This is a genomic window from Rhodanobacter sp. C06 (genome assembly GCF_002001105.1).
GTDB lineage: Bacteria > Pseudomonadota > Gammaproteobacteria > Xanthomonadales > Rhodanobacteraceae > Rhodanobacter_A.
In genome coordinates this window covers 1-44,423 of sequence record NZ_MUNP01000072.1, presented here as the reverse complement: position 1 = coordinate 44,423, position 44,423 = coordinate 1, and the positions used below count along the sequence as shown (strand labels likewise).

32 protein-coding genes, 1 pseudogene and 1 riboswitch are annotated in these 44,423 nt (G+C 68.4%); of the genes and pseudogenes, 17 read left to right on the top strand and 16 right to left on the bottom strand.

The genetic code is table 11. The features are described 5' to 3' along the window. The 3 genes and pseudogenes from B0E52_RS18740 to B0E52_RS16080 all read left to right on the top strand — a co-directional run. Nucleotides 1-140: pseudogene (locus tag B0E52_RS18740) on the top strand (OmpA family protein); the annotation flags it as partial. 350 nt (nucleotides 141-490) lie between these two features. Then, nucleotides 491-1,555: an OmpA family protein gene (locus B0E52_RS16085; protein ID WP_077485482.1), complete on the top strand. Its 1,065-nt coding sequence runs from the start codon at nucleotides 491-493 to the stop codon at nucleotides 1,553-1,555. A gap of 79 nt (nucleotides 1,556-1,634) precedes the next feature. Further along, nucleotides 1,635-2,411 carry a pseudouridine synthase gene (locus B0E52_RS16080; RefSeq protein ID WP_174575582.1) on the top strand — a complete coding sequence of 259 codons (777 nt, stop codon included), beginning with the start codon at nucleotides 1,635-1,637 and terminating at the stop codon, nucleotides 2,409-2,411. A 15-nt stretch (nucleotides 2,412-2,426) separates the two neighbouring features. Here B0E52_RS16080 and B0E52_RS16075 read toward each other — a convergent pair whose 3' ends face one another. Then, a complete protein-coding gene (locus B0E52_RS16075) occupies nucleotides 2,427-3,296 on the bottom strand; it encodes a LysR family transcriptional regulator (protein ID WP_168174209.1) in 870 nt (289 codons plus the stop codon). Between the two features lie 120 nt (nucleotides 3,297-3,416). Between B0E52_RS16075 and B0E52_RS16070 the strand changes: the two genes are divergently transcribed. Continuing rightward, on the top strand, nucleotides 3,417-4,142 hold the full coding sequence (locus B0E52_RS16070) for a hypothetical protein (protein ID WP_077485477.1): 726 nt from the start codon (nucleotides 3,417-3,419) through the stop codon (nucleotides 4,140-4,142). Nucleotides 4,143-4,182: 40 nt separating this feature from the next. Here B0E52_RS16070 and kbl read toward each other — a convergent pair whose 3' ends face one another. The 3 genes from kbl to tdh form a co-directional block, all read right to left on the bottom strand. Continuing rightward, entirely contained in the window at nucleotides 4,183-5,379 is a 1,197-nt protein-coding gene (kbl, locus tag B0E52_RS16065) for a glycine C-acetyltransferase (protein ID WP_077485475.1), read from the bottom strand. Between the two features lie 104 nt (nucleotides 5,380-5,483). Then, nucleotides 5,484-9,083, bottom strand: a complete 3,600-nt coding sequence (locus tag B0E52_RS16060) for a DUF748 domain-containing protein (protein ID WP_077485473.1) — start codon at nucleotides 9,081-9,083, stop codon at nucleotides 5,484-5,486. A 149-nt stretch (nucleotides 9,084-9,232) separates the two neighbouring features. Next, nucleotides 9,233-10,267, bottom strand: coding sequence for an L-threonine 3-dehydrogenase (gene tdh / locus B0E52_RS16055; RefSeq protein WP_174575581.1), 1,035 nt, complete (start codon nucleotides 10,265-10,267; stop codon nucleotides 9,233-9,235). Nucleotides 10,268-10,676: 409 nt separating this feature from the next. Between tdh and B0E52_RS16050 the strand changes: the two genes are divergently transcribed. The 9 genes from B0E52_RS16050 (at nucleotide 10,677) to B0E52_RS16010 (ending at nucleotide 23,926) form a co-directional block, all read left to right on the top strand. Then, the gene (locus B0E52_RS16050; RefSeq protein WP_254426839.1) at nucleotides 10,677-12,860 is read left to right on the top strand and encodes a hypothetical protein; all 2,184 of its coding nucleotides are present in this window, start codon (nucleotides 10,677-10,679) and stop codon (nucleotides 12,858-12,860) included. A 141-nt stretch (nucleotides 12,861-13,001) separates the two neighbouring features. Further along, a complete protein-coding gene (locus B0E52_RS16045) occupies nucleotides 13,002-15,140 on the top strand; it encodes a S46 family peptidase (RefSeq protein ID WP_254426840.1) in 2,139 nt (712 codons plus the stop codon). A gap of 121 nt (nucleotides 15,141-15,261) precedes the next feature. Beyond that, on the top strand, nucleotides 15,262-17,412 hold the full coding sequence (locus B0E52_RS16040) for a S46 family peptidase (protein ID WP_077485467.1): 2,151 nt from the start codon (nucleotides 15,262-15,264) through the stop codon (nucleotides 17,410-17,412). A 211-nt stretch (nucleotides 17,413-17,623) separates the two neighbouring features. After that, nucleotides 17,624-18,574, top strand: coding sequence for a tRNA (adenosine(37)-N6)-dimethylallyltransferase MiaA (gene miaA, locus B0E52_RS16035; RefSeq protein WP_077485465.1), 951 nt, complete (start codon nucleotides 17,624-17,626; stop codon nucleotides 18,572-18,574). A 152-nt stretch (nucleotides 18,575-18,726) separates the two neighbouring features. Next, entirely contained in the window at nucleotides 18,727-19,014 is a 288-nt protein-coding gene (hfq, locus tag B0E52_RS16030) for an RNA chaperone Hfq (protein WP_077485463.1), read from the top strand. Between the two features lie 72 nt (nucleotides 19,015-19,086). After that, the gene (gene hflX, locus B0E52_RS16025) at nucleotides 19,087-20,421 is read left to right on the top strand and encodes a ribosome rescue GTPase HflX (protein ID WP_077485461.1); all 1,335 of its coding nucleotides are present in this window, start codon (nucleotides 19,087-19,089) and stop codon (nucleotides 20,419-20,421) included. A 141-nt stretch (nucleotides 20,422-20,562) separates the two neighbouring features. Then, nucleotides 20,563-21,642: an FtsH protease activity modulator HflK gene (gene hflK, locus B0E52_RS16020; protein WP_077485460.1), complete on the top strand. Its 1,080-nt coding sequence runs from the start codon at nucleotides 20,563-20,565 to the stop codon at nucleotides 21,640-21,642. Next, nucleotides 21,639-22,511 (top strand): protease modulator HflC, encoded by an 873-nt coding sequence (gene hflC, locus B0E52_RS16015; RefSeq protein ID WP_077485458.1) that lies wholly within the window; start codon nucleotides 21,639-21,641, stop codon nucleotides 22,509-22,511. Before hflK ends, hflC begins: the two co-directional genes overlap by 4 nt. Nucleotides 22,512-22,633: 122 nt before the next feature. Then, nucleotides 22,634-23,926 carry an adenylosuccinate synthase gene (locus tag B0E52_RS16010; protein WP_077485456.1) on the top strand — a complete coding sequence of 431 codons (1,293 nt, stop codon included), beginning with the start codon at nucleotides 22,634-22,636 and terminating at the stop codon, nucleotides 23,924-23,926. A gap of 86 nt (nucleotides 23,927-24,012) precedes the next feature. Here B0E52_RS16010 and B0E52_RS16005 read toward each other — a convergent pair whose 3' ends face one another. Together B0E52_RS16005 and B0E52_RS16000 are read right to left on the bottom strand one after the other, a co-directional pair. Beyond that, complete coding sequence (locus B0E52_RS16005; protein ID WP_077485455.1) at nucleotides 24,013-25,008, bottom strand: hypothetical protein; 996 nt, start codon at nucleotides 25,006-25,008, stop codon at nucleotides 24,013-24,015. Nucleotides 25,009-25,108: 100 nt separating this feature from the next. After that, the gene (locus B0E52_RS16000; protein ID WP_077485453.1) at nucleotides 25,109-26,365 is read right to left on the bottom strand and encodes a S8 family serine peptidase; all 1,257 of its coding nucleotides are present in this window, start codon (nucleotides 26,363-26,365) and stop codon (nucleotides 25,109-25,111) included. Nucleotides 26,366-26,486: 121 nt separating this feature from the next. Here B0E52_RS16000 and B0E52_RS15995 point away from each other — a divergent pair, with 121 nt between their 5' ends. Further along, the gene (locus B0E52_RS15995) at nucleotides 26,487-26,978 is read left to right on the top strand and encodes an RNA polymerase sigma factor (RefSeq protein WP_077485451.1); all 492 of its coding nucleotides are present in this window, start codon (nucleotides 26,487-26,489) and stop codon (nucleotides 26,976-26,978) included. Beyond that, nucleotides 26,975-27,733, top strand: a complete 759-nt coding sequence (locus B0E52_RS15990) for a hypothetical protein (RefSeq protein WP_077485450.1) — start codon at nucleotides 26,975-26,977, stop codon at nucleotides 27,731-27,733. The genes B0E52_RS15995 and B0E52_RS15990 overlap by 4 nt, the downstream gene beginning before the upstream one ends. A 62-nt stretch (nucleotides 27,734-27,795) precedes the next feature. On the opposite strand, the gene B0E52_RS15985 is transcribed toward B0E52_RS15990, so the two are convergent. From B0E52_RS15985 to B0E52_RS15975, 3 genes are all read right to left on the bottom strand, one after another. After that, the gene (locus B0E52_RS15985; protein ID WP_077485448.1) at nucleotides 27,796-28,011 is read right to left on the bottom strand and encodes a hypothetical protein; all 216 of its coding nucleotides are present in this window, start codon (nucleotides 28,009-28,011) and stop codon (nucleotides 27,796-27,798) included. A 64-nt stretch (nucleotides 28,012-28,075) separates the two neighbouring features. Further along, complete coding sequence (locus B0E52_RS15980; protein ID WP_077485447.1) at nucleotides 28,076-28,846, bottom strand: LytTR family DNA-binding domain-containing protein; 771 nt, start codon at nucleotides 28,844-28,846, stop codon at nucleotides 28,076-28,078. Continuing rightward, nucleotides 28,843-30,105, bottom strand: coding sequence for a histidine kinase (locus B0E52_RS15975; protein WP_254426838.1), 1,263 nt, complete (start codon nucleotides 30,103-30,105; stop codon nucleotides 28,843-28,845). The genes B0E52_RS15980 and B0E52_RS15975 overlap by 4 nt, the downstream gene beginning before the upstream one ends. Before the next feature lie 218 nt (nucleotides 30,106-30,323). On the opposite strand from B0E52_RS15975, the gene B0E52_RS15970 reads away from it, so the two are divergent. Continuing rightward, on the top strand, nucleotides 30,324-32,975 hold the full coding sequence (locus tag B0E52_RS15970; RefSeq protein ID WP_077485444.1) for a M1 family metallopeptidase: 2,652 nt from the start codon (nucleotides 30,324-30,326) through the stop codon (nucleotides 32,973-32,975). Between the two features lie 427 nt (nucleotides 32,976-33,402). Here B0E52_RS15970 and B0E52_RS15965 read toward each other — a convergent pair whose 3' ends face one another. The 7 genes from B0E52_RS15965 to B0E52_RS15935 form a co-directional block, all read right to left on the bottom strand. Further along, complete coding sequence (locus tag B0E52_RS15965) at nucleotides 33,403-34,287, bottom strand: alpha/beta hydrolase (protein ID WP_254426837.1); 885 nt, start codon at nucleotides 34,285-34,287, stop codon at nucleotides 33,403-33,405. Between the two features lie 89 nt (nucleotides 34,288-34,376). Beyond that, on the bottom strand, nucleotides 34,377-34,844 hold the full coding sequence (locus B0E52_RS15960) for an SRPBCC family protein (protein ID WP_217316705.1): 468 nt from the start codon (nucleotides 34,842-34,844) through the stop codon (nucleotides 34,377-34,379). 10 nt (nucleotides 34,845-34,854) lie between these two features. Next, nucleotides 34,855-35,253: a metalloregulator ArsR/SmtB family transcription factor gene (locus tag B0E52_RS15955; RefSeq protein ID WP_217316704.1), complete on the bottom strand. Its 399-nt coding sequence runs from the start codon at nucleotides 35,251-35,253 to the stop codon at nucleotides 34,855-34,857. A gap of 168 nt (nucleotides 35,254-35,421) precedes the next feature. Continuing rightward, nucleotides 35,422-36,585 carry a PatB family C-S lyase gene (locus B0E52_RS15950; protein WP_077485439.1) on the bottom strand — a complete coding sequence of 388 codons (1,164 nt, stop codon included), beginning with the start codon at nucleotides 36,583-36,585 and terminating at the stop codon, nucleotides 35,422-35,424. A gap of 142 nt (nucleotides 36,586-36,727) precedes the next feature. After that, entirely contained in the window at nucleotides 36,728-38,878 is a 2,151-nt protein-coding gene (ovoA, locus tag B0E52_RS15945; protein ID WP_254426836.1) for a 5-histidylcysteine sulfoxide synthase, read from the bottom strand. 356 nt (nucleotides 38,879-39,234) lie between these two features. Then, on the bottom strand, nucleotides 39,235-42,156 hold the full coding sequence (gene gcvP, locus B0E52_RS15940; RefSeq protein ID WP_077485436.1) for an aminomethyl-transferring glycine dehydrogenase: 2,922 nt from the start codon (nucleotides 42,154-42,156) through the stop codon (nucleotides 39,235-39,237). Between the two features lie 38 nt (nucleotides 42,157-42,194). Then, nucleotides 42,195-42,295: riboswitch (glycine riboswitch) on the bottom strand. Nucleotides 42,296-42,444: 149 nt separating this feature from the next. Further along, complete coding sequence (locus B0E52_RS15935) at nucleotides 42,445-43,635, bottom strand: sialidase family protein (protein WP_077485434.1); 1,191 nt, start codon at nucleotides 43,633-43,635, stop codon at nucleotides 42,445-42,447. 75 nt (nucleotides 43,636-43,710) lie between these two features. Between B0E52_RS15935 and B0E52_RS15930 the strand changes: the two genes are divergently transcribed. Next, nucleotides 43,711-44,118 (top strand): VOC family protein, encoded by a 408-nt coding sequence (locus tag B0E52_RS15930; protein ID WP_077485433.1) that lies wholly within the window; start codon nucleotides 43,711-43,713, stop codon nucleotides 44,116-44,118. Nucleotides 44,119-44,423 lie beyond the last annotated feature (305 nt).

Below are 44,423 nucleotides of genomic sequence, written 5' to 3'. Positions count from 1 at the left end.
ACTACCTGACCAGCCACGGTGTGACCGCGGACCGTCTGGAAGGTCCGATCGGCCACGGTGCGGACAACCCGATCGGCGACAACGCCACCGACGCGGGTCGTGCGCAGAACCGCCGCGTGGAGCTGCAAGTCCAGCAGTAATCGGACTTGTCGCAGTGTCACGAAAAGCCCGGCGCATGCCGGGCTTTTTCGTGAGCGGGATGACACCGGTCGATTCGATCGGATCAAGGGCATTCAATACAAAAAATATACGTCGGCAGGAGTAGGGAAATGGCGATCTCCAACCCTGAACGTTAGTGTACTGAGTAGTGCAAAAGCTGTTGATGCCCGTGCGTGAAGTTTAACGATTTTGCTACACTTGCTCCCGCTTGCAGAGTACGGACGCCAAGCACAAAGCGTTACAAGCCGTTGAAGACGTTAAAAGCAACGCCACAGCAGTGCTCGTTTGGCGTGTAACGGACGCGAAGACCAAATTGACGAGGAGAGACCTGATGAAGCACAAGGGCCTTTATTTCATGGTTGCCCTGGCCTTGGGCGGCGTGGGTGCCGTCCATGCGCAGGACAGCACGGCGACGACCACGGGCAGCAGCGACAGCTCCGCCGCACCGGCGTGGCCGAACGGCTTCGATGACCGGTGGTACATCGCGCCGACCATCGGCGGCTACTACAACGACACGGACCGCAACACGCACAGCCGCCAGTTCTACTATGGCCTTGGCGTGGGCAAATTCTTCACTCCGGATCTCTCGCTGGACGTGTTCTTCGACCGTACCAAGCGCAAGATCGACCACAACGCCGGCAACTGGGCCAGCAACAACGTCGGCGTCGCCGCGCGCTGGTACTTCACGAACTGGTCGTTCCGCCCCTACCTGCTGGGCGCCGTGATGGGCAGCCATCACAAGGATCCGGTGGACAGCGACTGGGCGCCGGCGGCCGAACTGGGCCTGGGCCTGTCCAAGTCGATCACCGACAGCTCCGACGTGCGCGTGGAAGGCGGCTACCGCTACGACTGGGACGACAAGAGCCAGCCGAACAAGAGCGGTTACGGCGACTGGTTCCTGGGCCTGAGCATCGTGTCGCGCTTCGGCGCGGTGCCTGCTGCTCCGGCTCCGGTGGCTGCGCCGCCGCCGCCCCCGCCGCCGCCGGCTGAGGCACCCGCGCCGCAGAAGGTGGTGATCGACCTGCGTGGCGTGAACTTCAAGTTCGACTACCCGAAGAAGGGCCAGGTGCACGCGTCGGAAATCGACAAGGCACTGGCCGTGCCGACGTCGGACTCGATCGCGATCCTGGATCAGGCGGTGGATACGCTGAAGCGCTATCCGGACGTGCACGTGACGGTGGCGGGTTACACCGACAGCAAGGGCAAGCCGGACTACAACCAGGCGCTGTCGGAGCGTCGTGCGCAGATCGTGTACGACTACCTGACCAGCCACGGTGTGACCGCGGACCGTCTGGAAGGTCCGATCGGCCACGGTGCGGACAACCCGATCGGCGACAACGCCACCGACGCGGGTCGTGCGCAGAACCGCCGCGTGGAGCTGCAGGTCCAGCAGTAATCGGACTTGTCGCAGTGTCACGAAAAGCCCGGCGCATGCCGGGCTTTTCTTTTGGGAGGACTGGGGCACGATGGCAGGCATGGATCGTAAGCAAGGGCAGGGCAGGCAAACCGCCTCGCGCCGCGCCGCAGCGCCACCAGCAGCACCACGGCACGGGCTTGCGCGCGTGCTCAGCAAGCTGGGGGTGTGCTCGCGCAGCCAAGCGGAGAAGGCCGTGCGCGAAGGCAGGGTGAGCGTGGATGGACGCGTGGTGCTCGACCCCGAGCGCCCGGCTGACATCACACGCCAGCGCATCCTGCTCGATGGCGAGCCGGTGGGCGCGGCGCGGCGCGTCTACATCGCCCTGAACAAGCCCCGCGGCATCGTGGTGAGCGCCGCCGACGAGCGCGGCCGCGACACCGTCTATGACCTGCTGAAGAATGCCGGCCTGCCCTGGCTGGGTCCGGTAGGTCGCCTGGACAAGGCCAGCGAGGGCCTGCTGTTGCTGAGCAACGACAGCGCCTGGGCCGCCCGCCTCACCGAGCCGCGTCATCACGTGGACAAGACCTACCACGTGCAGATCGACGCCGTGCCGGATGCGGCGCTGCTCGACCGGCTCGTCCATGGCATGGTCGACGAAGGCGAGCGGCTGGCCGCGAAGCGGGCCGTGCTGCTGCGTGCGGGCGAAAAGAACGCGTGGCTGGAGGTTGTGCTGGACGAGGGCAGAAACCGCCACATCCGGCGCCTGCTGGCCGCGCATGGCATCGGCGTGCTGCGCCTGATTCGCGTGGCGATCGGTGCCCTGCCGCTGGGCGAGCTGGCCAAGGGGCAGTGGCGGCACCTGCGGCCGGACGAAGCGGCCGCGCTCTCGCGTTGATCCCGGTGTCGCCGGTCAGGCGCCCAGCCGTTTCCGTACCACGTCCAGCGTGCGCTCGATCGCCGGATGCGCACGGGTGGGGGCCATCACCGCATAGATCGTGTTGAGGCAGGGCCGGCCCTCGCGCCCCACGGCCACGACCTCGCCGCGCGCCTCGGCCTCACGCGCGCAGGCGCGCGGCACGATGGACAGGCCGCGCCCTGACGCCACCCAGTCCAGGACTTCTTCCAACTCCTCGAAGTGCGCCACGCTGCGCAGGCCCGCGGGTTTCTCGCCCAGCACCTGGGTGAACCAGGTGGCGAACACGTAGTCGCTCTCGTCGTAGGTGACGTAATCGACCATGGCCAGCGTGGCGGCATCCAGGGCGGGCAATGGCTGGCGCGCGGGGGCGATCAGCGCGGCTTCCTCGGTGCCGACGGCGACGAGGCGCAACGATCCATGCGGCAGCATCAGGTGGACGAAACCCAGATCGCTTGCTCCTGCCTCCATCAGCCGCACCACTTCCCCGGCGGTGGGGAAACTCATGCGTATGGGTACATCGGCCAAGGGGCCCTCGCGGAACAGCGGCAGCAGCTCATAGCGCCCGAAGCCGCTCACCGAGGCGACGCGCAGCGGTTGCACGGGTTCGTCGTGCAAGGCCTCGTGCACCTTCGCCCAGTCGCGGCCCATGTCGCGGCAGAACGCCAGCAGGCGTTCGCCGGCTGCATTCGGTGCCAGCGGCCCCTGCCCGCGATGGAACAGCGGCATGCCGAGCGCTTCCTCCAGCTTGCGCAACTGGTAGCTCACCGCCTGCTCGGTGCGGTGCAGGGACGCGGCCGCCGCGCGCAGGCTGCCGCCTTCGCAGACGGCGCGGAACGCATGCAGGTAGCGCAATTCCACATTCATGCACGGAAACCACGGGGAGGGCGAAAAAAAACTTCGCCACGAGGCCAAAAAGAATCGCATGGCCGCGAGCGGAGCGGCAAGTCGAGAATCGCAGCCTCTCTCCCCTACCAGGAATCACCCATGATCCATCGCCGCTTCGCGTTCCTTCTCGCCCTCGGCCTGGCCTTGCCTGTCCATGCCGCTTCGGGCGACGCCGCGCACTTCTACGTCTATCGCATGCAGTCCGGCGCCGCCGAAAAGTTCGAGGCGGGCTACCGCAAGCACCTGGACTGGCATCGCGCCCATCGCGATCCGCTGTCGTGGTACGGCTGGACCATCGAGGACGGCGAACGCAGCGGCGATTTCGTCGACGCCAGCGTGGGCGAACCGTTCGCTGCCTTCGACCGCCGGGTGGACGTGGCCGGCGACGGCGCCGATTTCCGCGTCAACGTGGCGCCCTACGCCACGCCGATGGGACAGCCGACCTATGTCCTGCTGCGCGAGGTCAGCACCGGTACGCCGCTGGAGAACCTCAAGCCCAGCGCCACCATGCAGGTAACCCGCGTACGGGTGCGCCTGGGCATGGAGGCGCGCTTCGAGCGCGCGTTGGCGGTTGCGCGTGACGCCTTGCGGAAAGAGCATGGCGCGCCGGCGCATACCTGGTACCGGCTGGTCACAGGTGGCGAGTCGGCGCAATACATGCTGCTGGTGGCGCGCGATGGCTGGGCCGCTTACGACCGTCACGAGCGCAGCCTCGGCTCGCTGCTGGCAGGCGACGAGGCGGCCCAGCGCGACGTGGCGGAGGCGGTGCAATCGGCCACGACGGAAACGTGGCGCTATCGTCCCGAACTGAGCGCCCTGCATTGACAGGTTGGGGAGCGAAGACTTTCGCTCCCCCTTGCCGTGTTCAGCCGATCACCCCGAGCCTGCGCCCCACCGTGGTGAACGCCGCGATCGCGCGATCCAGGTGCTCGCGGGTATGCGCCGCACTCATCTGGGTGCGGATGCGTGCCTGGCCTTGCGGCACCACCGGGTAGAAGAAGCCGGTGACGTAGATGCCTTCCTCCAGCAGTGCCGTGGCCATCGCCTGCGCCTTGGGCGCGTCGTAGATCATCACCGGCACGATGGGATGCACGCCGGGCTTGATGTCGAAGCCGGCTTTCGTCATCGCTTCGCGGAAATAGCGCGTGTTCTCCTTGACCTTCGCGCGCAGGTCGCCGGCCGCTTCAAGCATGTCGAACACCTTGATCGCGGCGGCTACCACGTGCGGCGGCAGCGAGTTGGAGAACAGGTACGGCCGCGAGCGCTGGCGCAGCATCTCGACGATCTCCGCGCGGCCGCTGGTGAAACCGCCCAGCGCGCCGCCCAGCGCCTTGCCCAGCGTGCCGGTGAAGATGTCGATCTTGTCCAGCACGCCATGCACTTCGGCCGAGCCGCGACCGGTGTCGCCGAGGAAGCCGGTGCAATGGCATTCGTCGATGTGCACCAGCGCGTTGTACTTTGCCGCCAGCGCGGTGATCTGGTCGAGCTTCGCAATGAAGCCGTCCATCGAGAACGCGCCGTCGGTGGAGATCAGCTTGGTGCGCGCGCCGGCCGCGTCGGCGGCCTGCAGCTGCTGCTCCAGGTCGGCCATGTCGCTGTTGGCGTAGCGATAGCGCCTGGCCTTGCACAGGCGCACGCCGTCGATGATGGAGGCGTGGTTGAGCGCATCGGAGATGATCGCGTCCTGCTCGCCCAGCAGTGGCTCGAACAGCCCGCCGTTGGCGTCGAAGCAGGCGGCGTAGAGGATGGTGTCGTCGGTACCGAAGAAACGGGCGATCTTCGCTTCCAGCTGCTTGTGCAGGTCCTGCGTGCCGCAGATGAAGCGCACCGAGGCCATGCCGAAACCGTGGGTGTCCAGCGCGTCCTTCGCGGCCTGGATCACGTCCGGATGGTCGGCCAGGCCCAGGTAGTTGTTAGCGCAGAAGTTCAGCACCTTGCGGCCGCCTTCCAGCTCGATCTCGGCCGACTGCGGCGAGACGATCACGCGCTCGGCCTTGAACAGGCCCTGCTCGCGGATGGATGCAAGTTCGCTGGCGTAGCGCGCCTGGCCGGGGTAGCTCATGGTGGGGTTCCGCAGTGGAGGGAAAGGCCGATTGTGAGCCTTTCGCGCGCGGGGGAAAACCATTGACAGCCGCCGCATCGCGGCAGCGGCTGTCGCCTCGCGGCTCAATGCAATCCGAAATCGGCGCGGGTGGTCCTGCCCTGGTCGTCGATGCCCTTGGTATCGAGCTTGGGTGCCAGCACGAACACGCGGCTATCGTCGAGCTTGCCATGCAGCCACGTACGTACCGCGTCGGCGCGACGCTCGGCGAGATGACGCAGGGCGTCCGCGTCCACCGGCACGTTGGTTTCCAGCAGCTTGCGCATCACGTCCGGCGGCTGCGACTTGGCGAGGCCGACGAAATCGCGCGGCTTGGGAAACTTGGCGTGCTTGTACGCCTTCTTCAGGTACTTGTCGTACTGCTCGGGCGTGAGCTTGGCGAGGTCGACCCCATCGCCGGCCTCGCGCTGCACCTGTTCGTCCACCATCACCTTGCGCAGGCCGCTCTCGTCGAATTTCGGGTCGATGCGGCCGGTGATGTCCAGCTTCAGCGAGGCCTTCTGCTGCAGGATCTTCACGATCTGCGCAAGCTTGTCTTGCGCCTTCGCATCGAGCACGGCCGAGCCAGGGGCGAATGTCACGTAGCCCAGGTCCTGCTGCTTGCCGCCACCGCCCATCGCCGAGGCGATCAGCCGGAACGGCGAGGTCACGGCGCGGCCGATCAGGTTGACGAAGGCGTGCCAGATCAGGCTGCCCACGCTGAACTTAGGGTCGTCCAGCGAACCGGATACCGGCACGTTGACGTCGATGTTGCCGTCCGCATCCTTCAGCAGCGCCACCGCCAGTTTCACCGGCAAGTGGCTGATGCCGGGGCCCTTGATGGCGTCGCCGAAGCTGAGCTGGGTGATGAAGATGTGGTTGTTGGCGTCGAGCTTGCCGTTGTCGAGCTGGTAGTGCACGTCCATCGTCAGCCGGCCCTTGGTGATCGGGTAGCCGGTGTACTTGCCCGAGTACGGCGACAGGTGGGTGAGCTCCACGCCGTCGGCCTTGCCCTTCACGTCGAGGAAGGCCACCGGCGCCAGCGGGTTGATCGTGCCGGTGATGTCCACCGGCGCGTTGTCGTCGAGCTGGCCTTGCAGGGTGAGGTCGGCGGGCGGTCCGCCGGCCGTGCCGAACGCGCCCACCTTGCCGTCGAGCTGGGTGATGTCGGCGGTGTAGTTCGGCTTGATGAAGTCGTCGGTGTAATTGAGGTGGCCGCGGGCCAGGGTGATCTGGCCGATCTGGATGTCGGCGGCAGGTGCGGCGGTCGTGCTGGCCGGGGCCAGCGCTGCCAGCGGCTTCGGCGCAGGTGCGGCTGGCGTCTTCCGTGCCTGGGTCACCGAGACGGGCGCGGCAGCCGGATTGGCCACCACGTCCTGCAGGTTCGTCCGTCCGCTCGCGTTGATGATCACGCGCGCATAGAAGTTATCCAGCGCCAGCCCGGCCACCGACACATGCGGCACGTCCTCGCCCAGGCGCACGTTCATTCCGCTGGCGTTGAGCGAGCTCCAGTGCAGGAAGTCGTCGCCGGTGAGCTTGTCCTGCACGCGCACGTTGCCCAGGGTGACGCGGCCGCGCCAGTCCAGCAGCGCTTGTGGCCGGTGGTCGCGGTAGCGCACGCGGCCGTCGGCGCTGAGCAGGGCGCTGGTCAGCGTGACGTTGAGCGGCACCGTAGCCAGCGACTGCAGCGGGGCGATGTCGAGGCGGGTGGCGCGTACGCGCAGGTCGGCGTCGAGCGGCTGCGGGCGCAGCCGGCCCTCGACGCGCAGGCTGCCGCGGCCGATGCCGCCGTCCACCGCCAGCTTCAGCGGCTTGCGCATGTCGTCGGAGAGGCCGTCGATGCTGGCGTGCGCCAGCTTGAGTTCGGTGCGGCCACGCCTGCCGGCGATGCGCGGATCGGTGAGCGCCAGCGTGCCGTCGATGCCGACGCGGGCGATGCTCCAGTGCCAGCTGGGCGATGGCGATGATGGCTTGCGCGAGCCATGCGGCGGCTCGGACTTCATCAGGTCGCTCAGGTCGAGGCTGCCGTTCTGCAGGCGACGCGCCTCGACCCGCAGGCCGTGCAGGGTCACGTGGTCGAGCTGTGCCGTGCTGCTGGCGAGATCGAAGCGTGTGATGCCGGCTTCGAGCGATTGCCATGCAAGCGGCGTGCGTTTGTCCTGCTGCAGGGCGAGATCGTTGACTGTTGCGGTGGCTGCTTGCAGCGTGAGGTTGAAGGCCTTGCCCCAATCCGCCTGCAGCTGGCCGTCGGCGTCGAGCGTGCCCTTGGCGAGATCGGCGTTCAGCAGCGGCGGCGCCAGTGGCAGCAACGGAACCAGGCCCACGCCCTTGAGGCCCAGCTTGCCGTCGTAACGGCTGTTCGCCACGTCGAGCTTGCCGTTCATGGCGAGGCTGCCGCCGTTGAGCGTGGCGGCGATATCCAGTGCGGCCGGCGGCGCGGCCACCGTGGACAGGCCTCGCAGCGTGCCGTGGATGTTTCCCAGCGTCAGCGTGGCAGGCTTGCGGCCGCTGGCGTCGGTGTATTCGAAGTGTCCGTCCTGCAGGCCTAGCGTGGCGATGCGCACCTCGGTGGCGGGTGCTGCCGGCGTGGCAGCAGCAGGTTGGGCGGAAGTGCCGCCGGTCAGCGCGTCGAAATCGCTGTGGCCGCCGGGCTTGCGGGTGTAATGCAGGTCGAGCTTGTCCAACTGCGTCGCACCCAGGCGGTAGCGCGACAGCAGCGGCTCCACGTCGTCCAGCGTTGCGCCGGCATGGCCGAGTTCGAGGATGGGTGCGCCGTCGGGTGTCGCCAGCGCGAAGTCGTCCAGTTGCAGCTGGCCACCGAGCCGAACCTGCGGGCCGGATTTCGCTTGAACGAAGTGCAGTTCGAGCTGGCCAGACAGCTGGCCGCGCGGTATCGCCACGGGCAGCTTCGCCGGCACGTAGCCGAGGTAGCGCGGCAGGTCGAGGTGGTCCAGCGTGAAGCTCATCACCGACTCGCGGCTGTCCGCGAATGGCTTGGTCTGGCCGGCGATGCGCAGCGGGCTGCCGTCCACGTCCATGGCCAGCAGCGGCTGCACGAACACGTCGGTGTCGCGCGGCAGGTTGGCGATGAACGGGATGCCGAGTTCGAGATGGTCGATCCGGTGGGTGGACTTCGTCACCGCGTCGTCGAACACGATGTCGCCGTCGTGCACGCTGATGTTGGACAGCGCGAAGCGCGCCGGCTTGCTGTCCGGCTTCGGCGGGCCGCCTGCAAATTTGTCGATGAGGTCGGAGAAGTTGAACTGCTGCGGCGCGGTGCGTGCGATATGCAGCTGCGGGTGCTGCAGCGAGAGTTCGTCCAGTACCGGCGCCATGCGGAACAGCGAGGTCCACGAGGCATTGACCACCAGCGCGTCCACGTCGACGAACGGCGAATGGCCGTCGCGTTCGGCGATATGCAGCTTGTCCAGTTGCAGGCGCAGGGTGAACGGATTCAGGTGCACGGCGCCCACGCTGACCGGGCGGCCGAGCAGGGTGGTCAGCCGCGTCTGCAACTGGCTCCGGATGATGGGGGGCGCGGCGAAGAAGCCGAGCAGGCCGAACACGACCAGCACGATGGCGACGATCAGCGCGATCTTGCGCGAGCGATGCGAGCGATACAGCCGTTCCGCGTGGCTGCGTGCCATCGCCAGACGGGAGGCGGCCGAAGGGCGAGGATCGTTCATGCTGGCGGTATCCCGTTGGCGTCATGGACCGGCGATGGTCGCCGGGTACTTCCCCTGGCCGGCAGCCATGCCGGCCGGGAAAGTTTACGCAGATACCGCGTCGAGGTGTCGCGACGACGGCGAGGGCATGACGCCGTCGCGACGACCACTCAGTTCCAGGAGCAGACCACCTTGCCGCACTTGCCCGCGTCCATCAGGTCGAAGCCCTTCTGGAAATCGTCGATGTGGATCTGGTGGGTCAGCACCTTCTGCAGCGGGAAGCCGGTGAGCACCATCTGGGTCATCTTGTACCAGGTCTCGTACATGCGCCGGCCGTAGATGCCCTGCAGGGTGAGGCCCTTGAAGATCACCCGGTCCCAGTCGATGCCCGCGCCCTTGGGCAGGATGCCGAGCAGGGCGACCTTGCCACCGTGGTACATGCAGTCGAGCATGTCGTTGAAGGCGCGCGGGTTGCCGCTCATCTCCAGGCCCACGTCGAAGCCTTCCATGTGCAGGTCCTTCATCACGTCCTTCAGCGACTGGTTCGCCACGTTCACCACGCGGGTGGCGCCCATGTCGGCGGCCAGCTTGAGCCGATAGTCGTTGACGTCGGTGACCACCACGTTGCGCGCGCCCACGTGCTTGGCGATGCCCGCGGCGATCACGCCGATCGGGCCGGCGCCGGTGATCAGCACGTCCTCGCCGATCAGGTCGAACTCCAGCGCGCAATGCGCGGCGTTGCCGTAGGGGTCGAAGAACGCGGCCAGCTCGGACGGGATCTGGTCCGGGATCGGCCACAGGTTCGACGCCGGCATGGTCATGTACTCGGCGAACGCACCGTTGCGGTTCACGCCGATGCCGATGGTGTTCGGGCACAGGTGCTGGCGGCCGGCGCGGCAGTTGCGGCAGTGGCCGCACACGATGTGGCCTTCGGCGGAGACGCGGTCGCCGACCTTGTAGCCGGTGACGCCGGGGCCGATCTCCACGATGCGGCCGACGAACTCGTGGCCGATGGTGAGGCCCGGCTTGATCGTGCGCTGGGACCATTCGTCCCACTTGTAGATGTGCAGGTCGGTGCCGCAGATCGCGGTCTTCTCCAGCTTGATCAGCACCTCGTTCGGGCCGACCTCGGGCACCGGCACCTCTTCCATCCAGATGCCCTGTTCGGGCTTGCGCTTGACCAGGGCTTTCATCGTCTGCGGCATGGGGAATCCAATGGCTGGCCCGGACGGGCGGGGAAAACGCCGATTATAGATCCTTGCCGCAACCGCCAGTCGCCACGTGTTGCGGCGCGTTCAATCGACGCGCGTTGAGCGTCTGCTGGGGCTCGCCGTCGAAGCACACGGCCAGCTGCACGCCGTTCTCGAGCCGAGCCCGCCAGGTCTTTGCGTCCGGCTGCACAACCAGGGCGGAATCGCATCCAGCATCGGGGCGGTTTCGGCAGATCGTTGACGCCCGATGTATCCGAGCAGCGACGCGGGGATGGGCATGCCTGCTTGAACGGTCGTGGCGTCGATGCGATGAGGTGCTGCCCACCCAGGCGCTGTCCCGGATACGGCCCCGCCAGGCGGCCCCCGACACGGGTGTCCGCGAGATTGCCTTGCGGGCGGTTTCATGACTAAGGTCGCAGGCTCCAACGAAACCTTGCCGGGGAAAGCCATGCGCTTGCAGTCGATGGGTCTGGTACGGGGCGTGCCGCGTGGGCAACGCATGCGCGGGCGCTGCTTCGGCGCCCAGCTGCGCCGCCGGACGGCGCTGCTGTTGGCCCTGGCGCTGGCGGGGTTGACGCCCGCCGCGGCGACGCAGGTCCGCGATCCCGGCGCCGCGCCGCCGCTGCAGTTCCGCGTCACCGAGGGACGCATCGAGAACGCGTTCTACCAGCAGGGCGACATCGCCGCCCACCTGCTGTTGAGCTCGGGCGATCGTCCCCGCGTGCTGGTGGCGTTCCCGGCCGGCAACAGCGGCGTGGGCGTGTGGTTCGAGCCGACCACCACCCCGGTACGCTGGACGCTGGACAAGGTGCGGGGGCTGCAGCGCACCGTCGACGGCCATGCCATGAACGGCATCGTGGCCGAGGCCAGCGTGAGTGCCGCCGAGCCGCTGGTGCTGAAGGATGCGGTATTGAGCAGCATCCGCGTGCTGCGCGACTACCAGCTCGAGCAGGTCTATCCGGAGCAGGTGGCCACTGCGCCGCAGCTGGCCGATCGCTCGCTGCGCTGGCAGCGCCGGCGGCTGGACGGCGCACCGGGCTACGAGTTGTCGCTGAGCACCGACAACGGCCGCTTCCAGCGCGACAACGGCCGCATCGTGTTGCGCCCGGACCATGCCGGCGAGGCGCTGCACCTGCGCATCGAGGCCACCACGGGCGAGCCGCCGCTCACCCCGCTCGTCCACCTGTTCAATGACAAGGTGCAGAACGACACGCGCAGTCAGCAAGTGCTGCGCTTCCTCAGCTATCAGCAGAAGTTCCTCGCCGGTTCCTGGCGCTTCGACACCTACTTCGGCCGCGACACGCTGATGTCGCTGCGCCTGCTGATGCCGGTGCTGCAACCCGCCGCCGTGGACGCCGGCATCGCCTCGGTGCTCACACGGCTTGCACCCGACGGCGAGGTGGCGCACGAGGAGGGCATCGGCGAGTTCGCGGTGCTGGATCATCTGGAGAAGGAGGGCAAGCGCTCCGATCGCCCGGTCTACGACTACCAGATGATCGACGGCAACTACATGCTGGCGCCGGTCGCCGCGGCGTGGCTGCTGGACGATGCGCGCGGTCGCGCCGGCGCACAGGCTTTTCTCGCCGAGGGCGGTCCGGGGCAGCGGCAAGGCGATGCGCTGGTGCGCAACCTGTTGTACGTCGCTGCCAGCAGCGCGGCCTTCGCGCGCCAACCGGTATACGCCAACCTGATCGGACTCAAGCCGGGCAGCCAGGTAGGGCAGTGGCGCGACAGCAACGCCGGCATCGGCGGCGGGCGCTACCCCTACGACGTCAACGTGGTCTGGGTGCCGGCGGCTTTGCGCGCCATCGGCCGCTTCCTCGATGCCGGCTTGCTGGACGACTACACCACGCCGGCCCAGCGGGCGCGCCTGCGCACCGGCGCCGCCCATGCCGACGCGTGGGAACGCCACGCCGCGGCGATGTTCGCCGTGCGCCTGGACCATGCGCAGGCAGCGGCGCAGGTGCGCGCCTATGCGGCGCAGGTCGGCGTACCCGCCGCCGCCGCGCTGGCCTCCTTGCCGGATGGAGGGCTGCGGTTCCCCGCCATCTCGCTGGACGCGCAGGGGCGCCCGGTGCCGATCCTGCATTCCGACGAAGGCTTCGACCTGTTGTTCGGCCAGCCGGACGTTGCGACGCTGGATCGCTATGTCGAGGACATGTTGCGGCCGTTTCCCGCCGGCCTGATGACCGGCGTGGGCATGGTCGTGGCCAATCCTGCCTATGCGGCCCGCGACGCGTGGCCCCTGTTCGGCAGCAACGCCTATCACGGCACCGTGGTGTGGTCCTGGCAGCAGGCCTTGCTGGCGGCGGGGTTGCGTCGCCAGTCGGCCCGCGCCGACCTGCCGGAAGCCACGCGTGCGCGGCTGGCCAAGGCGCAGGCCAGGTTGTGGCAGGGCATCTGCGCCACCCGGTCGATGCGCGACTCGGAGTTGTGGTCGTGGACATACTCCGGTGACCGTTACCACGTCGAGCCGTTCGGTGCGGCCGGCGCGCACGAGGACGAGGCCAACGCCGCGCAGTTGTGGAGCACGGTGTACCTGGCGATTCCTCCGCCGGCTGCGGACATCGCGCCGGCCTGTCACTGACGATTGCCACAAGGCGGCAACGCGGCGCCGCCGTTCGCCGCCGGCCTGTCGCGTGGCGGCGGCTTGCCGGCGCGGCCGCTACGCCCTATGGTCGCAAGTTGTTACGAACATCCGCGGGTAAGACGAATGCGCTTGAATACGATGGGGCTGGCGATCGCCATGCTGATGGCGCCGGCCGCCCAGGCCGACGAAGGCATGTGGATGCCGTCCCAGTTGCCGGACATCGCCGAGCAGCTGCGCAAGGCCGGCTTCCGGGGCAAGCCCGCCGAGCTGGCCGACCTCACCAAGGCGCCGCTGAACGCGGTGGTCAAGGTGGGCGGCGCCACCGGCGCCTTCGTCAGCGACCAGGGCCTGGTGCTCACCAACCACCACGTGGCCTTCGGGGTGATCCAGTACAACTCCAATGCGCAGCGCAACCTGATCCGCGACGGCTTCGTGGCCGGCAACCGCAGCGAGGAGTTGCCCGCCAATCCCGACTTCCGCCTGCTGGTGACCACGGGTTTCGACAAGGTCACCGACAAGGTGCTGGCAGGCGCGCGCGGCAAGACCGGCCGCGCCTACTACGACGCGGTGGACGCGGCGAGCAAGGCGCTGGTGGCGGAATGCGAGCGCCAGGGCGGCGTGCGCTGCAGCGTGGCCACGATGTTTTACGGGCGCGACTTCTACCTGGTGAAGCAGCTGGAGCTGCGCGACCTGCGCCTGGTCTACGCGCCGCCGCGCGCGATCGGCAACTACGGCGACGAGGTGGACAACTTCGTGTGGCCGCGCCACGCCGGCGACTTCACCGTGTTGCGCGCCTACGTCGGTCCTGACGGCAAGCCGGCGGACTACGCGAAGGAGAACCGCCCCTACGTGCCGTCGGCGCACCTGCGGCTCGCCCGCGACGGCGTCAACGAGGGTGACTACGTGATGCTGGCCGGCTATCCCGGTATCACCTACCGCCACCGCACTGCCGCCGAGTTCGCCGACCAGGTCGAGTGGCGCCTGCCCGCGGCGGTGGCGACGATGAAGGCGCTGCAGGACGTGATCGAGGACGCCGGCAAGACGGATGCACAGGCGAAGATCCGCTACGCCTCGCAACTGCAGTCGCTGAAGAACAATATCAAGCGCTTCAGCGGCGAGCTGGAGGGGCTCCAGCGCAGCAACGCGATCGCGGTGCGCCGGCAGGACGAGGCCGCGATGCTGGCGTGGCTGGGCAAGCAGCCCGACGCGCGCACGCTGCGCCCGCAGATCGACGCCGCCAAGGCCGAGATCGCCGCCGGCAACGCGGGTCGCGAGCGCGACCTGCTGCTCGGCCTCGTGCAGTCGCAGAGCCAGCTGCTGCGTTCGGCGCTGCGCCTGCAGCGGCTGGCGCACGAGCGCGGCAAGCCCGACGCTGATCGCGAGAGCGGCTATCAGCAGCGCGACGAGGAACTGATCGCCGGCCAGCTGCGCCAGGTGCAGCGCCGCTACGACCTGGTGGTGGAAAAGCGCCTGCTGACCACGCTGCTGGTTCGCTACCAGCAACTGCCCGACGTGCAGCGCCTGCCCGAATTCGATGCCGCGTTCGGCCGCACGCCGGCCGAGCTGGCGGCCACGCTCGATCGCGTCTACGCCGCCACCCAGCTGGGCGACGAGGCGCAACGCCTGCAAGCGCTCAAAGCCGCGCCGGCCGCGCTCGCCGCCAGCGACGATGCGCTGCTGCAACTGGCCGCGCAGCTGCAACCGGCGCTGCTGCGCCTCGACGACGAGCGCAAGGCGCGCGAGGGCGAGCTGCTGCGCCTGCGCCCGGCCTACATGCAGGCGCTGATCGCCTACCGCGAGCAGCAGGGCCGCGCGGTCTATCCGGACGCGAACTCCACCCTGCGCGTGAGCTATGGCCAGGTCACGCCGCTCAAGGCGCGCGACGCGGTGAGCTACGCGCCGCTGACCAGCACCGCCGGCATCGTCGAGAAGAACACCGGCGAGGAGCCGTTCGATGCTCCCAAGCCGTTGCTCGACGCCATCGCCAAGGCCGACTACGCGGGCTACCTCGACCCGAAGTCCGCCACCATGCCGGTGGACTTCCTCAGCAACCTCGACACCACCGGCGGCAACTCCGGCTCGCCGGTGCTGAACGCGCAGGGCGAACTGGTCGGGCTCAACTTCGACAGCAACTGGGAAGCGGTCAGCGCCAGCTGGATGTTCGACCCGCGCTACAAGCGCGCGATCCACGTCGACCTGCGCTACATGCGCTGGCTGATCGACAAGGTCTATCCCGCGCATTGGCTGCTCGCCGAACTGGGCACGCCCGCGCACTGAACACGCAACCATGACTTGCGGCATATGCCGCGCCGGCCCGGCTCGGGCATAACTCGAAAGTTCTTGCGTCACAGCCGCAGCCGCGGCGGTTTTTTACCTGGAGGTTTCCGTGCGTCGTCTCATGCTCACCGCGGCCGTGTCCCTCGGCCTGATCTCGTCCGCCCACGCCGTCGAAGGCATGTGGCAGCCCGCCCAGTTGCCGGGCATCGCCGCCACGCTGAAGCAGCACGGCCTCAAGCTAGCCCCGAACACGCTGGCCGACCTTACCGCTTACCCGCTGGGCGCCATCGTGAGCCTGGGCGGCTGCACCGCCTCCTTCGTCTCGCCCGAGGGCCTGACGGTGAGCAACCACCATTGCGTCTACGGCGCGCTGCAGCTGAACTCCACGCCGGAGAACAACCTGATCGACAAGGGCTTCCTCGCCAAGACCCGTGCCGAGGAACTGTCCGCCGGCCCGTCCGCGCGCATCTTCGTCACCGAGGAAATCCGCGACGTGACGAAGGACATCACCGCGAAACTCAACGACAAGATGAGCGGCGCCGAGCGCTACAAGGCGATCGAGCAGGCGATCAAGCAGCAGGTGAAGGACTGCGAGAGCGAAGGCTACCGCTGCGACGTTTACACCTTCCACGGCGGCTACAGCTACCAGCTCATCAAGCAGTTGGAGATCAAGGACGTGCGCCTGGTCTACGCGCCGCCGCAGTCCATCGGCAAGTTCGGCGGCGACGTGGACAACTGGATGTGGCCGCGCCACACCGGTGACTTCGGCTACCTGCGCGCCTACGTGTCGAAGGACGGCAAGTCCGCCGCCTACTCGAAGGACAACGTGCCATATCGCCCGAAGCACGTGCTCAAGGTCAACGCGAAGGGTGTGGAGGCGGGCGACTACGTGATGGTCACCGGCTACCCGGGCCGCACGAACCGCTACCGACTCGCCGATGAAGTGCAGAGCGCGATCGACTACACCTATCCCACCCAGATCGGCATCTACCAGGACACGCTGGACGTCATCAACACCGCCGGCAAGGCCGATCCCGGCGTGGCGGTGAAATACGCCAGCATGGTGGCCGGCCTCAACAACTACCTGAAGAATTTCGGCGGCCAGCTCGAAGGCCTGCGCCGCGCCGACGCGGTGGCGGTGAAGCAGGCGCAGGAAGCGCAGCTGGAAGCGTGGCTGAAGCAGCAGGGCGGCGCGGAGAACACTGCGCTGGCCGCCGACATCGGCAAGTTGCGCGCGGCGATCGCCGTCGAGCGCGCCGACCGCGACCGCAACCTCGCGCTGGGCCTGGTCGAACGCTCTTCCTTGTTCAGCACCGCCATTCGCCTGGTGCATCTGGCGAAGGAGCGGCCCAAGGCCGATCTGGAGCGCGACGCCGGTTACCAGCAGCGCGACTGGGTGCGCATCGAGGGTGGCCTGAAGCAGCTGGACCGCCGCTACGACCCGGGCGTGGATCAGCAACTGATGGTCTACGGCCTCGTGCGCTACGTGGCCCTGCCGCAGGCGCAGCGCCTGCCCGCGCTGGATGCGTGGCTGGGTGGCGCCAGGACTCCCGCCGAGCTCAAGGCCAAGGTCGCCGCGCTGTACGCGGGCAGCCAGCTCGGCAAGGTCGATGCGCGCATGAAATGGTTCGCGGCCGACAGCAAGGCGATCGACGCCAGCGGCGACAGCATGCTCAAGCTGGCCCGCGCGGTGCAGCCGGAGCTGAAGAAGCTGGAGGAGGTGCAGGACGCCCGCGCCGGCGAGATGAGCAAGCTGCGCCCGCGCTACATGCAGGCGATGATCGCGTGGAAGGAGTCGCAGGGAATGCCGGTGTATCCGGACGCGAACAGCTCGTTGCGCGTCACCTTCGGCAACGTGCAAGGCGTGGCGCCGCGCGATGGCGTGAGCTACGCGCCGTTCACCACCGCGCAAGGCATCGTCGAGAAGGACACTGGCGTCGAGCCGTTCGACGCGCCGAAGGCCGAGCTCGCCGCGATCAAGGCGAAGGCGTTCGACGGTTACGCCTCGCCCAAGCTGGGCACGCTGCCGGTGAACTTCCTCGCCGACCTCGACATCACCGGCGGCAACTCCGGCTCGCCGGCGCTGGACGCGAACGGCCAGCTGGTCGGCCTCGCCTTCGACGGCAACTGGGAGTCGGTAAGCGGCGACTGGCTGTTCAACCCGCAGCTCAACCGCTCGATCCAGGTCGACGTGCGCTACATGCTGTGGGTGATGCACCAGCTCGACCACGCCGACGACCTGCTCAAGGAAATGGGCGTGCCGGCGACGTAAGCCGCACGGCGCACGACGCGAAGGGCCGCCTCCGGGCGGCCCTTCGTTTTTCGGCGCGCGGTTCTATCCACAGCAGATGTGGATACGTGCTGGACAAGCGTGTGGACAAGTCCGTTTCGCTCCGTCGCGACAAGCACTTGGCACGGATTGCCGAAGTTTTGCGCAGCTGCGCTGGGTTACCCTTGCGCATCCGGTTTCCCTGCCATCACGCATGAGCCTCGATACCCGCCCGCTCGCGATCTTCCTGATGGGCCCCACGGCCTCGGGCAAGACCGCGCTTGCCTGCGAGCTGGCGGATCGGTTTCCGGTGGAGCTGGTCAGCGTGGATTCGGCGCTGGTCTATCGCGGCCTGGACATCGGCGCGGCGAAGCCCGACGCGGCCACGTTGAAACGCTGGCCACATGCGCTGATCGACATCCGCGACCCGGCGCAACCGTATTCCGCCGCGGAGTTCCGCGACGATGCGCTGGCGGCGATGCAGGCGAGCACGGCGCGGGGCAGGGTGCCGCTGCTGGTGGGCGGCACCGGCCTGTATTTCCGGGCCTTGCAGCGTGGCTTGTCGGATCTGCCCGAGGCCGATCCGGCGCTGCGCGCGCGCCTCGGCGAGGAGGCCGCACGCATCGGCTGGCCGGCCATGCACGCGCGGCTGGCGCAGCTCGATCCCGCCGCCGCGGTACGCATCGGTCCGAACGACGCCCAGCGCCTGCAGCGCGCGCTGGAGGTGATCGCCCTCAGCGGGCGTCCATTGTCCGAACTGCAGCGCGGCGGTCACGGCGCGGTGTTTCCGTGGCGCGTGCTCAAGCTGGCCCTGCTGCCGGGCGATCGAAAGCCACTGCACGCACGCATCGCCGAGCGCTTCGACACGATGCTGGCGGCGGGCTTCCTCGACGAGTTGCGCGCGCTGCACGCGCGCGGCGACCTGCATGCCGACCTGCCGGCGATCCGCGCGGTGGGCTACCGGCAGGGCTGGGAGCATCTGGACGGCTGTTTCGACCGGGCGGAGTTCCGCGAGCGTGCGATCTTCGCCACCCGCCAGCTGGCCAAACGGCAGATCACCTGGCTGCGCTCGGAACTGGATGCGCGCAGCTTCGATCCCGAAGCCGCGCCGCCGCTGGCGCAGGCAGGCGAGGCCGTGCGGCTGTTCCTCGGCACGCCGGCGTGAGTGGGCTGTGGCGAGGCCTTGTTTTCGTGCGCCGATTCCCCAAAAAACCGCTTCCTTCAAGCCCTTGAACCCGGTTAACATCGCTGCAGTTGGGCCGGGGCGCCACAGGCGTTTTTTCCCCGGCCGGTTCGCCGCTCAGGGGAGAACAAGAAATGTCCAAGGGACAATCGCTGCAGGATCCTTTTCTGAATGCCTTGCGCCGCGAGCGCGTGCCGGTGGCCATCTACCTGGTCAACGGCATCAAGCTGCAGGGCACGGTCGAATCCTTCGACCAGTTCGTGGTGCTGCTGCGCAACCAGGTCAGCCAGATGGTCTACAAGCACGCCATCTCCACCGTGGTGCCCAGCCGCAACGTGCGCCTCGGCAATGGCCACGAGGGTCACGACGGACATGAGGGGCATGCCGATGCCGCCCCGGCCGCCGACGCGCCGGATGCTTGATTGATCGCCGGTCGGCCCACATGAAGACGGAATGCCTTCGGTTCCGTCCACGCACAGAGGCCGTCGTCCCACGTGTTTGACCGTCAGAAGAAAGGCGAGCGCGCCATCCTCGTGCTCCCGCATGCCCGTGGTGGTGGCGACGCCGAACGCCGCGCGGCCGAGTTCGCCGAACTGGTGAAGTCCGCCGGCGCCGAGATCCTGGGCAGTGTCACCGCCCGCGTCGAGGCACCCAATCCGCGTTTCTACGTCGGCAGCGGCAAGGCCGACGAAGTGGCCGAGATGGTGCGCGCGCTGGACGCCGACCTGGTGCTGGTCGACCACCTGCTCAGTCCGGTGCAGGAGCGCAACCTCGAAAAGCACCTCAGCGCACGCGTGGTCGACCGCGCCGGCCTGATCCTGGACATCTTCGCCCAGCGCGCCCGCTCGCACGAAGGCAAGCTGGAAGTGGAGCTGGCCCAGCTCAAGCATCTCGCCACGCGGCTGGTGCGCGGCTGGACCCATCTGGACGCCCAACGCGGCGGTGCGATCGGCAACCGCGGCCCCGGCGAGACCCAGCTGGAAACCGACCGCCGCCTGCTTGCCGAGCGGGTGAAACAGCTCACCAAACGCCTCGAAAAAGTGCAGACCCAGCGCGGCCAGCAGCGTCGCGCGCGCCTGCGCAACACGGTGCCGCGGGTGGCCCTGGTCGGCTACACCAACGCCGGCAAGTCCACCCTGTTCAACACGCTCACCGCCGGCGCCGTGTACGCCGCCGACCAGCTGTTCGCCACGCTCGACCCCACCGTGCGCCGGCTCGACGACCTCGCCTGCGGCCCGGCGGTGATCGCCGACACCGTGGGCTTCATCCGCGAGCTGCCGCACGACCTGGTCGCCGCGTTCCGCGGCACCCTGGCCGAGGCGCGCGACGCCGACGTGCTGCTGCACGTCAGCGACGCCGCCGACGAGGAGCGCGAACCGCTGCGCCGCGTGGTCGACCAGGTGCTGGAGGAGATCGGCGCAGGCGACGTGCCGCAGCTGCGGGTGTTCAACAAGATTGATTTGATGGAAGGTGATGTCGGGATGCAGCCGCGCATCGACCGCGATGCCGAGGGCCGGCCGCAGGCGGTGTGGTTGTCGGCTGCGACGGGTGCAGGTATCGACTTGTTGCGCCAGGCGCTGGGCGAGTTGCTGGGAGGCGAGCGGGTGCAGTCCGAGCTGCGCCTGCCGCTGACAGCGGGACGCTTGCACGCGCGGCTCAAGGCGGTGGGTGCGATCGCTGCCGAGCAGGTGGACGAGCACGGTTGGCGCCTGCGCATCGACGCGCCGCGCAGCGTGATCGCGCCGCTCAACGGCGGCAGCGCGGCGGAAACCGAGTTGCTGCGTGCGCTGCTGGTCGCTCCAGTCCCGGATTCCGCCCCGCTCTGCTAGAATCCCAATCGTTTGCGCGGCCGAAAAATCTTCGGCGCCACCTCGATAGGCAGCCCGGTCACGCCTCATGCGATTTCTGTTCAACCTGATGTGTTCCGGCGCGGTTTGCCGGCCTCCCCAGCGGCCCGAAGGAGACTGACATTGGCCTGGAATGAACCCGGTGGCGGGCAGAAAAACCCCTGGAACCGGCAGCGCCCGAACGGCAGCAAGTTCTCGGCGGACCAGCTGCTGAAGAACCTCGGCGACCACTTCGGCCGGCTGGGCCGCGGCCCCGGCGGCATCCTCACCGCGATCCTCGTGCTGGTCGTGGTGGGCCTGCTGATGAGCAGCTACACCATCATCGACGCACGCCAGGTCGGCGTGGTGCTGCGCTTCGGCGAGTACTCGCGCACGCTGCCGCCGGGCTTCCACCTCAAGCTGCCGCGCCCGCTCGAGGCGGTGGACAAGGTCGAGGCCACGCGCATCCGCTCGATCAACGACCGCGTCTCGATGCTGACCCGCGACGAGAACATCATCACCATCGATTTCACCGTGCAGTACCAGGTGGACGATGCGCGCAAGTACCTGTTCTCGGTGAGCGACCCGGACGGCAGCGTGAGCGCGGCGGCCGAGGCCGCGGTGCGCTCGGTGGTCGGCGGTAGCGACATGGACCAGATCCTTTCCGCCGCCGGCGCGAACCTGGTGACCGAGGCGCAGCAGGCGCTGCAGAAGACGCTGGATAGCTACCACAGCGGCCTGCGCGTCACCGAGGTGAGCTTCCAGAACGTGGCGCCGCCGGCCGAGGTGAAGGACGCCTTCGACGACGTCAACAACGCACGCGAGGACAAGCAGAGCATCGAGAACAACGCACTGGCCTACGCCAACAAGGTGGTGCCGGTGGCACGCGGCGACGCTGCGCGCATCGCCGCCGAGGCCCTGGGCTACAAGGCCGAGCGCGTCGCGCGTGCGCAAGGCGATGCCGCGCGCTTCGAGCTGCTGCTGAAGGAATACAAGGCCGCGCCCGCGGTGACCCGCAAGCGGCTGTGGCTGGAGACGATGGAGCAGGTGATGGCCGACAACCCGAAGGTGATCGACGGTTCCGGCGGCCGCAACATCATCAACCTGCCGGCCGGTGAAAAGGCGCGCGATGCTGGGGACACCGGCGGCAAGGCCGCCGCGGCGACCTCGGCCTCGGCCGGCTCCGGCAGCGATGCGGCCGCGGCAAAGGGAGGCCAGCCATGAAGAAGATCGTCGCGATCGTCGTCGTCATCGTGCTGGCCCTGCTCGGCCTCAACAGCATGTTCGTGGTGAACGAGGGGCAGAGCGCGCTGCTGCTGCAGTTCGGTCGCATCGTGCGTGCCGACTATGCGCCGGGCCTGCACTTCAAGCTGCCGGTGGTCCAGCAGGTGCTGCATTTCGACAAGCGCATCCTGTCGCTGGACGCGCAGCCGGAGCGCTACTTCACCTCCGAGAAGAAGAGCGTCAACGTCGACTTCTACGTGAAGTGGCGGATCGCCGACAACGCGGCCTACTACCGTGCCACCGGCGGCGACCAGCTGCAGGCGGAGCAGCGGCTCACCCCGATCATCAAGGATGCGCTGCGCTTCGAGTTCAACGCGCGCACGCTGCAGGACCTGATCTCGGGCGGCCGCAAGGACATCACCGAACGGGTGCGCCAGCAGACCGACGCCTCGGCGCGGAAGAACCTCGGCATCGCCGTGGTCGACGTGCGCATCAAGCGCATCGACCTGCCGGACGAGGTCAGCGAATCGGTGTACAAGCGCATGCGCGCCGAGCGCCTGCAGCTGGCCAACGAACTGCGTTACACCGGCCAGGAAGCGGCGGAGAAGATCAAGGCCGACGCCGACCGCCAGGGCCAGGTGCTGCGCGCCGACGCCGAGCGCGACGCCGCCAAGGTGCGCGGCGACGGCGACGCCCAGGCCGCGGCGATCTACGCCCAGGCCTACAGCCAGGATCCGGAATTCTTCGCGTTCTACCGCAGCCTCGCCGCCTACAAGAAGTCGTTCGACGATGGCAACGGCGTGCTGATCCTGAAGCCCGACTCGGAATTCCTGCGCTACTTCGGCAACCCGGAGCCGGCCAAGCATTGAGCGCCGCGTCGCCGGGATGGCGACATGGCGCGTGCATCACTGGAAGAGTTCACGGCGGCTACGCGCCGACACGGTTACCTTTTCGCGCCCCCAAGGGGCGCCGCAACTTGAGCGAGAGCATCATGGGCAAGTCAGTAGTCATCCTCGGCGCGCAGTGGGGCGACGAAGGCAAGGGCAAGATCGTCGACCTGCTGACCGAGCGGGTCAGCGCGGTGGCGCGCTTCCAGGGCGGCCACAACGCGGGCCACACCCTGGTCATCAAGGGCAAGAAGACCGTGCTGCACCTGATCCCCTCGGGCATCCTGCGCGACGACGCGCAGTGCCTGATCGGCAACGGCGTGGTGCTGTCGCCCGAGGCGCTGATCAAGGAAGTCGCCGAGCTGGAGGCGAACGGCGTGGACGTGCGTTCGCGCGTCAAGATCAGCCCGGCGACGCCGCTGATCATGCCGTACCACATCGCCGTGGACAAAGCGCGCGAAGTGGCCGCCGGCAAGAGCGCGATCGGCACCACCGGCCGCGGCATCGGCCCCGCCTACGAGGACAAGGTGGCGCGCCGCTCGATCCGCGTGGCCGACCTGATGTACCCGCACGAGCTGCCCGCGCTGCTGAAGACCGCGGTGGACTACCACAACTTCATCCTCACCCAGTGGCTGAAGGCCGAGCCGGTGGACTACGACACCGTGCTGAAGGACGCGCTGGCCTGGGGCGAATACATCAAGCCGCTGGTGGACGACGTCGCCACCATCCTGCACGACGTGCGCGCGCAGGGCGGCAACATCCTGTACGAGGGCGCGCAGGGCGCGCTGCTCGACATTGACCACGGCACCTATCCCTACGTCACCTCGTCCAACACCACGGTGGGCGGCGCGCTGGCCGGCACCGGCGTGGGCGCGCACGACATCGACTACGTGCTCGGCATCTGCAAGGCCTACGCCACGCGCGTGGGCGGCGGTCCGTTCCCGACCGAGCTGCACGACGAGATGGGCGAGCGCCTGCGCAAGGTCGGCAACGAGTTCGGCGCCAGCACCGGCCGCCCGCGCCGCTGCGGCTGGATCGACCTCGTCGCGCTCAAGCGTGCCGTGCAGATCAACGGCATCAACGGCCTGGCGATCACCAAGCTCGACGTGCTCGACGGCCTGGAGACGATCAAGGTCTGCATCGCCTACGAATACCGCGGCAAGCGCCGCGAGCTGGCGCCGCTGGACGCGGACGGCTGGGACGAGTGCAAGCCGGTGTACCTGGAGTTCCCGGGCTGGCAGGAATCCACCGCCGGCATCCGCGACTGGAACAAGCTGCCTGCCGCCGCCCGCGCCTACCTGCGCGCGGTGGAGGAACTGTCCGGCTGCAAGCTCGCGATCGTCGCCACCGGTGCCGACCGCGATGACACCATCGTGCTGGACGATCCGTTCGCCTGATCGGTCGCGGTCCGACTCGTGCAAGGAAAAGGGCCCCGCATGCGGGGCCCTTTTCGCTTTGCCGGCGAATGACGCCGGGCTTTGGCTCAATGCCCTTGCGCATCCGCGTTCGCGCTGCCGCCGACCTGGGCCGAGGCCGAGACGCCGTTGTTGCTGGCCGAACCGTTCGCGCCGGCGTGGCCGCTGGCACCGGCCGAGCCGTTCGCAGCGGAGCCCGAGTTGCTCGTAGTCGAGCTCAAGCCGTTCGCAGCAGTGCCCGAGGCGATGTTTGACGCGCCGCCGGCGCTGCCCGAGCCCGAGGCATCAGCGGACGAACTGCCGTTGGCGGCGTTGCTGATCGAGCCCAACTGGCTGCCCGCACCGCTCGTGGCGGAAGAAGCCGCATCCTTCACCTTGCCGGCAGCCTGCGAGCCCAGCGAGCGGGCGGTGGACGTGCCGGCGGCGGCGAGCTGCCGGGTCTTGCCGATGCCGGACTGGACGGCGTTCCCGGCGACCGTGCGGGCGTTGCCGGCCGCGCTCCGTGTGCGATCCAGCGCGTCAGCGGTTCCCTGTTTGGCCGTCGAGACGGCCGAACGCGCACGGCCGGCTGCGGCGTTCGCGGCGTCGCCCACGGCGGCGCCATCGAGGCTGCCGGTGGCGGAGGTTCCCAGCCCGGCGTTGCCGCCCAGCGCTGCCTGGCCGGCGTTGACGGCGCTGGCGCCGGCCGCATTGGCGGCGCCGCTGGCCGCTGCCTGGCCGCTCGACTGGCCGGCGGCCTGGGTCGCGGCGTGCGTCGCCGTGGTGGCGGTCGACGCGGCGCGCTGGCGCAGGCGTTCGGCGCGGCGTTGAGCGGCACGCGGGTTGATGTCGGGCATGCCGATGTCGCCCTTGCCGATATTGCCCATGCCCCGCGCGGAACCGCCGATCTGGCCGTTCACCGGGCCCATCGCCTGGCCCATCGTCGCGTGGAGTTGGCCGGCCATTCCACCCACGAGGCCTCCGCCCAGGTGCTGGGCATATGCACTGGTCACCGAGGCCAAGGCGAGCGCGCCGGTGCACAGGGCGATGCCGAGGGTCTTGTTGCTCAGAGTCTTGTTGCGCATGTCGGTGCCTCCCGCCGGCGGCGAATCCGCGGCTTCCGGGATCCACTACGCGCGGAGTCGCAACATCCTTCCCTGCCGTCCGGTCGCGGTTGCTCGGTGTTCAGCTTCCGGGCGACAGCACGCCATGACCGCAGCGGGCATCGCGGCCCGCGAAGCCGGACGGATGGGCTTCGCCGATCAGGCCCTGCAGCACCTGCGCCGCCGCGCCGGGACGGGGAGCATCCAGCAGCCGGTCGGCGTGGCGCGCCACGATCGGTGCTGCGAACGAGGTGCCACGCAAGCCGTCGCGACCGCTGCCGACCACGCCCGGCGCGCAGAAGGCCACCTGCTTGCCGCTGGGAGACTCGGGCAGTACGCGGCCGCGCGCATCGACGGCACCGACGCCGATCACGCCCGGGTAGGTCGCCGGGAACAGCGGTGGCGCCGCGGGGCCGTCGTTGCCCGCGGCAGCGACCAGCACGTGGCCACGCGCGAGCATCACCTGCACCGCGCGCGCGAGCACCGGGTTGTCGGGTCCGACCAGGCTGATGTTGATCACCGCCACGCGTTCGCGATCCATCCAGGCGAGCGCATCCACCAGCTGGGAGGTGGCGCCGCCAACCTGGTCGGCGCACCACAGGTCGGCGGCATACAAGGTTTCCGCATCGCCGGCGACGAGGCGCGCGGCGACGGCGGTGCCGTGCCGCGATGCCGTCGGCGTGCTGCAACCGTGGTCCTCGATGCGCGCGTGCGCCAGCGCGGGGTCGGACGGATCGACGCCGCCGTCGACCATGCCCACGCTGCGCATGGGCTGGGCGGATGCCGGCGGCGGCGAACCGGCAGCGGGCACCGCACCGGCATCGCCCGCCGGCAGGTAGAGATGCTGGTAGGTGAGCGTGGCGTCCGGTGCGGCCTGTTGCAGGATGCGCATGGCCTTGCGCGTGCTGCGTCCGCGGCTGTCGTGCAGGACCATGAAATCCAGTCCAAGCGTCGCGTCCGCCGCCGCCTCGCGATCCGCGGTGAAGCCCTGCGCCTGCACGGCGGCGAGTTGCGCATCCGACAAGCCCATGACGAGAAACTCGCCGCGCAGGATCGGCGCGCCGCTGGGGTCGACGGTGACGCGCCGGGGCTCCCTGCGCAGCAGCGCATCCACCTGCACCTTGAGGCCGAGGGCCAGCGGTCGCCGCAGCAACTGGTCGACAGCTTGCTGGTTCACGCCGGGCAGAGCGCCGGGCAGGGGCGTGGCCGGCAGCGGCAGGCTCGGCAGGCTGCGCTGCACCGGACCCAGCACCTGCGCTTGCGCGGGAGGGTTGCCAACCAGTGCCAGCAGCACGGCCAGCAGTGGAACGGACAGCATGGGGTTACGGAGCAGGGGCATCGCCGGGCACCTCGGGAGCGACGGGGCCGGATGCTAGCATTGCTGCGCTTTACGCCCCCGAACCGCGCCGTTGCTCACGAGGGAAGGAATCGGCCCCGACAGACGTAGTGGAAGGTGATGCGTGCATTCGAGCGATGCCGTGCGCGAAGGACTGATCCCGCTGCTGCCACGCCTGCGCCGCCTCGCGCGGGCGCTGGCCGGTCAGGTCGCCGATGCCGACGACCTGGTGCAGGTGGTGCTGGAGCGTGCGCTGGCCCGGTCCGCGCAGTGGCGGCCGGACGCCGCGCTGGACAAGTGGGTGTTCGCGATCGCGCGCAACGCCTGGCGGGACGAGCTGCGCGCGCGCGGCCGGGCACAGCATCTGTTCGCGCCGGAGGAAGTCGGCGAGACGGTGGCCGACGCTGGCGCGGCACGGCCCGCGCAGCAGCTGGAACTGGCGCAGGCGCTGGCGACGCTGCCGCCGGACCATCGCGAGGTGGTGGCGCTGGTGCTGGTCGAGGGCCTGTCCTATGACGAGGCCGCCGCCTTGCTGGAAGTGCCGGTGGGCACCGTCACCAGCCGCCTGGCGCGCGCACGCGGCACCTTGCAGGCCCTACTCGGGAACGACGCATGAACACGATCGACGACGACACCTTGCAAGCCTACGTGGACGGCGAACTCGACGCCGCGGAAGCCGCGCGCGTCGAGGCCGTGCTGGCGCAGGACGACGCGCTGGCCCGTCGCGTGCGGCAGATGTGCGCCCTGGATGCGCAACTGCGGGCCGCATTCGATCCGGTGCTCGACGAGGCGGTGCCCGCGCATCTGTCCGCCTTGCTGCAGGCACCGGCCGCGCCGGCGACAAAACCGGCCGCGCGGTTCAGCGTGGTGGCGGGTGGGCGTGGCGCGCATCCCGCCAGCCACCGTGCGCCCCGTCGCTGGTTGATGCCGGGCGCCGCCCTGGCCGCCTCGGTGGCGTTGCTGGCCGCGGGCCTGTGGTGGTGGCAGTCCGGCAGCAGTTTGGTGCGCACGCAGGGCGACCGGCAGTTCGCCACGGGCACGCTGGCGCGCGCGCTCGACCGGGAATTGGCGAGCGAGCCGGATGCGCAGGCCCCGGTCGCGATCGGCCTGACTTTCCGTGCCGCCGACGGCCACATCTGCCGCAGCTTCACCGTCCGCACGCCGCCGGTGCGCGCCGGGCTGGCCTGCCACACGACGGCGGGCTGGGAGCTGCCCGTGCTGGGGCCGTCGGTCCCGGCCGAAACCGGCGAGTTGCGCCAGGCGGCGAGTGGCCTGACGCCCGCGGTGCAGGCCGCGATCGATGCCCGCTTGCGCGGCAATGTGTTCGATGCGCAGCAGGAGCGCGCGGCCCGCGTGGCGGGCTGGCGCTGAAGGCGTCCGCCCGGCATGCAGCCGGCCAGCGACGGGAAGATGAAACAGCGCGGGAGCGCAGCTCAACGCCGTGCGAAGTCGACCGCGCGCATGCAGCGGTCGAACGCCACGTTGCGTAGGCCGATGCCGGTGTTGTCCAGGGCGTAGGCCGGGGCAACGGCGGCGCGTACCCTGCAGTCGCGTTCGGCGTGCAGGCGGAGCGCAGCGCGGTCGATGGGTCGGGTGGCGCAGGCGGCCAGGCAAAGGCAGGCCAGGCCGGCAATCGTCGGCTTCAGCATGATGGGTTTTCCCGGAGTGGTTGGGTTCATGCGCGGCTCGTGCAAGGCAAGCCGCGCGGGGGGGTCACATGTTGCGGAACAGCGCCATGAAGGGCTGGCTGACAGTGAGTGTCTCGGGGCGTTGCTTGAGTCGCACGGTGCCCTTGCCGCTGTCGTCGCGCGCGATGGCGGCGATCGCTTTCAGGTTGACGATGGTGGAGCGGTGGATCTGCTTGAACACGGCCGGGTCGAGCTGCTCCAGCAGTTCGCGGATCGGTTTGCGCAGCAGTGCTTCGCCGTCGGCGGTCATCGCCACGGTGTACTTGTGGTCGGCGCGGAAATAGGCGACGTCGTCCACCATGATCAGCCGCGTCTCGCGGCCGGTGCCGGCGGTGATCCAGGTGAGCGGCGGCGTGGCACCGGCCTGCATGGCGCCTTGCGCCAGCTCGCGCAGCAGCAGGGCGAGGTCGCCGCGCGCGGTCTGGCCGGCGCTGGCGCGGCGCTTCAGCCGTTCGACGGTGGCGGCCAGCCGCTCGATGGCGATGGGCTTGAGCAGGTAGTCGATCGCGCCGCGCTCGAAGGCGGCGATGGCGTACTGGTCGTAGGCGGTGGTGAACACCACCTGCGTGGCGGGGCTGGCTTCGCCGGCGGCCGCGGCCACTTCCAGGCCGCTGAGGCCGGGCATGCGGATGTCGAGGAAGGCCACGTCCGGCTGTTGCGCGGCGATGGCGTCGAGCGCGTCGGCGCCGTTGTCGCATTCGGCGACCACCTCCAGTTCCGGCCACGCTTCGCCCAGCAGGCGGCGCAGCGCGTCGCGCAGCAGCGTCTCGTCCTCGGCGATCACGGCGCGGCTCATGGCTGCGCTTCCGTTGCGGTCGCTGCCGCCGGTTGCGCCGGCACGGTGAGCGTGGCGGCCACGCCTTCGGGCACGTTGGCCACCACCGCCAGCGAGGCGCGCGGGCCGTACACGAGCTGCAGCCGTTCGCGCACGTTCTTCAGGCCGATGCCGGTGCCGCCGCCGGCGGCGCCGAAGCCCTGGCCGTCGTCGGCCACGGTGACCGCCACGCTGTCGCCGTCGCGGCGGGCGAGGATCCACACGCTGCCGCCGCCGGGCTTGGGTTCGAGCCCGTGCTTGATCGCGTTCTCCACCAGGGTCTGCAGCATCATCGGCGGCAGCGTGACGGCGCGCAGCGCGTCCGGTACTTCGATCCTCATCTCCAGCCGCGCGCCCATGCGGATCTTCAGGATTTCCAGGTAGGCGCGGGCGCGTTCCAGTTCCTCGCCCAGCGTGGAAAGCGTTTCCTCCGCGCTGGGCAGCGAGTGGCGCAGGTATTGGATCAGGTGGCCGAGCATGCGGTCGGCTTGCGCGGGCTCGCTGCGGGTGAGGTATTGCGCGCTGGCCAGCGTGTTGTAAAGGAAGTGCGGTTCCACCTGCGCGTGCAGCAGGTTCAGTTTGGCCTGCGCCAGTTCCTTGTCGGTGGCGGTCTGGGCGGCGGCCAGCTGCTCGCGGCGGCGGCGTTCGGCCACGCGGCGGGCGAGGGCACGGGAGATCGCGTCGGCATTGATCAGGTTGCTGCCGTCGTCCACCCGGAACCAGTCGCTCCAGGCACCGCTTTCCGGTTCGCACACGAGGGTGACGCTGCCGCCGCCGTCGCCCGGCGTCACCGTGGCGAAGATCTGGTTGCGCCGGCTGCCCAGCCAGCTGAAGGGGTTGAGCCAGCCGAGCATGGTGCGGCCATAGGGATTGGGACGGCGCACCTTGGCGCGCACCTGCAGGCTGTCGCGGGCGCTTTCGACTTCCTCGGTGTAGGGCAGTTCGCGGATCGTCGCGTCCAGCATGTCGAACGCCTCGCCGGCCTCGAACGGCAGCTCGATCTGCCGGCGCTGGCGGTTGCCCAGCGTGTCCAGGTTCGCGTGCCCGGCGATCAGGCGCACGCGCCGCAGGTGGGAGAACGCACCGGTCAGCACCAGCACCAACACCACGAAGGCGATGATTTCCGGCAGCGGTTGCAGGCCGCGGAACGGGCCGCTGTGGCCCATCACGATCAGGATGACGAACAGTGCCAGCAGCCAGGCGATCACCAGCCGTGCCACGAAGAAAAAGCCCTTGATCACGATGTTGTCCCCGGTGGTCGATCGTCGGAAGCGAGCATAGCCGCCGATTTCGCAGCTTGCGCCGGGCATGCGACCAAGCCGGGTTCGGCAGGCACGGAACGGGCGAAACGCGGCGCGAGGCCGGGCGGCAGGCATGACTTCCGGCCATTCCTGCCCATCGCCGCCGGCGCCACCATGGGCAGCCATCCATTCCCGATGCCCTCCAAGGAGAGGTTTCCATGCGCAAGTCCCTGGTTTCCGCGATCGCGCTGGCGCTCGCCGTGTCCGCCGGTGCCACGCTGGCGATGCCGGCGCAGCCGGCGGCCGCGTTGTCGCAGACGCCCACGCAATTGCCGCGCAACGTGCGGCCGGTGCATTACGCCGTGGCCATCACGCCGCATGCGGAGAAGATGAGCTTCGACGGCCGGGTCACCGTGGACGTGCAAGTGCTCAAGCCCGGCACCAGCATCACGCTCAACGCGGCAGGCATGAGGTTCTCGTCGGTGACGCTGGCGCCGACCGCGGGCAAGGGTGCGGCCATGGCGGCCAAGGTTGCGCTGGACGAGAAGGCGCAGACCGCCACCTTCAGCTTCGACAAGACCGTCGCGCCCGGCAGCTACAAGCTGGCGATGGACTACGTGGGTACCATCGGCACCCAGGCCAACGGCTTGTTCGCCATCGACTACCCCACCGCGTCCGGCCAGAAGCGCGCGCTGTTCACCCAGTTCGAGAACTCCGACGCGCGCCGCTTCATCCCGTCGTGGGACGAGCCCGCCTACAAGGCCACCTTCGACCTCAGCGTCACCGTGCCCGCCAACGAGATGGCGGTGAGCAACATGCCGGTGGCCTCGAAGGCCGGTGCCGGCCACGGCATGGAGAAGGTCACCTTCCGCACCACGCCGAAGATGTCCACCTACCTGCTGTTCTTCGGCCTGGGCGACTTCGACCGCGTCACCACCAGCTCGGACGGCACCGAGATCGGCGTGGTCATGCAGAAGGGGAAGGGCGTGCAGGCGGCCTTCACGCTGGAATCGGCCAAGACCGTGCTGCACGACTACAACGACTACTTCGGCATCAAGTACCCGCTGCCCAAGCTGGACAACATCGCCGCGCCGGGCAGCAGCCAGTTCTTCTCGGCGATGGAGAACTGGGGCGCGATCTTCACCTTCGAGTACGCGATGCTGCTCGACCCGTCCTACTCCACCCAGGGCGACAAGATGGAGGTGTTCAACACCGCCGCGCACGAAATGGCGCACCAGTGGTTCGGCGACCTGGTGACCATGGACTGGTGGGACAACCTGTGGCTCAACGAGGGTTTCGCCTCGTGGATGGCCGAGCGCGAAACCGAGAAAGTGCATCCGGAATGGAACACCGTGCTCGACACCGTGGGCGTGCGCGAAGGCGCGATGTCGGTCGACGCGGTGGCCACCACGCACCCCATCGTGCAGAAGATCGCCACGGTGGAGCAGGCTAGCCAGGCCTTCGACACCATCACCTACTCCAAGGGCGAGGCGGTGATCCGCATGCTGGAGGCCTATGTCGGCCCCGAGAACTGGCGCCAGGGCGTGCACAACTACCTCAAGGCGCACGCCTACGGCAACACCGTGTCCGACGACCTGTGGCACGCGATGGACGGCGTGGCCGGCGGCAAGCCAATCACCCAAGTGGCGCACGACTTCACCCTGCAGCCGGGCGTGCCGCTGATCAAGGTGGACTCGGCCATGTGCAGCAACGGCGAGACCACGGTCAAACTCACCCAGGGCGAGTTCACCAAGGATCGCCCGAACAAGCAGCCGCTGCGCTGGCACGTGCCGGTGATCGCGCAGGTGGTGGGCAACGCCAGCGCCAGCACCCTGGTGAACGGCTCCGCCACGCTCAAGCTGAAGGGCTGCGGCCCGGTGCTGGTGAACGCGGGGCAGAGCGGCTACTACCGCACGCTGTACGCGCCCGCGCAGCTCGCCGCGCTGAAGCAGGACTTCAACAAGCTCGCGCCGGTCGACCAGCTCGGCCTGATGGGCGACACCTGGGCCGAGAGCATGGCCGGCCTCGAACCGGTCTCGGATTTCCTCGACATGGCCAAGGCCGTCCCGGCCGACGCCGCGCCGGAAATCTGGGCGGAAGTGGCCGAGAGCCTGGAAGGCCTGGATCAGTACTACCGTGGCGACAAGGCGCGGCAGGATCGCTTCCGCGCCTATGCCGTGGCGCAGCTCAAGCCGGCGTTCGCACGCGTGGGCTGGGACGCCAAACCGGACGAGAGCACCTCGACCACGCTGCTGCGCACGCAGCTGATCGGCGCGCTGTCCGAGCTGGGCGACGCGGACATGCTGAAGGAAGTGCGCCGCCGCTACGATGCGCAGGCCACCGATCCCAAGGCGGTGCCGGCGGCCCTGCGCAAGACCATCCTCGCCATCGTGGCGCAGCATGCCGATGCGGCCACCTGGAACAAGCTGCACGCCGAGGCCCAGGCCGAGAAATCGCCGATGATCAAGGATCGGCTGTACGGGCTGCTGGCCATCGCCAAGGACAAGGCGCTGGCACAGCGTGCGCTGGATCTGGCGCTCACCGCCGAGCCGGGCGCCACCAACAGCGCCGGCATGATCCGCGGCGTGTCCTGGCGGCATCCGGAAATGGCTTATGACTTCGCCATGGCGCACCGCGCACAGGTGGACAAGCTGGTCGACTCCACCTCCGGCGGCCGCTACTACCCGTCGCTGGGCAGCAGCTCGTTCGACCCGGCGATGATCGACAAGATCAAGGCCTACGAGGCCACCATCGATCCCTCCGCACGCCGTCCGGCGAACGCCGTGATCGCCAACATCCAGTACCGCCAGATGGTTCGCAAGGATCGCCTGCCGGCGGTGGATGCGTGGCTGGCCAAGAACGGCGGCTGAGCGTTCCGGCAGGCGACACGACAAGGCCCCGCATGCGGGGCCTTGTTTTTAGCTACTGTCGCTGGATTTCGGTATTGCCCGGCCGAGCTTCCGGCAATCGTGGAACAGTTGTCTGAAAGCGGCCACCGACTCGTTGCCATCAATCACTCGTCAGGTGCTGAAAACTGTTGCGCTGACCGATTGAATCGGCAGCCCAATACCTGACATTGCCGAACTACAAAGCCAACCCCGAATCCGCCGAGAAGAATTGCTCGAAGCCGGCAACTGGCTGGATGATGCCTGCCGTCGAGCCAGGCACTGCACATCACAACCATCCTCACCCATGGACCATCATGTGTCCGCGGTGGCCTGTCCGATGGTTCAAAACATCGAGGGACGCGCGCAACTCTCCCGCGCTCTGATAGCTCCGTGAGTGCTTCGCTGGCCCCTAACCTGCTGCCTTCAATGCGGCTCCGAGGAAGCGTTCGACGATCTCGGGCAGCATCGGCTCGACGGGGAGCGTGTAGTGGGTGGTGTTCGGCAAGATGGCGAGCTCGTTTGCGGGCCGCAGGGAGCCATCGATCCCGGCATCGCGCTGGCCTCCTCCCAACGCCTTCCAGAACTCGACCATGTGTTCGGGCCGGATGGCGTCAGCATCGGCATAGACCAGCAGCGTGCGCGCCTGAAGCCTGGCGATGTCGGCGCTCCAGTCGAAGGGGCGTTTGGTCATGTCGCCGACCTTCCTGAAGAGGTTGGTCCAATCGACGTCGGGATAGGCCTTCCCCAACGGGGATGCCTTGACGCTGGGGCCCAACGTGGTCGCGTTGGCCTCCAGCTGCTTGAAGGCCGCCACCCCTTCGGGATAAAAGCCGTCCTGCTTCATCGCCGCGGACACGAGGACGAGCCGGTCGACCACGTCCGGATGGCGGATCGCGGTCTGCAGCGCGACGCTGGCGCCCAGCGAGTAGCCCATGACGTCGGCCTTGCCATGGCCCAGATGGCCAATCAGCGCGGCGATGTCGTCGCCCATCGTTTCGCTGCGCAGTGGCCTGTCCGTGTCCGGCGTACGCCCATGCGCCTGGAGGTGAGGGGCGATCACCTGTCTGCCCCTGGCCAGTTCGGCCAGATTGCTCCCGAAGCTGTCCGGGTCGATACCACCGTGCAGCAGAAGGAGTGGCTTGCCGGCGCCATGCACGCTGTAAAAGATGTGCTGGCCGTCGACGTCGGCAAAATTCGCCTTCGACATGGCGAGAGTCTCCTTGGCTTGAACGGGACGAGTCGCAGTCAGCACGGCGGTCGCCATGGCCGCCTTCAGGAAATCGCGTCGGAGCATGTCGTCCTCACGTGGCGTCGAATGGGCCCGCGCAGTGGTGATCGTGTTTTCACCGCCGCATCATGTACATGCCGGTGGCCGCGGTGCCGTCAGGAGTTGCCCGCGAGCAATGCATCCAGCTGCGCGAACTGTTCGGGCAGGCCTTCCGCCGAACCGGCGAGGGCTTCCTCGAGGGCCGCTTTCGTGGGGTAGCGCTCGTGGAAGGTGACCCGCGTCTTGCCGGCAAGTTCCTCGAACGTCACCGTGGTCTCGGCGCCCTCGTCGCTTTCCTCGTTCATCCAGACGATGCGCTCGTTCGGTATCACTTCGCGGTACGTGCCGAAGAACGCCATCGGCTGATCGAAGGCCGGATGGCTGAACACGAGGCGATACGTGCCTCCGGTGCGCACATCCATGTTGCACGAGACCAGCGACATGCCCACCGACTTCGGCACCCACCAACGCGTGAACAAGTCGGGCTTGCTCCACGCTTCGAAGACGATGTGCGCCGGGGCATCGAACGTTCGCATCACGACGAGCTCGTGGTCGGACTTGCGTTCCACGACGGTGCGGTTCATGGCGGCAGAACTACCTTCTTTGGCTTGTGGCATTTGCCTTCTCCTTGCGGTTCAAGTCTTCGACAATCTCGTCCAGCGCGTCGAAACGCGCGGTCCACAGTTGGCGGTGTTGCTCGATCCAGGCGGCCTCTTCTTCCAGCCGTCGCTGCCCGAGCCTGCAGGTTCGCACGCGCCCGATCTTCTCCGTGGTCACCAGCCCCGCCTGCTCCAGGATGCTGACGTGCTTCTTCATGCCCGTGAGGGTCATGCGGAACCGTTGGGCAAGATCGGTGACTGAGGCGTCTGCACGCCAGAGCTGCTCCAGTACGCCGCGTCGGGTGACATCGGAGAGCGCGGCGAACGTTGCGTCGAGGCGGGCTTGATACTGAACCATTTGGTTCACTGTAAGGCGAGCATGGGTGATTTGCAAGCGGATGACCCCGCGGGCGCAAATCGCACGCAGCTCCTCTGTCGCTCCGAACCCAACTGTGCACGCCGAGCGTGGGCAAAGTTCCGACCGGCGGCTTTGTGGCAGCCAGATCAAGACGCCGGCTGATTCCTCAGGGTCGGAAGCAGCCTTTGGCTTTGGCGAGAGTCATCACCCCACTGCCGCCTCGATGGCATCCAGCGCCGCCTCGACATTGCGCCGCGGCGCACCGATGTTCATGCGCATGAAGCCGCTGCCGCCGGGGCCGAAGTCGATGCCGGGATTCAGGCCGAGCTTGCAGTGGTGGACGAAGAAATCGCGCAGCGCGTGGTCGTCCGTGCCCAGTGCGCGGCAATCCAGCCACAGCAGATAGCCGGCCTCGGCCGGCTGCAGGCGCAGCGCGGGTAGCTGTGTGCGCAGGCGTTCGGCGACCAGATCGCGCGTGCCGGCGAGGTAGCCGAGCAGGGTGTCCAGCCATGCATCGCCTTGCGACCACGCCGCCTCCGCTGCAGCGATCGCGAATGGATTGGCGCCGTCGAGATGCAGCTCGTCGACCTTGCGCACCACTGCGGCACGCAGCTCCGCCCGCGATGCCACCAGCACGGACAGCGCCAGGCCCTGCAGGTTGAAGCTCTTGCTGGGCGAAACCACCGAAATGATGCGGTCGTCCGTGCGGGCGAGCGTGGCCAGCGGGATGTGGCGCGCGTCGGGCAGCGCGAGGTCGCCGTGCACTTCGTCGCTGATGATGGCCAGTTCGTGGCGGCGCGCGAGCTGCAGCAGTTCGGTGAGCTCGGCTTCGCTCCAGACGCGACCCACCGGGTTGTGCGGATTGCACAGCAGCAGCACGCGCGCGCCATCCTTCACGCACTGCCCCAGTTGCGCGAAATCCATCGTGTAGCGGCCATCGCGTTCGAGCAGCGGGTTGAACACCAGCTTGCGGCCGCAGGCACTGGTGGCGTGGAAGAAGCCGCCGTAGACCGGCGGCTGCACGATCACCGCGTCGCCGGGTGACGTCACCGCCTGCAGCGCGGCGGAGAGCGCGGCCAGCACGCCGTTGACCGGCACGATGGCCTCGCGCGTCACCGTCCAGCGATGGCGTCGCGCGCACCAGCCGATCAGTGCATCAAGCAGGCTGGCCGGGTATTGCGTGTAGCCGTAGATCGGATGACGGGCGCGTTCCTGCAGCGCCTCGACCACGCACGGTGGCGCGGCGAAATCCATGTCGGCGATCCACAGCGGCGCGACATCGGCCGTGCCGAACTTCTGCGCGCGGGCGTCGAGCTTCGTCGCGTGGCTGCCGTGGCGGTCGATGGGCTGGTCGAAATCGAATTTCACGGCGCGTATTCCATCCTTGCCGGTGGGACTCCCTCCCCTGCGTGCAGGGGAGGGTTGGGGTGGGGTGCCCGGGTTGGAGGGCAAAAGGCCAACCCCCTCCCGGCCTCCCCCTGCATGCAGGGGGAGGAGACCCCGTGGCAGCCTATGCGCGTCGCCGCCACAGCGTCACTTCGGACAAGGTGTGCTGGAACTTGCGGCGTGTCTCGCGTATCACGAACGGCACCGCGCGTGGCTCGCCCAGCCGTTCGAAGTATTTGCCGAGGATGGCGTCGAGGCCGTCCAGCGTGGTGAAGCTTTCGCCGTCCTTCTTGAAGCCCCCCACCCAGTCCGCGCGCGGCGTGTGTTCGGCGAGCCAGGTGTAGGGCGAGGTGATCATCAGGATGCCGCCGGGATTCAGGCGCTCGTGGATCGCTTCGAGGAACTGCGCCGGGTTGTAGAGGCGGTCGATCAGGTTCGCGGCGAGGATGAAGTCGTAGCCGGTGAACTGTGGCTTGAGATTGCAGGCGTCGCCCTGGAAGAACTCCACCTTGGCGACGGTGTCCGCGAGGCCAAGCTCGGCGAGGTTGCGCGACTTGTATTCGACCAGCTCGCCTTCGTCCGCCAGCAGGTAGCGCAGGCTGTCGCCGCGCGCCAGCGCCACGCCTTGCCCGATGAAGCGCGCGGAGAAGTCCACGCCGGTGACGCGGCCGAAGTGGCGGGCCAGCTCGAACGTGGCGCGGCCGGAGGCGCAGCCGAGATCCAGCGCAGTGCGCTTCGGCGCATTGCCCAGCGCCGTGATCGCCAGTTCCGCCAGCGCCTGCGGGAAGTTCGGCACGCCGAAATAGCTGTCGCCATAGTGGAACTCGGCGTATTCGCTGAGCAGCTTGTCGGTTTCGTAGTGCGAGGCCGGGGCCGGCTTGAGGTGCTTGGAAATCACGTAGCGAAACCCTGCATGCTGGAAGAAGTGGCGGCGGAAGGCGTAGCGCGAGGCGGCCTCGGCCTCGTTGCCGGTGGCGATCCACGAGCCGCCCTTCATCAGGTTGTGGCGGCCGTCGAAGGTGGGCGTGCTGAAGTCGTCGTAGATCGGGTGTACCTGGAAACCTTCGAATGGATAGATCGGCGTTTCCGTCCACTGCCAGGCATTGCCGGCGACATCGAAGAACTCGCCTTGCGCGAAATGGTTCACCGGGCATGACGAAGCCCAGTGCGCGAGGTTGAGGTTCGCGTCCGGCGTTTCGCCGTCCGGCACGCCGCGCCGGCTTTCGGCATACAGGCGATACCACTCGTCCTCGGTGGGCAGGCGCACCGGCTGGCCACTATGGGCGGATTTCCAACGGCAGAACGCCTTGGCCTCGTGGTAGTTCACTTCCACCGGCCAGTCCCAAGGCATCGGCACTTCGGCGGTCATCAGTCGCAGCAGCCAGCCCTCGTCCGAGCGGCGCCAGAACGTGGGATGGTCGGCCTTGGCGAATTCGCGCCAGCCGTTGCCTTCGTCTTCCCAGTAACCGGATTGGGTGTAGCCGCCGGCTTCGACGAAGGCGAGGAACTCGCGGTTGCTGACCAGCATGCGGCTGGCCTCGAAGGCGGGCACCTCGGTTTCATGGCTGCCGTATTCGTTGTCCCAGCCGTAGATGGCGCTGGCGATGCCGCGGCCCAGCACGACCTTGCCGGCCGGCACCTTCACCAGCGTGTTCTGCGGCGCCTCGCCGGTTTGCGTGCAGGGCTGCCACGCGGAGTGCGGTTTCACGTAGGCCAGCTTGTGCTGGCGGATCAGCACCGACGAGGTTTCCAGGTGGATGCGCTCGTGCTCGATGCCCATGACTATGGCCCACCACGGGTGGTCCCAGGCTATCGGCAAGCTCAGCGGCGCCTCGTCTATCTGGCGCAGCACCAGCGCGCGCACCTTGTCGCGATAAGCCTGCACCTCGGCCACGCTGGGCCACTCGTAGTGCGCGTCATTGAGATCGTCCCAGCCCATCTCGTCCACGCCCACCGCGAACACGGATTCGAGATGCGGGTCGACGCGCTCCTCGATCATCCGCGTCAACAGCAGCTTGTTGACGAAGAACGTGGCGGTGTGGCCGTAGTAGAAGACCAGCGGATGGCGCAGCGTGATAGCCGGCTCGTACCAGGCCGCATCGACGGCCAGCGTCTGGAACAGCGACTCGTAGCGGTCGAAGGTGCTGGTGAAGTACTCGCGCAACGCCCGGCGCATGCGCGCGGGATCGGTCTCGTGCAGGTCCGGTGTCCGCGGCAGCGGCGTGGTGACGGCGTCGATGCGGCGGCCGGCTTCGGCGAGCGTGGAAGCGTTCAAGGCGATGACCTCTCGATCCCGGGGAATGGATGGCGCCTGGGGAATTTGCATTCTGGCACGTGTGCCGGCGTGCGGCCCTGCGGGCATGTGCAAAGTACACATGCGGGGAGATGAGGCGGATTCAATGCCGCTAAGCATGTGGTCGTCCCTGATTGCGCGAATCAGACAGGCGGCCATCCATGACCGCACTCCTGGAACGAAAAAGCCCCACGCGAGGCGGGGCTTGGAGGCGCTGCTGATGTGTGTGGCATGTCGGGCTGGAACCCGACCTACGTCAGGCATACGGTAGGTCGGGCTTCAGCCCGACATGCAGGTGGTGCAGACCCCTAACCCGCATGCGGGTTAGGGGCGGGCCATCACGCCTCGACTTCTTCCTTGTACGCATCCACCGGTATGCACGCGCACATGATGTTCTTGTCGCCGTAGACGTTGTCCACGCGCGCCACCGGCGGCCAGTACTTCTGCAGCTTCAGCGAGGGCAGCGGGAAGGCGGCCAGTTCGCGCGGGTAGGCGTGCGTCCACTCGCTGGCGCAGACCGCGAACGCGGTATGCGGGGCGTTGCGCAGCGGGTTGTCGTCGCGGTCGAGCTTGCCCTCCTCCACCGCGCGGATCTCGTCGCGGATCTGGATCATCGCGTCGATGAAGCGGTCCAGCTCGTACTGCGATTCGCTCTCGGTGGGTTCCACCATCAGCGTGCCGGCGACCGGGAAGCTCAGCGTGGGCGCATGGAAGCCGAAGTCGATCAGGCGCTTGGCCACGTCCTCCGCGCTGATGCCGGTGGCGTCCTTGATCGGGCGCAGGTCGAGGATGCACTCGTGCGCCACCAGGCCGTTGCGGCCGGTGTACAGCGTGGGGTAGTGCGGCGCCAGCCGCTTGGCGATGTAGTTGGCGTTGAGCAGCGCCACCTGGGTGGCCTTGCGCAGGCCCTGCTGCCCCATCAGCGTGATGTACATCCAGGAGATCGGCAGGATCGACGCGCTGCCGAAGGTGGCGGCGCTGACCATCGCGCCATTGCCGGTGCCTTGCGTGCGCGCGCCGTCGTTGCCGAGCGCCTTGGGCAGGAACGGCGCGAGGTGCGAGCGCACCGCGCACGGGCCCACGCCCGGGCCGCCGCCGCCGTGCGGGATGCAGAAGGTCTTGTGCAGGTTGAGGTGGCTGACGTCCGAGCCCCACTTGCCGGGCTTGGCCACGCCGACCAGGGCGTTCATGTTGGCGCCGTCGGTATACACCTGACCGCCGTGCTGGTGGACGATGTCGCAGATCGCCACCACGTCCTCCTCGAACACGCCGTGGGTGGACGGGTAGGTGAGCATGATCGCGGCGAGGTTCGCCGAGTGCTTCTCGGCCTGCGCGCGGATGTCCGCCAGGTCCACGTTGCCGTTGGCGTCGCACTTGGTGACCACCACCTTCATGCCGCACATCTGCGCGGAAGCCGGGTTGGTGCCGTGGGCGGACTCGGGGATCAGGCAGATGTCGCGATGGCCTTCGCCGCGCGACTGGTGCCAGGCGCGGATCGCCAGCAGGCCGGCGTATTCGCCTTGCGCGCCGGAGTTCGGCTGCAGGCTGACCGCGTCGTAGCCGGTGATTTCCACCAGTTGCGCTTCCAGCCCGGCGATCAGTTCCTGGTAGCCCTGCGTCTGCGCGGCCGGCGCGAACGGATGGATGTTGCCGAACTCCGGCCAGGTCACCGGTATCATCTCGGCGGTGGCGTTGAGCTTCATGGTGCACGAGCCCAGCGGGATCATCGTGCGGTCCATCGCCAGGTCCTTGTCGGCCAGCGCGCGCAGGTAGCGCAGCAGCTCGTGCTCGCTGTGATGGGTGTTGAACACCGGGTGGGTGAGGAAGGCCGAGGTGCGCCGCAGGGCCGGCGGGATCAGCGATGGCGCACTGGCGTCCAGTGCGTCGATGCTGGGCAGCGTGGCGTCGTCGCCGCCGAAGATGCGCCACAGCAGTTCGATGTCGGCGCGCGTGGTGGTCTCGTCCAGCGAGATGCACAGGTATTCGCCCCACGCCTTGCGCAGGTTGGCGCCCAGCGCCACGGCGCGCACCGCGATCGCGTCGGTGCGCTCGCCGGTCTTCAGGCTGATCGTGTCGAACGCGCTGTCGTGGTGGCTGGCGGTGAAACCGAGCTGCGCAAGGCCGGCCTTGAGGATCGCGGCGAGGCGCGCCACGCGCGTGGCGATGCGCGTCAGGCCTTCCGGGCCGTGGTAGACGGCGTACATCGAGGCCATCACGGCCAGCAGCACCTGCGCGGTGCAGATGTTGCTGGTGGCCTTCTCGCGGCGGATGTGCTGCTCGCGCGTCTGCAAGGTGAGGCGGTAGGCCTTGTTGCCTTCGGCGTCGATGGAGACGCCGATCAGGCGGCCCGGCATCGAGCGCTTGTAGGCATCGCGGCAGGCCATGAAGGCAGCGTGCGGACCGCCGAAGCCGAACGGCACGCCGAAACGCTGGGTGTTGCCGATCACGATGTCCGCGCCCATCTCGCCCGGCGACTTGAGCAGGGTCAGCGCCAGCAGGTCGCTGGCGAAGATGGCCAGCGCGTTCCTGGCGTGGATCTTCGCGACCTCGTCGCTCCAGTCCATCAGCCAGCCGCTGCTGGCCGGGTACTGGATCAGCGCCGCGAAGTAGTCGTCGCCGGCGATCGCGGCATCCCATTCCTCGGCGGAATTGGCCAGCTTGATCGTCAGGTCCAGCGGCTCGGCGCGCGTGCGCATCACCTCGATGGTCTGCGGGTGCGCATCGCCGGACACCACGATGACGTTGCCCTTGGCCTTGGCCGAGCGCTTGGCCAGGGTCATCGCCTCGGCCGCCGCGGTGGCTTCGTCCAGCAGCGAGGCGCTGGCGATCTCCATGCCGGTGAGGTCGGCGCACATGGTCTGGAAGTTGATCAGCGCCTCCATGCGGCCCTGCGAAATCTCCGCCTGGTACGGGGTGTAGGCCGTGTACCACGCCGGGTTCTCGAGGATGTTGCGCAGGATGACGTTCGGCGTGTGGGTACCGTAGTAGCCCTGGCCGATGAAGCTGCGGAACACCTGGTTCTTGCCGGCAACGGCGCGGATCTTCGCCAGCGCGTCCACTTCGCTCATGGCGGCGGGCAGCGCCAGCGGGGCGGGCGACTTGATCTTGCCGGGCACGATGGCGTCGGTCAGCGCCTCCAGCGAAGCGTGGCCGATGGTGTGCAGCATGTGCGCGATCTCGGCGTCGTTGGGGCCGATATGGCGCGCGATGAAGGCGTCGTGCTGTTCCAGCTCGCGCAGGGAAGAGGGGGTCTGGCTCATGGCAGGGGCGTCCGAAGTCAACGTGCGAGCCGCACGCGGGGCGCCCCTCTGTCCTTTTGCCTGAGAGTTTGGAGGCGCAATGAGCGCACCTCGTGCCCCTTCGGCGGCGGATTCAACCGCTCTCTCCAGAGTGCTTGACGCAGGATGGTATGGGGCCTGAGCGATTACGGGCGTTGCGCCTTCGGCAGCGGTGCACTTCTTGCGAGGGCGCCGCTTCTCCCACCATGCGTTTTCACCCGCCGATTATACAGGGACGGCGGGCGGTGCACGCCTGCCCGACGGTGCGATTCAGCTGCGGCAGGGATGGCCCAGCCAGGCGAGGTTGAAGCGCGCGTAGCTGAGGTTGCCGTCGCCGTCCTCCCAGAAGATGCCGAAGCTGCCGTCCGGCAGGCGCGCCATCACCGAGTACATCGCGTCGCCCGGATCGACCACGCGGCCGGCGTTCCAGTCGCGGCCGTCGTCGCAGGACATGCGCACGGTGAGCGTGCGGCGCTCGGTCGGGTCGGCGGTGTTGCTGAACAGCAGCCAGTGCGATTCCGGCCGGTCGGTGGCGGCCAGCGGCGCGACGCGGATGAGGTCGCCGTTGTTGTGCGGGTCGGGCAGTTGCGGGTCGGGTTCCGTCGGCCCGAAATGGATGCCGCCGTCCCGCGACAGCGCGACCATGCGCGCATGCACCTTCGGATCGGAGGAGCGGCTGTTCTGCATCACCGTGCCGTCGGCCAGTTCCACCACCTTGTTCTCGTCCAGCCGGCCGCCGAGCGGGGCGCCGATGTGCCAGCTGGTGCCGTGGTCGCCGCTGTAGGCGTTGACGGCATGGACGAGGTTGTCGGAGCCGCGGAACACGTAGGGCTGGATCAGCCGTCCGCGTGCGGAGTGATCATCGAACAACTGGATGCCGTGGCCGGAGGTGGCGAACATGCCCTTCCAGTCGGGGCGCTTGATCGCCGCGATCAGGTCGCGCGGCCCCTGCCAGGTGGCGCCGTCGTCGTCCGACCAGACGTAGCGCGGGTGCAGCGTGGTGGTGCTGTCGACGGCGTTGCCCGCCTGCGCGTTGGGGAAACCCACACCGCGCGGCGCCCAGGCATGGAACAGGAACACGCGGCCGGTGTCGCGGTCCACCAGCAGGCTGCTGTCGCCGGCGCCGGCACCGGCACCCTCGGTGTGGCGCACCACGGTCTGCGGCGCGCTCCAGGTCCGTCCGTCGTCGCGGCTGCGGCGCAGCAGGATGTCGATCTTGCCGGGCAGGTCGTGCGCCGCGTCGAGGCGCGCGTCGTAGCTGGCCAGCAAGGTGCCGTCCTTCGCCACCGCCAGCGCGGGAATGCGATAGGTGTGCACGCCGTTGTCGCCCGGCTTCGCCAGCGTGACGCGCTCGAACAGCGGCGCCGCGTCGCGGCCGGGCAGGGCCGAGCAGGCAGTGGCCAGCGTGCCTGCGAGCAGGACGGCAAAGGCGCGGCGCAGGTGGGCGCGAGGGCGGGGCATGGGGATCTCGTCGGGACGGTGAGATGGGGGCGTGGGCTATGCTCGACCCTTCATCCGTCAGCCCATGGGAGCACCATGATACGCATCGGCGAAATCGATCATGTCGTGTTGCGCGCCATCGACCTCGAAGCGATGCAGCGCTTCTACTGCGAGGTGCTGGGCTGCCGCGAGGAGCGACGGCAGGACGCGATCGGCCTGGTGCAGCTGCGCGCCGGCGCCTCGCTGATCGACCTGGTCGGCATGGACGGCAAGCTGGGCCGGCAGGGCGGCGCCGCACCGGGTGCGGAAGGCCACAACATGGATCACCTCTGCCTGCGCGTGGAGGACTGGGACGAGGCGGCGATCCTCGCCCATCTCCGTGCGCACGGCGTGCGCATCGGCGAGCTGGGCTCGCGCTACGGCGCGCGCGGCGAAGGGCCGTCGATCTACTGCTACGACCCGCAGGGCAACATGGTGGAGTTGAAGGGTCCGGCAAGCCGCTGAAGAAGGCTGCCTGCAGAAACGACGAAGCCCGCATCGCTGCGGGCTTCGTCTACAATTGGTGCCAGGAGAGGACTTCGCCGAGCGCAGCTAAGTGTCGGATTGTCTTAGGGATGGTCTGATCAATCACCGCCTCATGCTCTCGGCGCGTATTTGAGCCAGCGGCAGGCAAGATGCTCCCGCCCGCGAGCCCCATTCCATGTTCTTCGTGCCGCCGCCAGCCTTTTCAGGCCACGGCGGACGCAGCAACCCTATCTCGGTTGCAGCAGTATCCCGCGCGCCATCCATAGGTTGACCAGCGCAAACAG

Coding starts and splice junctions, on each gene's coding strand:
- B0E52_RS16085 (WP_077485482.1), top strand. CDS start 491: ATGAAGCACAAGGGCCTTTATTTCATGGTTGCCCTGGCCTTGGGCGGC.
- B0E52_RS16080 (WP_174575582.1), top strand. CDS start 1,635: ATGGATCGTAAGCAAGGGCAGGGCAGGCAAACCGCCTCGCGCCGCGCC.
- B0E52_RS16075 (WP_168174209.1), bottom strand. CDS start 3,296: ATGAATGTGGAATTGCGCTACCTGCATGCGTTCCGCGCCGTCTGCGAA.
- B0E52_RS16070 (WP_077485477.1), top strand. CDS start 3,417: ATGATCCATCGCCGCTTCGCGTTCCTTCTCGCCCTCGGCCTGGCCTTG.
- kbl (WP_077485475.1), bottom strand. CDS start 5,379: ATGAGCTACCCCGGCCAGGCGCGCTACGCCAGCGAACTTGCATCCATC.
- B0E52_RS16060 (WP_077485473.1), bottom strand. CDS start 9,083: ATGAACGATCCTCGCCCTTCGGCCGCCTCCCGTCTGGCGATGGCACGC.
- tdh (WP_174575581.1), bottom strand. CDS start 10,267: ATGCCGCAGACGATGAAAGCCCTGGTCAAGCGCAAGCCCGAACAGGGC.
- B0E52_RS16050 (WP_254426839.1), top strand. CDS start 10,677: ATGACTAAGGTCGCAGGCTCCAACGAAACCTTGCCGGGGAAAGCCATG.
- B0E52_RS16045 (WP_254426840.1), top strand. CDS start 13,002: ATGGGGCTGGCGATCGCCATGCTGATGGCGCCGGCCGCCCAGGCCGAC.
- B0E52_RS16040 (WP_077485467.1), top strand. CDS start 15,262: ATGCTCACCGCGGCCGTGTCCCTCGGCCTGATCTCGTCCGCCCACGCC.
- miaA (WP_077485465.1), top strand. CDS start 17,624: ATGAGCCTCGATACCCGCCCGCTCGCGATCTTCCTGATGGGCCCCACG.
- hfq (WP_077485463.1), top strand. CDS start 18,727: ATGTCCAAGGGACAATCGCTGCAGGATCCTTTTCTGAATGCCTTGCGC.
- hflC (WP_077485458.1), top strand. CDS start 21,639: ATGAAGAAGATCGTCGCGATCGTCGTCGTCATCGTGCTGGCCCTGCTC.
- B0E52_RS16010 (WP_077485456.1), top strand. CDS start 22,634: ATGGGCAAGTCAGTAGTCATCCTCGGCGCGCAGTGGGGCGACGAAGGC.
- B0E52_RS16005 (WP_077485455.1), bottom strand. CDS start 25,008: ATGCGCAACAAGACTCTGAGCAACAAGACCCTCGGCATCGCCCTGTGC.
- B0E52_RS16000 (WP_077485453.1), bottom strand. CDS start 26,365: ATGCCCCTGCTCCGTAACCCCATGCTGTCCGTTCCACTGCTGGCCGTG.
- B0E52_RS15990 (WP_077485450.1), top strand. CDS start 26,975: ATGAACACGATCGACGACGACACCTTGCAAGCCTACGTGGACGGCGAA.
- B0E52_RS15985 (WP_077485448.1), bottom strand. CDS start 28,011: ATGCTGAAGCCGACGATTGCCGGCCTGGCCTGCCTTTGCCTGGCCGCC.
- B0E52_RS15980 (WP_077485447.1), bottom strand. CDS start 28,846: ATGAGCCGCGCCGTGATCGCCGAGGACGAGACGCTGCTGCGCGACGCG.
- B0E52_RS15970 (WP_077485444.1), top strand. CDS start 30,324: ATGCGCAAGTCCCTGGTTTCCGCGATCGCGCTGGCGCTCGCCGTGTCC.
- B0E52_RS15965 (WP_254426837.1), bottom strand. CDS start 34,287: ATGCTCCGACGCGATTTCCTGAAGGCGGCCATGGCGACCGCCGTGCTG.
- B0E52_RS15960 (WP_217316705.1), bottom strand. CDS start 34,844: ATGAACCGCACCGTCGTGGAACGCAAGTCCGACCACGAGCTCGTCGTG.
- gcvP (WP_077485436.1), bottom strand. CDS start 42,156: ATGAGCCAGACCCCCTCTTCCCTGCGCGAGCTGGAACAGCACGACGCC.
- B0E52_RS15935 (WP_077485434.1), bottom strand. CDS start 43,635: ATGCCCCGCCCTCGCGCCCACCTGCGCCGCGCCTTTGCCGTCCTGCTC.
- B0E52_RS15930 (WP_077485433.1), top strand. CDS start 43,711: ATGATACGCATCGGCGAAATCGATCATGTCGTGTTGCGCGCCATCGAC.